Annotated in this window: 59 protein-coding genes, 1 other RNA gene, 1 pseudogene, 1 riboswitch and 1 other annotated feature (1 of these 63 running past the window's edge); of the genes and pseudogenes, 39 read left to right on the forward strand and 22 right to left on the reverse strand. The window is 45.2% G+C overall.

Annotated elements, in window-relative coordinates; all coding sequences use genetic code 11:
* From tnpA to BLR88_RS19500, 3 genes and pseudogenes are all read left to right on the forward strand, one after another.
* Positions 1-273: IS200/IS605 family transposase (gene tnpA, locus BLR88_RS07570; protein ID WP_139184943.1), on the forward strand; the 273-nt coding region annotated here is incomplete at its 5' end.
* Between the two features lie 11 nt (positions 274-284).
* Positions 285-1,303: pseudogene (locus BLR88_RS07575) on the forward strand (RNA-guided endonuclease TnpB family protein).
* 269 nt (positions 1,304-1,572) lie between these two features.
* On the forward strand, positions 1,573-1,725 hold the full coding sequence (locus tag BLR88_RS19500; protein ID WP_156424002.1) for a hypothetical protein: 153 nt from the start codon (positions 1,573-1,575) through the stop codon (positions 1,723-1,725).
* 158 nt (positions 1,726-1,883) lie between these two features.
* On the opposite strand, the gene BLR88_RS07580 is transcribed toward BLR88_RS19500, so the two are convergent.
* The 3 genes from BLR88_RS07580 to BLR88_RS07590 form a co-directional block, all read right to left on the reverse strand.
* The gene (locus BLR88_RS07580; protein WP_254778258.1) at positions 1,884-2,699 is read right to left on the reverse strand and encodes a M15 family metallopeptidase; all 816 of its coding nucleotides are present in this window, start codon (positions 2,697-2,699) and stop codon (positions 1,884-1,886) included.
* Positions 2,700-2,819: 120 nt separating this feature from the next.
* Positions 2,820-3,617: a nitrilase-related carbon-nitrogen hydrolase gene (locus BLR88_RS07585; RefSeq protein ID WP_057898146.1), complete on the reverse strand. Its 798-nt coding sequence runs from the start codon at positions 3,615-3,617 to the stop codon at positions 2,820-2,822.
* Between the two features lie 9 nt (positions 3,618-3,626).
* Positions 3,627-4,883 (reverse strand): sigma-54 interaction domain-containing protein, encoded by a 1,257-nt coding sequence (locus BLR88_RS07590; protein ID WP_057898147.1) that lies wholly within the window; start codon positions 4,881-4,883, stop codon positions 3,627-3,629.
* Positions 4,884-5,151: 268 nt separating this feature from the next.
* Between BLR88_RS07590 and BLR88_RS07595 the strand changes: the two genes are divergently transcribed.
* The 4 genes from BLR88_RS07595 (at position 5,152) to BLR88_RS07610 (ending at position 9,046) form a co-directional block, all read left to right on the forward strand.
* Entirely contained in the window at positions 5,152-6,537 is a 1,386-nt protein-coding gene (locus BLR88_RS07595; RefSeq protein ID WP_091260352.1) for an APC family permease, read from the forward strand.
* 27 nt (positions 6,538-6,564) lie between these two features.
* Positions 6,565-7,662, forward strand: coding sequence for a class II histone deacetylase (locus tag BLR88_RS07600; protein WP_057898149.1), 1,098 nt, complete (start codon positions 6,565-6,567; stop codon positions 7,660-7,662).
* Between the two features lie 57 nt (positions 7,663-7,719).
* Positions 7,720-8,610 carry a carbon-nitrogen hydrolase gene (locus BLR88_RS07605; protein WP_057898150.1) on the forward strand — a complete coding sequence of 297 codons (891 nt, stop codon included), beginning with the start codon at positions 7,720-7,722 and terminating at the stop codon, positions 8,608-8,610.
* Between the two features lie 193 nt (positions 8,611-8,803).
* Complete coding sequence (locus BLR88_RS07610; protein ID WP_057900259.1) at positions 8,804-9,046, forward strand: YkuS family protein; 243 nt, start codon at positions 8,804-8,806, stop codon at positions 9,044-9,046.
* A 701-nt stretch (positions 9,047-9,747) separates the two neighbouring features.
* Here the strand turns inward: BLR88_RS07610 and BLR88_RS07615 are convergent.
* Complete coding sequence (locus BLR88_RS07615) at positions 9,748-10,005, reverse strand: DUF1507 family protein (RefSeq protein WP_057898151.1); 258 nt, start codon at positions 10,003-10,005, stop codon at positions 9,748-9,750.
* Between the two features lie 170 nt (positions 10,006-10,175).
* Between BLR88_RS07615 and BLR88_RS07620 the strand changes: the two genes are divergently transcribed.
* From BLR88_RS07620 to BLR88_RS07630, 3 genes are all read left to right on the forward strand, one after another.
* On the forward strand, positions 10,176-10,679 hold the full coding sequence (locus tag BLR88_RS07620; protein WP_057898152.1) for a DUF6884 domain-containing protein: 504 nt from the start codon (positions 10,176-10,178) through the stop codon (positions 10,677-10,679).
* Positions 10,680-10,902: 223 nt separating this feature from the next.
* Positions 10,903-11,337: a Dps family protein gene (locus tag BLR88_RS07625; RefSeq protein ID WP_091260354.1), complete on the forward strand. Its 435-nt coding sequence runs from the start codon at positions 10,903-10,905 to the stop codon at positions 11,335-11,337.
* A 511-nt stretch (positions 11,338-11,848) separates the two neighbouring features.
* Complete coding sequence (locus tag BLR88_RS07630; protein WP_057898154.1) at positions 11,849-13,780, forward strand: heavy metal translocating P-type ATPase; 1,932 nt, start codon at positions 11,849-11,851, stop codon at positions 13,778-13,780.
* Positions 13,781-13,868: 88 nt separating this feature from the next.
* On the opposite strand, the gene BLR88_RS07635 is transcribed toward BLR88_RS07630, so the two are convergent.
* Both BLR88_RS07635 and BLR88_RS07640 read right to left on the reverse strand, forming a co-directional pair.
* Entirely contained in the window at positions 13,869-14,357 is a 489-nt protein-coding gene (locus BLR88_RS07635; RefSeq protein WP_057898155.1) for a dihydrofolate reductase, read from the reverse strand.
* Between the two features lie 39 nt (positions 14,358-14,396).
* Entirely contained in the window at positions 14,397-14,996 is a 600-nt protein-coding gene (locus tag BLR88_RS07640; protein ID WP_057898156.1) for a DedA family protein, read from the reverse strand.
* 221 nt (positions 14,997-15,217) lie between these two features.
* Between BLR88_RS07640 and ssrS the strand changes: the two genes are divergently transcribed.
* A non-coding RNA gene (ssrS, locus tag BLR88_RS07645) (6S RNA) lies at positions 15,218-15,398 on the forward strand.
* A gap of 131 nt (positions 15,399-15,529) precedes the next feature.
* Here the strand turns inward: ssrS and BLR88_RS07650 are convergent.
* From BLR88_RS07650 to BLR88_RS07660, 3 genes are all read right to left on the reverse strand, one after another.
* Positions 15,530-15,670: a YqzM family protein gene (locus tag BLR88_RS07650; RefSeq protein WP_082705921.1), complete on the reverse strand. Its 141-nt coding sequence runs from the start codon at positions 15,668-15,670 to the stop codon at positions 15,530-15,532.
* Positions 15,671-15,763: 93 nt separating this feature from the next.
* Positions 15,764-16,276, reverse strand: a complete 513-nt coding sequence (locus BLR88_RS07655; RefSeq protein ID WP_057898157.1) for a TlpA family protein disulfide reductase — start codon at positions 16,274-16,276, stop codon at positions 15,764-15,766.
* A gap of 151 nt (positions 16,277-16,427) precedes the next feature.
* Positions 16,428-17,189, reverse strand: coding sequence for a glycerophosphodiester phosphodiesterase (locus BLR88_RS07660; RefSeq protein WP_057898158.1), 762 nt, complete (start codon positions 17,187-17,189; stop codon positions 16,428-16,430).
* 130 nt (positions 17,190-17,319) lie between these two features.
* On the opposite strand from BLR88_RS07660, the gene BLR88_RS07665 reads away from it, so the two are divergent.
* On the forward strand, positions 17,320-18,057 hold the full coding sequence (locus BLR88_RS07665) for a class I SAM-dependent methyltransferase (protein WP_057898159.1): 738 nt from the start codon (positions 17,320-17,322) through the stop codon (positions 18,055-18,057).
* A 75-nt stretch (positions 18,058-18,132) separates the two neighbouring features.
* Positions 18,133-18,441, forward strand: a complete 309-nt coding sequence (locus BLR88_RS07670) for a winged helix-turn-helix transcriptional regulator (RefSeq protein WP_057898160.1) — start codon at positions 18,133-18,135, stop codon at positions 18,439-18,441.
* Positions 18,442-18,529: 88 nt separating this feature from the next.
* On the opposite strand, the gene BLR88_RS07675 is transcribed toward BLR88_RS07670, so the two are convergent.
* The gene (locus BLR88_RS07675) at positions 18,530-18,739 is read right to left on the reverse strand and encodes an alpha/beta-type small acid-soluble spore protein (RefSeq protein ID WP_057898161.1); all 210 of its coding nucleotides are present in this window, start codon (positions 18,737-18,739) and stop codon (positions 18,530-18,532) included.
* 153 nt (positions 18,740-18,892) lie between these two features.
* Here BLR88_RS07675 and BLR88_RS07680 point away from each other — a divergent pair, with 153 nt between their 5' ends.
* The 4 genes from BLR88_RS07680 (at position 18,893) to BLR88_RS07695 (ending at position 24,440) form a co-directional block, all read left to right on the forward strand.
* Entirely contained in the window at positions 18,893-19,336 is a 444-nt protein-coding gene (locus BLR88_RS07680; protein ID WP_057898162.1) for a hypothetical protein, read from the forward strand.
* Between the two features lie 206 nt (positions 19,337-19,542).
* Positions 19,543-23,346, forward strand: a complete 3,804-nt coding sequence (locus tag BLR88_RS07685; RefSeq protein WP_217639381.1) for a dynamin family protein — start codon at positions 19,543-19,545, stop codon at positions 23,344-23,346.
* A gap of 88 nt (positions 23,347-23,434) precedes the next feature.
* Complete coding sequence (locus BLR88_RS07690) at positions 23,435-23,860, forward strand: YugN family protein (protein WP_057898164.1); 426 nt, start codon at positions 23,435-23,437, stop codon at positions 23,858-23,860.
* A 109-nt stretch (positions 23,861-23,969) separates the two neighbouring features.
* Complete coding sequence (locus BLR88_RS07695) at positions 23,970-24,440, forward strand: FixH family protein (protein ID WP_057898165.1); 471 nt, start codon at positions 23,970-23,972, stop codon at positions 24,438-24,440.
* Positions 24,441-24,511: 71 nt separating this feature from the next.
* Here BLR88_RS07695 and brnQ read toward each other — a convergent pair whose 3' ends face one another.
* Complete coding sequence (gene brnQ, locus BLR88_RS07700) at positions 24,512-25,849, reverse strand: branched-chain amino acid transport system II carrier protein (protein ID WP_057898166.1); 1,338 nt, start codon at positions 25,847-25,849, stop codon at positions 24,512-24,514.
* A gap of 308 nt (positions 25,850-26,157) precedes the next feature.
* Between brnQ and BLR88_RS07705 the strand changes: the two genes are divergently transcribed.
* Positions 26,158-26,661: a DUF3907 family protein gene (locus BLR88_RS07705; protein ID WP_057898167.1), complete on the forward strand. Its 504-nt coding sequence runs from the start codon at positions 26,158-26,160 to the stop codon at positions 26,659-26,661.
* A gap of 158 nt (positions 26,662-26,819) precedes the next feature.
* Here the strand turns inward: BLR88_RS07705 and BLR88_RS07710 are convergent, their stop codons facing one another.
* On the reverse strand, positions 26,820-28,232 hold the full coding sequence (locus BLR88_RS07710) for a S8 family peptidase (protein WP_057898168.1): 1,413 nt from the start codon (positions 28,230-28,232) through the stop codon (positions 26,820-26,822).
* A gap of 295 nt (positions 28,233-28,527) precedes the next feature.
* Between BLR88_RS07710 and acsA the strand changes: the two genes are divergently transcribed.
* Complete coding sequence (gene acsA / locus BLR88_RS07715) at positions 28,528-30,249, forward strand: acetate--CoA ligase (protein ID WP_057898169.1); 1,722 nt, start codon at positions 28,528-28,530, stop codon at positions 30,247-30,249.
* An 88-nt stretch (positions 30,250-30,337) separates the two neighbouring features.
* Positions 30,338-30,438: riboswitch (TPP riboswitch) on the forward strand.
* 106 nt (positions 30,439-30,544) lie between these two features.
* Complete coding sequence (gene thiD, locus BLR88_RS07720; protein ID WP_057898170.1) at positions 30,545-31,357, forward strand: bifunctional hydroxymethylpyrimidine kinase/phosphomethylpyrimidine kinase; 813 nt, start codon at positions 30,545-30,547, stop codon at positions 31,355-31,357.
* Positions 31,358-31,507: 150 nt separating this feature from the next.
* Here the strand turns inward: thiD and BLR88_RS07725 are convergent, their stop codons facing one another.
* The gene (locus BLR88_RS07725) at positions 31,508-31,876 is read right to left on the reverse strand and encodes a restriction endonuclease subunit S domain-containing protein (protein WP_091260357.1); all 369 of its coding nucleotides are present in this window, start codon (positions 31,874-31,876) and stop codon (positions 31,508-31,510) included.
* 160 nt (positions 31,877-32,036) lie between these two features.
* Between BLR88_RS07725 and BLR88_RS07730 the strand changes: the two genes are divergently transcribed.
* Positions 32,037-32,435, forward strand: a complete 399-nt coding sequence (locus BLR88_RS07730; protein ID WP_057898172.1) for a helix-turn-helix transcriptional regulator — start codon at positions 32,037-32,039, stop codon at positions 32,433-32,435.
* Positions 32,436-32,661: 226 nt separating this feature from the next.
* Entirely contained in the window at positions 32,662-33,246 is a 585-nt protein-coding gene (locus tag BLR88_RS07735) for a class I SAM-dependent methyltransferase (protein ID WP_057898173.1), read from the forward strand.
* Positions 33,247-33,445: 199 nt separating this feature from the next.
* Here BLR88_RS07735 and BLR88_RS07745 read toward each other — a convergent pair whose 3' ends face one another.
* A complete protein-coding gene (locus tag BLR88_RS07745) occupies positions 33,446-33,901 on the reverse strand; it encodes an acyl-CoA thioesterase (RefSeq protein WP_057900260.1) in 456 nt (151 codons plus the stop codon).
* A 170-nt stretch (positions 33,902-34,071) separates the two neighbouring features.
* On the opposite strand from BLR88_RS07745, the gene BLR88_RS18985 reads away from it, so the two are divergent.
* Positions 34,072-34,374 carry a hypothetical protein gene (locus BLR88_RS18985; protein WP_139184944.1) on the forward strand — a complete coding sequence of 101 codons (303 nt, stop codon included), beginning with the start codon at positions 34,072-34,074 and terminating at the stop codon, positions 34,372-34,374.
* 83 nt (positions 34,375-34,457) lie between these two features.
* On the opposite strand, the gene BLR88_RS07750 is transcribed toward BLR88_RS18985, so the two are convergent.
* Positions 34,458-35,210 carry an ABC transporter permease gene (locus BLR88_RS07750; RefSeq protein ID WP_057898175.1) on the reverse strand — a complete coding sequence of 251 codons (753 nt, stop codon included), beginning with the start codon at positions 35,208-35,210 and terminating at the stop codon, positions 34,458-34,460.
* Positions 35,211-35,248: 38 nt separating this feature from the next.
* Positions 35,249-35,881 carry an ABC transporter ATP-binding protein gene (locus tag BLR88_RS07755; protein WP_091260359.1) on the reverse strand — a complete coding sequence of 211 codons (633 nt, stop codon included), beginning with the start codon at positions 35,879-35,881 and terminating at the stop codon, positions 35,249-35,251.
* 121 nt (positions 35,882-36,002) lie between these two features.
* On the opposite strand from BLR88_RS07755, the gene BLR88_RS07760 reads away from it, so the two are divergent.
* Together BLR88_RS07760 and BLR88_RS07765 are read left to right on the forward strand one after the other, a co-directional pair.
* Positions 36,003-37,184, forward strand: a complete 1,182-nt coding sequence (locus BLR88_RS07760; protein ID WP_057898177.1) for a rhomboid family intramembrane serine protease — start codon at positions 36,003-36,005, stop codon at positions 37,182-37,184.
* A gap of 123 nt (positions 37,185-37,307) precedes the next feature.
* Positions 37,308-38,843, forward strand: coding sequence for a fumarate hydratase (locus tag BLR88_RS07765; protein WP_057898178.1), 1,536 nt, complete (start codon positions 37,308-37,310; stop codon positions 38,841-38,843).
* A 91-nt stretch (positions 38,844-38,934) separates the two neighbouring features.
* Here the strand turns inward: BLR88_RS07765 and BLR88_RS07770 are convergent, their stop codons facing one another.
* Entirely contained in the window at positions 38,935-39,135 is a 201-nt protein-coding gene (locus BLR88_RS07770) for a hypothetical protein (RefSeq protein ID WP_057898179.1), read from the reverse strand.
* Between the two features lie 171 nt (positions 39,136-39,306).
* Between BLR88_RS07770 and BLR88_RS07775 the strand changes: the two genes are divergently transcribed.
* The 3 genes from BLR88_RS07775 (at position 39,307) to BLR88_RS07785 (ending at position 41,900) form a co-directional block, all read left to right on the forward strand.
* Entirely contained in the window at positions 39,307-40,227 is a 921-nt protein-coding gene (locus tag BLR88_RS07775; protein WP_322787657.1) for an EamA family transporter, read from the forward strand.
* 67 nt (positions 40,228-40,294) lie between these two features.
* Positions 40,295-41,365 (forward strand): M42 family metallopeptidase, encoded by a 1,071-nt coding sequence (locus tag BLR88_RS07780; RefSeq protein ID WP_057898181.1) that lies wholly within the window; start codon positions 40,295-40,297, stop codon positions 41,363-41,365.
* A gap of 19 nt (positions 41,366-41,384) precedes the next feature.
* Positions 41,385-41,900 carry a hypothetical protein gene (locus tag BLR88_RS07785; protein WP_057898182.1) on the forward strand — a complete coding sequence of 172 codons (516 nt, stop codon included), beginning with the start codon at positions 41,385-41,387 and terminating at the stop codon, positions 41,898-41,900.
* Positions 41,901-42,169: 269 nt separating this feature from the next.
* Here BLR88_RS07785 and BLR88_RS07790 read toward each other — a convergent pair whose 3' ends face one another.
* Positions 42,170-42,667 carry a hypothetical protein gene (locus BLR88_RS07790; protein ID WP_057898183.1) on the reverse strand — a complete coding sequence of 166 codons (498 nt, stop codon included), beginning with the start codon at positions 42,665-42,667 and terminating at the stop codon, positions 42,170-42,172.
* A 15-nt stretch (positions 42,668-42,682) separates the two neighbouring features.
* On the reverse strand, positions 42,683-43,735 hold the full coding sequence (gene cax, locus BLR88_RS07795; protein WP_254778259.1) for a calcium/proton exchanger: 1,053 nt from the start codon (positions 43,733-43,735) through the stop codon (positions 42,683-42,685).
* Positions 43,736-43,863: 128 nt separating this feature from the next.
* On the opposite strand from cax, the gene BLR88_RS07800 reads away from it, so the two are divergent.
* The 7 genes from BLR88_RS07800 (at position 43,864) to BLR88_RS07830 (ending at position 52,050) form a co-directional block, all read left to right on the forward strand.
* On the forward strand, positions 43,864-45,168 hold the full coding sequence (locus tag BLR88_RS07800) for a UDP-glucose dehydrogenase family protein (RefSeq protein WP_091260363.1): 1,305 nt from the start codon (positions 43,864-43,866) through the stop codon (positions 45,166-45,168).
* Positions 45,169-45,320: 152 nt separating this feature from the next.
* Entirely contained in the window at positions 45,321-46,523 is a 1,203-nt protein-coding gene (locus BLR88_RS07805) for a hypothetical protein (RefSeq protein WP_091260365.1), read from the forward strand.
* Between the two features lie 37 nt (positions 46,524-46,560).
* Positions 46,561-47,322, forward strand: a complete 762-nt coding sequence (locus BLR88_RS07810; protein ID WP_091260366.1) for a hypothetical protein — start codon at positions 46,561-46,563, stop codon at positions 47,320-47,322.
* Positions 47,323-47,325: 3 nt separating this feature from the next.
* Complete coding sequence (locus tag BLR88_RS07815; protein WP_057898188.1) at positions 47,326-48,825, forward strand: glycosyltransferase family 39 protein; 1,500 nt, start codon at positions 47,326-47,328, stop codon at positions 48,823-48,825.
* Positions 48,826-48,901: 76 nt separating this feature from the next.
* Positions 48,902-49,825, forward strand: coding sequence for an FTR1 family iron permease (locus tag BLR88_RS07820; RefSeq protein ID WP_057898189.1), 924 nt, complete (start codon positions 48,902-48,904; stop codon positions 49,823-49,825).
* A 46-nt stretch (positions 49,826-49,871) separates the two neighbouring features.
* The gene (locus BLR88_RS07825; protein WP_091260367.1) at positions 49,872-51,353 is read left to right on the forward strand and encodes an alkaline phosphatase family protein; all 1,482 of its coding nucleotides are present in this window, start codon (positions 49,872-49,874) and stop codon (positions 51,351-51,353) included.
* Positions 51,316-52,050 (forward strand): glycosyltransferase family 2 protein, encoded by a 735-nt coding sequence (locus tag BLR88_RS07830; protein WP_057898191.1) that lies wholly within the window; start codon positions 51,316-51,318, stop codon positions 52,048-52,050. Before BLR88_RS07825 ends, BLR88_RS07830 begins: the two co-directional genes overlap by 38 nt.
* Before the next feature lie 99 nt (positions 52,051-52,149).
* On the opposite strand, the gene sleB is transcribed toward BLR88_RS07830, so the two are convergent.
* Positions 52,150-52,905: a spore cortex-lytic enzyme gene (gene sleB / locus BLR88_RS07835; protein WP_091260368.1), complete on the reverse strand. Its 756-nt coding sequence runs from the start codon at positions 52,903-52,905 to the stop codon at positions 52,150-52,152.
* Between the two features lie 116 nt (positions 52,906-53,021).
* On the opposite strand from sleB, the gene BLR88_RS07840 reads away from it, so the two are divergent.
* From BLR88_RS07840 to BLR88_RS07850, 3 genes are all read left to right on the forward strand, one after another.
* Entirely contained in the window at positions 53,022-53,294 is a 273-nt protein-coding gene (locus tag BLR88_RS07840; RefSeq protein ID WP_162265004.1) for an ArsR/SmtB family transcription factor, read from the forward strand.
* 92 nt (positions 53,295-53,386) lie between these two features.
* Positions 53,387-53,782, forward strand: coding sequence for an Asp23/Gls24 family envelope stress response protein (locus tag BLR88_RS07845; protein WP_057898194.1), 396 nt, complete (start codon positions 53,387-53,389; stop codon positions 53,780-53,782).
* A 181-nt stretch (positions 53,783-53,963) separates the two neighbouring features.
* Positions 53,964-54,506 carry a hypothetical protein gene (locus BLR88_RS07850; protein WP_057898195.1) on the forward strand — a complete coding sequence of 181 codons (543 nt, stop codon included), beginning with the start codon at positions 53,964-53,966 and terminating at the stop codon, positions 54,504-54,506.
* A gap of 236 nt (positions 54,507-54,742) precedes the next feature.
* On the opposite strand, the gene BLR88_RS07855 is transcribed toward BLR88_RS07850, so the two are convergent.
* Together BLR88_RS07855 and ilvA are read right to left on the reverse strand one after the other, a co-directional pair.
* On the reverse strand, positions 54,743-55,237 hold the full coding sequence (locus BLR88_RS07855; protein WP_254778261.1) for a PaaI family thioesterase: 495 nt from the start codon (positions 55,235-55,237) through the stop codon (positions 54,743-54,745).
* Positions 55,238-55,394: 157 nt separating this feature from the next.
* Positions 55,395-56,411: a threonine ammonia-lyase gene (gene ilvA, locus BLR88_RS07860; RefSeq protein ID WP_057898197.1), complete on the reverse strand. Its 1,017-nt coding sequence runs from the start codon at positions 56,409-56,411 to the stop codon at positions 55,395-55,397.
* Positions 56,411-56,680, reverse strand: a binding site (T-box leader). It overlaps the preceding gene by 1 nt.
* A 77-nt stretch (positions 56,681-56,757) precedes the next feature.
* Between ilvA and BLR88_RS07865 the strand changes: the two genes are divergently transcribed.
* A protein-coding gene (locus tag BLR88_RS07865) for a helicase-associated domain-containing protein (RefSeq protein WP_091260370.1) crosses the window boundary here: on the forward strand, positions 56,758-56,882 show its 5' end (the start). The gene runs 1,822 nt beyond the window's last position; 125 of the gene's 1,947 nt are visible here — the first part of the coding sequence; its start codon is at positions 56,758-56,760; its stop codon lies off the right edge, out of view.

Here is a 56,882-nt window from a genome sequence, read left to right on the forward strand (position 1 = left end):
TTGGGTGAAAATTATAATATTTCCTTAGTTGAATGGAATCATGATATTGACCATGTGCATATTTTGTTCAAAGCACATCCAAATACTGAAATGTCAAAGTTCATCAACGCTTATAAAAGCGCAAGTTCTCGACTTATCAAAAAGCATTTTCCACAAGTAAAAAGAAAACTTTGGAAAGAGTATTTTTGGTCAAGAAGCTTTTGCTTGCTTACAACGGGTGGTGCGCCCATTGAAGTGATAAAGCAGTATATAGAAAATCAAGGGATGAAGTGAGGTGATTCGATATGGCAAACAAAGCATATAAATTTCGTCTGTACCCAACGCAAGAACAAGAGCAACTTCTTGCAAAAACCTTCGGTTGTGTCCGCTTCGTCTACAACAAAATGTTGGCTGAATGGAAGGAAACATATGAACAATTCAAGGATGACAAAGAAACGCTAAAAAAGAAAAAATTCCCTACTCCTGCAAAGTACAAAAAGGAGTTTGTATGGCTAAAGGAAGTAGACAGCCTTGCATTGGCAAATGCTCAACTCAACTTACAAAAGGCATACAAAAACTTCTTTTCTGGTCGTGCTGAATTTCCGAAGTTCAAAAACCGTAAGTCGAGACAGTCCTACACAACCAATGTGGTGAACGGAAACATTATGCTTTTTGATGGCTATATCAAATTACCGAAACTAAAACTTGTGAAAATGAAGCAACATCGGGAAATTCCGTCACATCATATCATGCTGTTGTTGGCTTAGATTTTTCTATGAATGGCTTATTTGTTGATAGCGAAGAGGGTAAGACAGCCAATTACCCTCGTTTCTATCGCCAAGCCTTGGAAAAATTAGCGAAGGAACAGCGTATTCTATCACGCAGAAAGAAAGGCTCTAATCGTTGGCACAAACAACGTCTGAAAGTAGCGAAGCTACATGAAAGGATTGCAAACCAACGTAAGGACTTTCTTCATAAGGAATCACATAAATTAGCGAAACGGTATGATTGTGTGGTTATCGAAGACCTCAACATGAAAGGAATGTCACAAGCCCTCAATTTCGGTAAAAGCGTTGCTGATAATGCATGGGGCATGTTCACGACACTTCTCCGATACAAGTTAGAGGAGCAAGGGAAAAAGTTTATCAAAATAGATAAGGGGTTTCCATCATCAAAAACTTGTTCATGTTGTGGTCAAGTAAAGGAGTCTCTATCTCTTTCTGAGCGCACCTTTCGCTGTGAATGTGGTTTTGTGGCAGACAGAGACTGGAACGCTTCTATCAACATCAAACATGAAGGATTGCGCTTATTAGCGTTAGCATAGCAAAAAGAACTCTTGGAACGAGAGGGATAGCTCGGTCAGTTTTCGTTGGCTACTAAAAGCAACGATAAGTCGAGAAGCCCCCACTTCAAAAACCGTAAGGTTTTAAGTGGTGGGTAGTTCACAACCTTTCTGATTCAGTTTGTTATATAAGTGTTTGGCAAATTTTCGCTTTTCCTTGTTATTTTTTAAATTTTTTTGTAAGATTTTTCGTGAAATTGCAGGTAAATCGTTACTTCATGACTAATTATCAAAGTATCGGGAGGTGCGATATGATGAGTGAAAAGATGTTTATCGGGGAGACAACAAAAGATGGCTATATTATTATTCCGCCGGAATTATATGGGGTTATCGGAAGTACATTTGATGTTTATACGGACGAAGAAGGGCGATTGATTCTGCGGATTTTTCAAAAAAGTCAGTAAGTAAGCGTTTTTATGAAGCGTTTAGGGTGGAAGCAGGATAATGACTGCGCTTGTGACAAGAAGGGGAAAGACGGGATTGTTTTGATGGATAAGTCAGGCTGTTGATTATTCAAGATTTTTGTGTTGACACCATGATTCATCAACAGCCTTGTATTCCATCATTTTGATACGAGTATCATATGTTGTACGTATTCTTCTAACGTTATATTTTTGCTTGCGATTTCCTTGGCAATGTTTATCCCTACATAACGGATGTGCCAGGGTTCGTATTTATATCCGGTGATTGCTTCTTTACCTTTTGGATAACGAATGATAAAGCCGTATTCTGGGGCATGTTTGGCCAACCATTTTGCTTCGGGAGTATTAGCGAAGCAATCTTCGGCCGCACATTTGCCGGTGCTGCCAGAGACGTCAATGGCAAGCCCTGTTTCATGTTCACTGTGACCCGGCGCCGCGCTGAATTTTCGCGCTGCTTCTTCTCCGTGGGTTTTGATATAGCGGTTGAACAGTGCTGTTTGCGTCTTATAGGAACGGTAGCCGGAGACGCCGCTCAGGTGGATTCCGTCTTTCTTCGCACCGGCGAATAGCTTTTCTAAAGCTTGCGCCGCCTCTTCACGCATGAGCCGCTTTTCTAGTTTTTCTTTAAAAATAAACGGAACATTTGGTTCTACCAAATCGGAAGGTTTATAGCCGTCTGGAAGCATCCATTGTTTGTTGACCAACACGGCGATATTGTCTGGATTGGCGACGACTTGCACAGCCTTGTTGTTTGCATTTACAGTTTCATTTTTTGCTGGATTTTTTGAAGCGGCAGGTTCTGAAGAATAGCCGCTGGACTTGGACGCTGAAGAGGTGGGTGGCGTTTTTGGTGTTTCAGAAGACGTAGCCGCTGTTTGTTCACTGCACCCGGCGAATAGGGTTATCGCTCCGGCAAGCAACAGAGCACCTGTAACATTACGACGAACTTTATGCAAAAAAATCTCTTCCTTTCTTTCTATGAAATTCTCCTCGTTTTTTACCCAGTGAGTTTTTAAAGATATAAAAATATCCCCCTGTGTAGTATAAAGAATTTCTGGATAAAAGCAACGTGCTTTTCATAATAGACCATGAGCTCGATATAATGCATTTTTTCGATTATCAAGATACTTCATAGGCTGCTCATCTCTTACTTTATACACATCGTTCAGATTAACGGATGTGATGAGAAGTTCTTCGTTGTTTCCGCCTCTAGTCAAGAAGTTGCCTTCAGGAGAGATTACGGCGCTTTCCCCGAAATACAGCGTCATTCCTTCAAGACCTACTTTGTTGGCTGCCGCGATAAATATTTGGTTTTCTAATGCCCGGGCCCGTAAAAAGACTTCTTGGTGCGGCTCATAAGGAACGCTGTGCGCGTTTAGCACCATAATCATCTCTACTCCATTCATTGCATAAATTCTTGCCATCTCAGGAAACTCCACATCAAAAGTCATCATGATGGCGATGTTTCCGGCTTCTGTGCGGAAAACAGGGAACTCTTCACCAGGGGTGAAAAATTCTTTTTCCTTATCGAAGAGATGAACTTTTCGATATACCCCTTTCAAGCTCCCATCTTTCCCGATAAAGGCGGCAGAATTGTAATATTGATTTTTATAAAATTCGGGGAAACCAATAATCACACCGATACCGGCTTCTTTTGCTTTTTCTTGAATGATTTGAATGCTTTCTCCCTCTGCTGTTTCCGCTAACTTTTGAATCTGATCTTGGATGAAGTACCCTGACAGAAACAATTCTGGAAATAGAACATAATCCACGCCTTTTTCTTTGCACATTTGTATTGTTGAAATGGTACGGGTAAGGTTGGATTTTTTATCGAATGGAATTCCTTTTAACTGTGCCAGTGCAATCGTTAGCATGATATTGTTTTACCTTCCTTCATTACGAAATTCTTTTAGCTTTTTGGCGATCGTTGATTGATCGACCCCTAATGCTTGTGCCGCTTTGTATGTGCTTTTGTAAAGTTCGTACGCTCTTGTAATTAAATCTTTTTCCAGCCTTTTTTTTGCTTCCTTTAAAGGTATAATTTCGCTTTTCTGATATGGCTCAGTATATTTTGTACTTAAAGAATGAAAGAATGGAGGTAAATGTGTAAGCTGGATTTCATTGTCCTCGGTTGTAATAAAGATTCTTTCGATTATGTTTTCTAATTCCCTTACATTCCCTGGCCATTCATATTGTGTAAAAACGTCTTCAACATCTGGATGAAACGTTTTAAAAATGCCGTATTTTTTCACCAGTTTGTTCAGAAAATGACGCGCTAAATATACAATGTCTTCCTTTCTTTCTTTCAATGAAGGAATTTCAATTGGAACGACATTAAGCCGATAATACAGGTCTTCCCGGAATTTTTTTTGTTGGACAAGTTCCAATAAATTTTGATTCGTAGCGGCGATAACACGGACATTGATGGGGACTAATTTAGCTGAGCCAATAGGGCGAATACAGTTTTCTTGTAGAACTTCAAGCAACTTCACTTGAAGATTCAAAGGAAGTTCACCAATTTCGTCAAGGAAAACAGTACCTTCATTTGCTGATTCAAAGATTCCTTTTTTTCCTCCCCGCTGTCCCCCCGTAAAGCTACCATGCGTATACCCGAACAATTCTGCTTCCATTAGTGGTTCAGGGATAGCACCACAGTTCACAGAAACAAAGTTTTTGTCTGAACGGCTGCTGTACTTGTGGATGAGTTTAGCGATCATACTTTTTCCTACCCCGGATTTACCAAGCAGCAGGATGGTGGAATCAACGTAGGAGACTTTTTTGATAATTTCCATTATTTGTTTCATTTTTGCTGAATGGGCAATAAAAGAAGTTTCTATCGTTGAAATTTCGTTTTCTGTGCTGGCATACTGCACTGTTTCTTTGTCCTTTGATATTGCCAGTAATATTTTATCTTTTTCTTTTATAATCAGAAATTCAAAGGAGGATATTTTCAATTGTACAATTTCATTTTCATGCAGTGTGTTTACTTGTTGCTGAATGATGTTTTTCAGAAGATGGAGCGTTTCTTCATTAAAAAATGTACGCAAAAGTTCCAGCTGATTTAAGCTGAAAAGAGGTTCATTTGATTTTGTTATAGTATGTAGTCTCCAATGATAATTAACTTTCATATTTTCTATCATTTTTGAAAATCCTCCTACTATACACAATAATGAAAAAATTCATCTGGTGATTTTTTTCATTATCCTGTGATTTTTAACTATTTTTTAACGAGATTCCCTCTTTAATTTTGAATATATAATGATTTTTTTCATTGATTTTCTTCATTGTACAGCCTGTTTTTATTATTTTCAATAAATTTTATATTGGCATAAAATTTGTATTTAAGAAATTATGTAAAAATTGAGAGGAGGGTTTATATGAAAAGGAATAAAAGATGGGGGGATGTGTATGTCTAACAAGCAGGCACCTCATTTTCGTAGAACATTAACGTTGTTTCCGCTTGTTATTCTCGGTCTCGCTTACATGGCTCCGATGACCGTGTTTTCCACGTATGGAGTTGCGGCGCAGACGACACATGGCATGGTTCCAGCTGCTTATATAGTAGCCCTTCTTGCTATGCTATTTACTGCATATAGCTACGGAAAGATGGTAAAAGCATATCCTGTTGCAGGTTCAGCTTATACGTATACACAGAAAACGATCAGCCCTCATCTTGGATTTCTGGTTGGCTGGTCTGTATTGATGGATTATCTTTTCTTGCCGATGATTAATTTTCTGCTATCTGGCATTTTCTTATCGGCTGCCTTTCCTTCAGTTCCATCGTGGATCTGGATTATTTTGTTTATCGCCATGATTACGGGGATCAACATTTTGGGGATTCGAATGACGGCAAAAGTCAACGGAGTGCTTGTTTTATTTCAATTTCTTGTGACCGTAATTTTTGTGGCCTTAGCCGTAAAAGGAATTACAAATGGAATGGGGCTGGGCACGCTGTTTTCTGTGTTACCTTTTTATAATCAGGATGTTTCGTTTTCTTTTGTGCTGGCCGGAGCTTCGATTCTATGCTTGTCGTTTCTCGGATTTGATGCGGTGACAACGCTTTCAGAAGAGACGATTGAACCTAAGAAAACAGTACCAAGAGCTATTTTCCTAGTGACATTCATTGGAGGAGCACTTTTTACTTTTGTATCTTACATTACACAAGTGGTGTATCCGGATTTTACTTCGTTTAAAGTTGTAGATTCTGCTGCTTTTGAAATTGCTCAATACATTGGGGGAGCGTTATTTGCTTCTTTGTTTCTGGCAGGAATGATTACTTCGACGATTGCATCTGGCATGTCATCGCACGCAAGTGCAGCGCGACTGCTATTTGCTATGGGGCGGGAAGGCGTACTGCCAGAGAAACTATTTGGCTATGTACACCCGAAATATAAAACGCCATCCCGCAATATTTTTCTAATTAGCTTATTTTCATTATCAGCGCTTGTTGTTGATTTAGCGACAGCCGCTTCTTTTATTAATTTCGGTGCGCTAGTAGCGTTCACATTTGTCAATCTGTCCGTTATTTTTCACTATTATATTCGCAATAAACAGCGCGGTATAAAAGGGGCTTTTCTGTATGTATTACTGCCGCTGATTGGTTCCGGGTTTACTATTTGGCTTTGGACGAACCTGGACAAACATTCGATTATGCTGGGAAGCGCCTGGATTATAGCAGGAATTGTGTATCTGCTGTATTTAACGAAGTTTTTTACCAAAAAGCCGCCGCAACTCCATTTTGAAGAGGTTGAATCTTCTGTTGATTCAACAGAAGATCAGTCCATTGTTTCCTGAGTTACTACGCTAGAGGAGAGAACAGGGATGAAATCAATCGGTTTTGTTTTTCACGAAGATTATGTAAAGCATGATACAGGTGAGCAAGTGTATGTTGTAGGAGGAAACGAAACGCTGAATGTTGGTCTGGAATTTGAAAACCATTTTCGCGTTCGCTACATCAAGGAGATGTTGGAGAAAAGTGGGCTGCTGGCAAAAATGAAAACGTTTGTGCCGGAACCGGCTACCGATAGGGATTTGCTGCGTGTGCATACACAGCGTCATATCGACAATATGAAGGAAACAGCTCGTAAAGGTCTCCGTGTGTTCGGCCCGGAAGCGTATGGTTGCCCTGTTTCAGAAGAGATTGCCCGTCTATCTGCTGGGGGTGCGATGAAAGCGGTTGATATTGCGATGGATAATGAAGTGAAACAGGCGTATGCACTCATTCGTCCACCGGGACACCATGCCACAAGCGATCAAGCAATGGGATTTTGTCTGTACAACAATGTCGCGATTGCAGCCCGGTATGCGCTGGACGTATACGGCCTGGAACGGGTGGCGATTGTGGATTGGGATGTACACCATGGAAACGGAACGCAGGATATTTTCTACCATGATAAAAACGTGCTATTTATCTCTGTACATGAAGATAGCTATTTTCCGGCGAATACAGGAAAAATTGAAGAAGTTGGCGAGGGAGAGGGAGAGGGTTATAACGTTAACATTCCCCTTCCTTCCGGGACAGGGAATGCGGGATATCAATACGCATTTGAGCAACTTGTGCTTCCGATTCTTGAGAAATACGAGCCGCAGTTGCTGCTCATTTCCGCTGGACAAGATCCAAACTGTATGGATCCGCTTTCCCGTATGGTGGTCACGCGTGAGGGATTCCGTTATATGGCGAAAGTGGTGCGGGAGTTAGCTGAAAGAATATGCGATGGGCGCTTGGTAATCCTTCAGGAGGGCGGATATAGCCTACCGTACTTACCCATTGCTACATTAGGTGTAATCGAAGGGCTAATGGATTGCGAAGCAGACTTCCGTGACCCGCATTCCGTTCCAGAGCGACCGGTTACACAGGAACTGTGGGAAGCGATCTTTGCATGCAAGAAGATATTTTCTCAATATTGGAATAATATTTGAAATAATCTTTTGTATAACATTTTTGTCATAGACAATATATTTCAGGAGGCAACAAAGATGAGTGAAAAAGTGACCCTTGGATTGATTCAAGTAAAATGCGGAGAAGATATTGAGCAAAACGTAGCCTATACGATTGAAAAAATAGAAGAAGCAGCTATGAAAGGTGCGCAAATTATTTGCTTACAGGAATTGTTCAATGTGCAATATTGCGGCCAAACGGTTTCTGTGAAAGGGTATGACCTTGCGGAGCCTGTAGATAGCCCAACATTGCGGAAGATGGGCGAATTGGCAGGGCGCTTAGGGGTTGTTCTTATTGTGCCATTCTATGAGAAGGCAGGGCGCGGTGTATACTTTAACAGTGCGGTCGTATTCGATGCGGATGGCTCTTACCTTGGTACCACACGAAAAAATCATATTCCGGATGGGCCGCAGTACCATGAGAAATATTATTTCATTCCTGGAAACACAGGTTATCCGGTGTATAAGACACGTTATGGAACAATCGGTATTGGGATTTGCTGGGATGAATGGTTCCCGGAAGTGGCCAGAATTCTGGCGCTACAAGGTGCGGAGATTTTGTTCTATCCTTCCGCGATCGGTTCCGAGCCGGATCATCCGGAGCTTTGCACCCGCCGGGCCTGGGAGAAGGCAATTTCTGCGCATGGCATTTCGAACGGTTTGTTTGTAGCGGCGGTAAATCGTGTGGGTCGCGAAAAGAATATGACGTTTTATGGTGGAAGCTTTGTCAGCAACCCGCTGGGTGAGATTATGCAGTCGCTGGATGATGAAGAGGGAATTTTAATTCAGGAAATTGACAAGAAGGAAATTGACTTTGCGCGTAATCTACTTCAATTTTTACGTGATCGTCGTCCGGAAACGTATGGTCTGCTGTTGAAGCAGGAGGCGCTTCCAACGAAAACTGTTTTCCCGGCTCCTGTTCGTTTATAGTTATTGCTTTCTTTTACTGCTGTCTTCTGCATTTTTACAGGACGTTCTACTCTTCTTGAGGGACTGCGGCTTTGGCGCGGCAAGTCTAGTTGGTATACTCTTTTGAAAGAGATGATGATTTTTCTGGAAAAGGGAATATTTTGCTAATGATCAATTCAAAATAAAGGAGGGAGCAATGAAAGGAGTGAATCGCATGGCAAAAATTGCAGTGGAAAATACGTTAACAGATGTGAAGCAATATCTAGAGAGCCAGGGACATCAGGTGGTGGCCATGAACGAGGCAAACATCGCGGGCTGTGATTGTTGCGTTGTTTCCGGACAGGATATAAATCTAATGGGTATGGCAGACATGCTAACGAAAGCCTCCGTTATCAACGCGCAGGGAATGACGGCGGAAGAAGTTCTTGAGGCGGTCAACCGCAACATACAGCGCTAGCGTTACACGAAGAAACAAGGATGCCAACAAAGGTGTCCTTGTTTCTTTTACCACCGGGTGAAAATATAAAACCTTGTTTTTACAGGGGGAAAATAGGTCTTCGATGTTTACTTAAGCTGGGTATGGTATAATATGGTTGATGTCGTCTTTCAGCTTTTATCGAATCCGAATGCGCAGGTTAGGTTGAGAAGGGAAAAAGTATGTTTTATAATTGAAATTGATTATCATTATCTTTTTGAAGGACAAGCATGAAAGTGCAGGTAGTTTCGGATATATATGAAATAGTGGCTTCTTATCTTTGTGAAACGAGGTGTCTTTCGTTTATATTGCAACATGCTGGAGAGATATTTCGTTCTCTTCAGACAGAATCATAGCTTCGCTTCTGACCAAACGGTTTGCACTGTTCTTTACCGGTATGTTATGCAGCATGACAGGTTTACGTGAAGCGTATATTCTTTCGCTTTCGTCTGTTTCGCGATAATAAATAAAGGCTCGTACTCGTTTGGTGTGAAAGAAGCAGTATTCAAGTTAGGGCTCTTCATAGAAAAAGGCGCACAGGAAGAAGGGCGTATTATCTATCCGTGCTTCATCGCATCTGTGATAGATGAAAATTTCTCCTTCTTCCTGGGCTTTTGTTTTTTTTTCGTTCCAGTAAAGCCCGAAGCCGTGTGGAAAGCGGAAAAAAGCATGCAACGGTTTAATTACTGGCTCTGTCCTATTTTTTCTGAAATCCGCTTCTCCAATCCGTCTAGAATTTCTCTTCCTTCTTCTTTGCTTAGCAGGTCAAGCCGTGTCAGAAAATCGATGACGCGCGACAGGCCAAACAACTGGGTATCGAGCACTTCTTCATAAAGCGGACATTTTGGCATTGTTAGATTATTGCGCTGGACCTCGATCAAACGTTCGATTTTATTGGCTTCTGCTTTGAGCAGTTCTAATGCTTGTGTTTTAATATTCATATAGTTGCCACCTTCTCCTTGTTTAACTTTACTCTGACGGAAGAATGATTATTTTTCTCACTTTACTTTGAGTATAGCAAAAAAGAAAAACATGTGTAGGTTATAATACACTTCCTTTGCAATTTCGATATTCATACCAAAGATAGATCATTCCAGAAAGGGACAGGAGAATGAAAAGATTATGTATTGTTCCCTGCGGGGCAAGAAAAATATGGGATAAATATCCAGACGCTGGCCCGACCCGGGCCGATGAAGCATATATTAGTCCATTCGGCAAGGCATGCCGACGATATGCGGCACGCTTTTTTGATCGGTGGGTGATTTTATCGGCTAAATATGGTTTTTTGTTGCCGGATGACATTGTTCCAGAAAATTATGATCTTGCGTTTGATTCGAAACGTCCGGGCATTATTAGTACAAGACAGTTACAGGCACAGATGAAAGCAAAAGAATTGGATACGGTTTCGGAAATTGTCGTGCTCGGTGGCAAAAAACACCGCAGAGTGGTCACTGCGGTGTTCGGTGATGGGTATACATACCGTTTTCCGCTTAGCGATTGCAAAGGGATTGGCTATATGTTGCAACGTTTAAATCAGGCCGTCATGGAAGGAAAAGAGTTAGATGGAGAAAGCGCACGGGGAGGATTTTGTGAACCGCCGTTAGGCTCTAGGTGAAGTTTGGGATCTGGCTTCCGTTTTGCTCAACAAAGGGCTATCCTGCATCGGGGAAGCCGCCTGCTCCGAATATGAAGCTTCAAATAAATAACGAAATTGAAAGTTGAACATAATAGCTATAAGGTGTTGACATTTTTACACAAAAGAGTATAATGATTATATATTTAATTGTAATAGTTTCAAATAAATAATTATTGTTATTAAATTAAAGGAGGAAAGAACAATGAAAAATGTGACAGAGGTATTGAATCGACAAATTGCTAACTGGACTGTATTGTACGTAAAATTGCACAATTATCATTGGTACGTGAAAGGAAGCCAATTCTTCACCTTGCATGCAAAATTTGAAGAGTTTTATACAGAAGCAGCAGGTTATATTGACGAGCTCGCGGAGCGTTTGCTTGCCTTGAAAGGCGCCCCGGTTGCAACAATGCGTGAATGTCTTGAACTTGCTTCCGTGAAAGAAGCAACAAACCAGGAAGACGCACGTGAAATGGTGCAGACGCTTGTAAACGATTTTGAGCAAATAAACAAGGAATTGAAAGAAGGTATGGAACTGGCAGAAAAAGAAAATGATGAAGTAACAGGCGATATGTTACTTGCCATCCATTCTTCGCTTGAAAAGCATATCTGGATGCTAACTTCTTTCCTTGGGTAGTGGACGACAGGCTAAGAATACGTTGGCGATTCAAAGATGAAGATAGCTAGGTAGAAAACGAAGAACGCTCTGGAAACCTTTTGGTTCCAGAGCGTTTTTTAAAGATATGTATATATGTTATTATCTTTCCTTCCCGCTTGTCACGTTTGCAAATGAATACAGAAGGAACGGAGATGAGATAAGCAGCACGATAAATAATGCAGCTTCAATTGTATAAATGTCCATAAATTCTCCACTCCTTAATTGAAAATAATTATTATCTTCAATTATAAAGCTGTGCTGGAACTTAGTCAATAAAAAATAGCCTATTTTTGTTTTTTTTTGCTTTTCAGCAGGAGAAAATTAGATTATAATAATTATAAATTAATTGCCTATAAGCAAAAAAATTAGCCTGAGACAAAAATGAAAATCATTCTTAACTAAACGCAGAATTATGCTGCTGTCGTTCCTGACAGCAGCATTCGTGCTTTCTGCAGAAAAATTGAGATTTATTATCAGGGGGGAAACGAAGATGAATGAAGCAAAACCGACATGTACATCATCTATGTTCGTACAATCTGATATGAAACAAAAAGACTGGATACGGTCGCTTAAGCGGCATGGTGAAGGAATCGCTGCAGTTGTGTGTGGCGTATTTACATTTGCAGCTTGGATAATACAGCACAATGCTTACACATGGTCTTTTATTTTGTATATTTTGGCATACTGTGTCGGCGGATATATGAAAACGAAAGAGGGAATTTTGACGCTAATCAATGAACGGGAACTTGACGTAAATTTGCTTATGTTGCTTGCGGCGGTAGGCGCGGCCAGCATCGGATACTGGTTCGAGGGCGCCATTCTCATCTTTATCTTTGCACTGAGTGGCGCGCTGGAAAGCTATACGATGATGCGCAGTTACCGGGATATCGCTTCGCTTATGGATTTAAAGCCAGAAACGGCACGTTTGTATAAAGATGGAACGGAAAAACAGGTAAAAATTGAAGAACTACGGGTAGGCGATAAGATTATCGTGAAACCAGGTGAACGCATTCCAGCGGACGGCGTTATTAGAGAAGGAACGTCTTCTATAAACCAGTCTTCGATTACGGGAGAGTCGCTTCCGGTAGAAAAAAATGTGGAGGATACGGTATACGCCGGAACACTGAACGGGGAAGGCTCACTTGTGATTGAGGTAACGAGCGAGAGCGAATCAAGTCTGTTTTCGAAAATTATCCGGCTTGTGCAGGAAGCGCAGAGTGAAATGCCGCCGTCCCAGCGATTCATTGAGCGCTTTGAAGGCATATACGCAAAAGTGGTGGTCGGAATTACGCTGCTGCTTATGCTCATTCCGTACTATGTGCTGGGCTGGAGTTGGTCTGAAGCATTATATCGTGCGATGGTCTTTCTTGTTGTTGCTTCCCCATGTGCGCTTGTAGCTTCTATTATGCCCGCGATGTTGTCCGCTATTTCCAATAGCGCCCGCAAAGGTGTACTTTTCAAAGGCGGGGCTCATTTGGAAAATCTGGCTGGTGTCCGTGCGGTAGCGTTTGACAAGACGGGGACATTAACGATAGGACGTCCTCAGGTAACCGATGTTATCCCATTGCAAGAATATAGTAAGGAAGAACTTCTTTGGATCGTTGGTTCTATAGAAAGCTTGTCGGAACATCCGATCGGTCGCGCAGTGACTGAGAAGGCGGAAGAAGCCGGACGACCATTGCATCGCCCGCAGCGAATGCAGGCGGTGACCGGATTCGGAGTTGTGGCTGAATTTGAAGGACAAAGGTGGAAAATCGGCAAGGAAGCGTTTGTCGAAGACGATGAAGATATTACACATCTAACAGGAATCGTAAACCGCCTTGAGGGTGAAGGAAAAACAGTCATCTTTGCACAAAATGAGAGCGGACTCGCTGGGCTGCTTGCGGTGCAGGATACGCTTCGTCCAGAGGCGAAAGAAACGGTGGCATGGCTGAAGAACCTTGGGATTACTGTTGTCATGCTAACCGGTGATAAACGGGCGGCCGCTGAAGCCATCGCCGCTGAAGCGGGCGTGGACGAGGTATATGCGGAGTTGTTGCCGCAACAAAAAGTAGAAAGAATTAAAGCGCTGCGTGAGCGGTATGGTAAAGTGGCGATGATTGGCGATGGAGTGAATGATGCACCAGCGCTGGCTACCGCTTCGGTCGGCATCGCAATGGGAAACGCGGGCAGTGACGTGGCGCTTGACACGGCTGACTTAGTGCTGATGAACGATGATTTGAAAAAAATTCCTATGGCAATTCGTCTTGGTAAAAAAGCGGGTCGCGTGATCAAGCAAAACATTGCGTTTTCGCTGAGCATCATTATTCTTTTGATTCTTTCCAACTTTGCGCAGTCCCTTACATTGCCGCTCGGCGTTATCGGACATGAAGGCAGCACGATTCTTGTGATTTTAAACGGTCTGCGGCTTCTTAGGGGGTAGTTTCTATTTTCAGCATGTTGATAAACGCTTGCTTATATTGATTCACCTCGCATTCTACAGGAGATAAATCAAAGAAAGAAGAAAGAGGCTACTGACGCAACCTCTTTTTATAAGTAAGGAAGTAGTAATCATACGGATTTTTTGCATCTTTGACACCTTTTCGCTTAGAGATAAGTTCCCATTCTGACATATCGATTGTTGGAAGATAGGTGTCGCCCGGAAAGCTAGCTTTAATAAGCGTGAGGTAAAGCGTATCAGCCAGTGGAAGGAATAATGTGATGATTTGCGTTCCTCCGATAACATCGATCGGATCTCCGGAAAAGCGGGACAGCACTTCCTCTACGGAATGTAGAACCACGCAACCTTCCGCCTGGTAGTCCGGATTTTTTGTCAAAATCACATTTGTACGTCCTGGCAACGGCCGGCCGATCGATTCGTATGTTTTTCTGCCCATTACAATGACATGCCCCATTGTAAGGCTTTTAAAATGAGCGAGATCTGCCGGCAAGTGCCAGGGCAGCTTGTTTTCCTTTCCAATAACTCTGTTTTGATCCATAGCGACAACGATCGAAATCATGTCAAAATCTCCTTAGGACTTTCTAAAATATGCTCATTCTTAGGATGCGGGTTTACTGCGCATCCGGATAGCCACCCAGAGCAGCACGATGCCCGCCAGCAACACGCCTAAAGCCAAAAGACCGTAATTATGGACAATCATTCCAATTTTGTCGATGTATTTGCCAAACAACCGGCCGATAATAAAAAAGGCAAGCGTCCAGATAAACCCGATTGTATAGGAAAAAAATGCGTAACGGATGAATGGCATGCGCCCGATCCCCACTAGGTAAGGGACAAGATGGCGGACAATCGGGAGTGCATAGCTGATGCATAGCGAGTAAGAACCGTAACGTTGGACTAAGCCGTACGATTTTGAGAGATATTTATCTATATTTTTCTTTTTCTTGAGTTTATTCAGCATCGGTGGGCCCATTATTCGGCCAAGACCATAGCCGATAGAAAGGCCGGAGATGACTCCGAGATACGTAATACAAAAAGCGGTAACCGGGTGAAGCAGACCAAGAGAGGCTGCGAATCCTCCGGCCATGACCACCGCTTCATCGGGAATCGGCATGCCGATAATTCCAAGCCATAAGCAAAAAAATAAGGCAGCGTAACCGTATTGCCCGATAAGTGTTACAAGTGTGTCAGCGTTCATAATATCCCCCAATATGTCTATTTCTTTTCATTATAATAAAGTTTTAGACGGAATTGAAATGTGGTAAAAAATTACGATCATTATCGTGGATGAAATGTTTTATGATACTTATTTTTATTTATGCAAGTGATGCGCTTTAGGAGAGCGGTAAAAAAGCAAACGAAAACTTCTTCTTGCAAAGCTTTTCCCAATCGGCTATTATATTATTAGTAAAGTGAATGATATGCCTGCGATGTTCGATTCATTTTCTTTGTTTCGAACCGTAACAATAAAAAGGGAGTCTTATATTAAGCCATGGACACTATGCTCACATTGATGAGACAGTGGAAATGACTTTGCGGACACCCACCTGCGAGAGCGGGTTTTGAAACATGAGGATGAAACGGCATAGGCGGGGTTTTAATTAAGAAAAGCTAAGAACACTTATAGTGAACATGCAAGTGTTCTTTTTATTTGCGAACAGAAAAGGAAGCGCGGAGAAATACCCGCGCTTCCTTTTCTGCATGTATGACGGAGTTCTGAATAAACAATCATTATTTCATCATATACTCTGCGATCATCATGCCGATAAAAATGAGCATGAAAATACCGAATGAAGCACCGAATCCAATAGAAGAATCCACGATATCATTTTGGTTTGGGTCTAGGTTCAGGTCAGGGTTAGGCTTCGTCATTTTACTCACCTCCGCTCTTCCATCATACCATATTATGTATATTTGCGCCTATGAGAAGGAAAGACAAGCTGATGACAATGTAGGCGGATAGGTTTATTCACCAACCATTTTTTGGATGATGTTTTCAAGTGTTTCCGGAGGAAGTATGCCGTCCGCAATGTGGATAATTTCCCCGTCTTCATTTATAAATACGTTGGTTGGAAAGTGCGCGACCTGATATTTTTCGGTGATGTCGCCATTTTTGTCGAACAGTACTGGGAAAGGAATTTGGAAGAAAGCAGCGAATTTTTTCGCGTTTTCTTGTTTATCGTTTGCTGTGACATTGACCGCCAGGATTTCAAACTTTCCGTTATACTTTTTGTAAAGGCGGATAAGAACTGGTGTTTCTGCCCGGCATGGTCCACACCATGAAGCCCAGAAGTTGATGAGCACCGGTTTGTTTATTTCAGAAAGGTGGTATGTTTTTCCATCAAGTCCGATCAGGCTGAAATTGGGAGCGTGGAAGCCAACTTTCGCTTTTTCTTCTTTTTTGGAGCCAGAGATGCTATAGAGCGAATAGCCGATAAGTGCAAGAACGATGGCGAAGGCGAGCCAAGCTTTTTTCATCGTTTTCACCTGCTTTATTGTACGAATATGATTTATGGTTTGAGAGTTGAACAATCATTGGCGGCCCGAATGGAAGAGGCGGCAAAGCCGCTCATATAATCGTGTCTATTCTCGCATAAGCGGGAAGCGAAATGCAATAACCATTCGGTACCTAGCGCTTTCGCCTTTTTCTTTTCGTTTGTGTCCCGTATAGCAGGCGATGGGCGAGAGCAGGACGGGGCGTGATAATTCCGTCGGTACCAAGTTCAATCATTTGCTTAATCTCGGCGAGTGTATCTACCTGGTAGGGGACAATCTTTAGTCCATGGCTACGGCAGATTTCCAACAGTTGTGCGTTAACTCCGCGAACGGGTGGGTGAATATACGCACACTTGTATTCCAAGGCATAGCGCCATGGCTCGCGGAGCTGGCCAAAATAAAGGAACGCGATGTCGGTTTTGCAGTCGTGTTTACGCAACAGTTCGAGGCTGAACGGGTTAAAAGTAGAGATGATCACTTGCCTGGCCATTTTATGACTGTGAACAAGCTGGATGACCTTTTGTTCGAGTCCGTTTTTCATCGCGAAAAAGTTTTTTAATTCAATGTTTAGTATAATGTTTTTTCCAGCAATGCGTGTAAGCACTTGTTCCAGTGTCGGAATAGGGGTGCCAGCGAACCGGGGGTGTTTCCAAGCGCCAAAGTCCATTTTTCGCAGCTGGGTTAGCGTATAGTCGCTGATTTTTCCCTTTTGACCAGTAATGCGCTGCAATATCCAGTCATGAAACACGACAACGTGTCCGTCTTTTGTAAGCTGAACATCCAATTCAATGCCGTTTGCCCCCTCTTTTATCGCATGCGCAAAAGCGGGAAGTGTATTTTCCGGATAGTTGATAGAAGAGCCGCGATGTGCGTAAATAAGAAATACATCTTTCATACGGAAGCAGCCTCGCTTCATTTTTTATCGGTCTTTATACATTATGCGCTTAGAAAAAAGCACATTCACAAATGTACAGAATAACTGGGGTATGATTATACTTAGGATAATGGAACGGAGGGACGAAGTGATGGATACTGCATGGTTTGTAAGATCATTTCAGGAAGATTATGCCACTTTGTATCGGCACCGCGATGAAGCATCGGCGCAGCGTGAAATTAACAGCTTGCTTGAAAACCTACCGCTGCCGAAAACGGGGAAAGTGCTGGATTTTTGCTGTGGCGATGGGCGGCACTCCCGGGCGCTTGCCAAGCGCGGGTATGAAGTTGTCGGATTCGATTTATCCGATTATTTGCTTGCAGAAGCCCGTCGAAAAACGAAAGATGGAAACATTATATATTATCGTTATGATATGCGCGAAATTCCGTTTACAAGTGAGTTTGATGTGCTATTTAATTTGTTTACAAGCTTCGGCTATTTTGCAGAAGATAGTGAAAACGAAAAAGTGCTGCAAAAAATGGCGCAAGCGCTTAAGCCAAGGGGACATTTCGTTATCGACTATTTAAATCCGTTGTATATTCAAGAACATCTTGTGCCTGAATCTGAGCGAAACGTAGGTGGCAAGCATATTATAGAGAGACGCAAAATCGAAGATGGATTTGTCATAAAGGAAATCATTATTACAGAGAATGGAGACGAGCGCCGGTTCTGGGAGCGGGTGCGCATGTATAGGCGAGAAGAAATGGAGGAAATGCTTTCCCGTGCTGGACTCGAAGTACGGGGCGTGTATGGCGATTATGATTTTAGGCCGTACTCCAAAGAAGGAACTCGCATGATCCTTTATGGTCGTTGTCATAAGGAGAAATAATGGATCATCGTTTGATGTCAATTTATTTGTATCGTTACTTATTCATGATAAAATGATAAAGGAGGTGTGTGTGTCGTGGATTACAGCAAAATGTGTCCGAAGTATGAATCGGCCATTGAGCTTCTCGGCAAGAAATGGTCAGGATTAATTATTCGCGTGTTGCTTGGCGGTCCAAGACGCTTTAAAGATATTAAAGCCCAAATTCCTGAGATGAGTGATCGGATGTTGACCGAACGGATGAAGGAGTTTGAGGAAGCAGGGATTCTGGAGCGCAAAGTTTATCCGGAAACACCGGTACGAATTGAATATGAATTAACAGAAAAGGGACGGGACTTAAAGCAAGTAATTGAGGCAATCCAGCATTGGGGAGAAAGATGGATGTAGGACAAGCTCCAGACGAAAGCCAGACCATTGCATGATCTGGCTTGTTTTTCATCCATGAAGGTATTGGAATGCTATGTGAGAGGGAAGATTAAAAACGACCGCCAAGTTGTTGCTCAGCCATTTGCACCAAACGCTTTGTAATTTCGCCGCCAACAGAGCCATTTTGACGAGATGTTGTATCCGGTCCAAGTTGTACACCGAACTCGGATGCGATTTCGTACTTCATTTGGTCAAGCGCACGCGCTGCACTGGGTACAACAAGAGTGTTGGTGTTGGAAGTGCGTTGGTTTTGAGCCATGGTTTGTTCATCTCCTTACGAGAAGTTTTGTCAAGGATATTTATCCTTGTAAGTATATTGTCACGAAACATCTGCTCGCTCATACGTGGCAAATTATAGTATAGGGAGAATCTAATGGTTATATAGTGTCAGGTACGAAGAAAGGAGAACTCGATGAAACAAATCGCATGCCCGTATTGCGGAAAACAAGTTACAGGAAATCATCGATATGAAGTGAAGTGCTATCACTGCGGTAAGTACAGCTATCTGACGGACGGCTTGTCGGCAGTGGAGGAAAAACAGGAGTTGTATGATGCCGCGCGTCAATATGCATATACGTATGTGCCTGAAGATGTCCGCGAATATGTGGATAAATATGGTCTTGCACAATCCGGGCCGACGACGCTTCGCTGGTTTCGTGATCACGAAGAAGATGCATATCGAAAAATGAAGAAATTTCTTGATGAACAGCTGGATGAACAGACATTGAAGCGCTTGCATGATAAACACGATGGCAAGTTGCCATTCGTGTTGTTTGTGCTTGACTTTCTGAATTTTCCGTTGCGCCGCGCGTCGCTAGAATGGCAATTGGATCAGTCGAGTAGCTGCGATTTTTAACATATTCTGCGTAAGAGAAGTTTCATAACCATGTACCAATCCTTATCCGGGTATACGGATAGGGATTTTTTTTATGATGTAGGAAAAAGGGGGAAAACTTATCCCAAACGGCAAAAATAAGCGGGGCAAAGGTTGCGTTGTGCGTGAGGGGATGATAGATTAGTGACATAAAATGTACACAAATAAGAAGAACAACGGTGAGTGGAATGATTGAGACAATTGAACGCCTGACACAGGTTCAGGAGGAACAGATTTCGGTTCCTGCTGAAGTATTGTATTACCGTATTGAGAAAGTAAAGGAAGATTTTTCTGCCGCGGGAGACGAAAAAAATGCTAAAAAGGCAGGGCAGTTGCTTGAAAAGTTGCTAAAGAAAGAATTTACCGTCGCTTTTTGCGGGCATTTTTCCGCTGGTAAATCAAGTATGATTAATGCGATTATGGGAAGTCAGGTACTGCCTTCCAGTCCGATTCCGACCAGCGCCAACGTCGTCAGCATCAAAACCGGAAAAAAAGCGGCTCGCATTTTTTTTAAGCACGGTAAAACGATCGATTTTGGCCCGGAATATGACATCAATGAGCTAAAAACGTACGCGGTGAACGGGGATGAAGTCGAGACGATCGAACTGTACCATCCGTCCAATTTGCTCGGCGAGGTCATTAGTATTATGGATACTCCGGGCATCGATTCGACAGATGATGCCCACAAAGTTTCGACCGAATCGTCGCTTCATTTATCTGACGCGGTGTTTTATGTGATGGACTACAACCACGTCCAATCAGAAGTTAATTTCCAATTTACGAAGGAACTAAAAGATCGGGGCGTGCCGGTTTATCTTGTTATTAACCAGATTGATAAGCATGTCGACTTTGAGCTTAGCTTTACCCAGTACCGCGAGAGCGTAATGGACGCTTTTCGCCACTGGGACATTGAGCCAGATGGTGTTTTCTTTACTTCTTTAAAAGATCCGTTTCATTCCGAAAACCAATGGCAGGAGCTGCTCGCGCAACTAGGTCGGATGTTCAAAGGGAAGGAAAGGTTACTCATTCCGAGTATTTTTCGCGCCACGTTATATCTTATTGCTGAACATCGTAAGTTTTTGCATGAAAAGCACGCGCTTAAGCGCGAGCCTTTTGAGCGCTTGCTTGAAGAAAAAGCGGATGGGGAGAATATACAGGCGCGATACGCCGCATTATCTACTCGTCTTGCTTCACTTTTTGAAACAACAGAGAAGTTTGAAAAAGAGGGAAAGCGGGAATTGCAGAGCATCTTGGACAACGCGCCGCTCATTCCGTTTTCAACCCGGGAACTGGCCCGCTTGTTCTTGGAGAGTCGCCAGCCGGGGTTTAAAGTTGGTTTTCTATTTTCGGCAAGCAAAACAAAAGAAGAAAAGGCCAAACGGCTGAACGATTTGTACGTGGAATTGTCGCAGAACACTTCCGCGCACTTGGAGTGGCATATTAAGGAATTGCTTCGTACGCTGCCGGAAAAGTATGGATATGATGATAGCGAATATCAGAAACATGCTATGGAGTTCAGTGTCAAGTTTGACGAAGACTTGCTGGTACATGCCGTAAAACCGGGTGCGCTTACAGGCGGTGAAGCCGTTTTGAACTATTCAAAAGATATTGCAGACGCGGTCAAAAGTCTGTACCGCCGTGCGGCGCTGACCATGATCGAAGGCGCGGCGCAGGCGCTACGTCGTCAAGCGGAGGAGCAGGCGCAGGATATCAAGCGCGAATTGGAGGAAATCCGCGGGTTGAAGGAAGCACAAGACGCGTTGGTTGCGCTCAATCGAAGAGAAAGCGAGGCAGAAGCGCGCCTGACCGATGTGCTTATCAATGGAATTCCGGGCGAAGAGCAGGCTCCGCCGCTTCAAGCGTATGAACAACAGAAGGCGGAACGGGTTGAAGTGCCGCAAGCTCCAGACGATAGGGCCACGGTAAAAAGGCCAGTTCATTTAGCGGTGAAAAAAGAAGAAGCAGAATCATCCGCTTCTTATTCTTCCCCAATTAAAAAAGATTATAAGTCTTTCATGTTAAAAACGGCTGATATGCTGCGCCGGAGCGCGCAAGTTATTCAGGATATTCCAGGGCTTGCGGGAAGTGCGTGCGCGATGGAACAGCGGGCTGAACGCCTCGAGAAAAACCGTTTCACCGTCGCGCTGTTCGGTGCGTTCAGCGCGGGCAAATCGTCGTTTGCGAACGCATTGATGGGTGATTTGATTCTGCCGGTATCGCCGAACCCAACGACGGCAGCAATTAATAAAATTTTGCCGCCGGATGAAAACAATCCACACGGCAGTGTCCGGGTACGTTTGAAAACACGTGAAGACATTACAAATGATGTGTTGCATTCGCTTGAGGTATTCGGTATAAGCGCTGAAACGATCGAACAAGCAGTTGAATGCTCGTCAGCGCTGGATGCGAAAGATGTGCATCCAACCGCGAAGCCGCACTATAGTTTCTTGCGCGCAGTGCAAAAAGGATACAGCGAAATCGAGTCGCAGCTTGGCCAAGATTTAATAATCGGACTAGAAGAGTTTCGGGAGTTCGTGGCGCAGGAGCATAAGGCGTGCTTTGTAGAATGGATTGAATTATATTACGATTGCCCGCTTACCCGACAGGGCATTATTCTCGTGGATACGCCAGGCGCCGATTCGATCAACGCTCGCCATACCGGGGTAGCGTTTGAATACATTAAGAATGCAGATGCTGTTTTGTTCGTGACATATTATAACCACGCGTTTTCCCATGCGGACAGGGAGTTTTTAATCCAGCTTGGGCGTGTAAAAGATACGTTTGCGATGGATAAAATGTTCTTTATCGTTAATGCAGCCGATCTGGCCCGTTCGCAGGAAGAACTTGAAGGTGTGGTGGAGCACGTCGTGCAAAATCTTGCCACTTGTGGTATTGTGCGCCCGCGCATTTATCCCGTATCCAGCCAGACAGCGTTGCTTGCACGAATGGGGGCGCATGGGAAGTTGAACGAGTCGGCTGCCGGAATTCTTCGCAAGCGACTTGGCGTCGCAGCGGAAGCGCCGTTGCCGTCCGTGGCGGAAGCGCTCCACTTCTCTGGCCTTTCTCATTTTGAAAATGAGTTTATCGCGTTTACGTTGGAAGAGCTAACGAGGATTGCTCTGAACGAAGCATTTGCTGAGGTGCGCCGCGTGCTTCAGACGATGGACGATTTAATCGCCACAGCCCGTCAGGACGCTTCTTTGCGTGATCAGCAATTAAAAGCGGCGGAAGCGCGCAGGGAACAAGCGCTGCAAACAATACACGAGCTGGACACGGCGGCTGATATTCAGGCGCTGGAAAAGGAAATTCAGGAGCTTGTTTATTATGTCAAACAGCGTGTTATGCTTCGGTTCAATGAAGCGTTCCGCTATTCGTTTAACCCGGCTTCACTTAAGGATGATGGGCGCGGGATACAAAAGACATTGCAGCTGAGCTTGGAAGAGTTGTCACGTTTTCTGGCGTTTGATCTGGCACAGGAGATGCGTGCGACTGCGCTGCGCGTCGAAAGGTTTATGGCACAAACAGGCGAAAAAATCCGTGAAAAGCTAATGAATCGGATGCAACTTGAACATTTTACATTGCGTGCCTGGGAACATCCAACTTACAATACACCAGATTTCAGCGCCGATTTCCCGGAAGGTACCACTGATGAATTGAGAAGCTCATTGAATTTCTTTAAAAATCCGAAGCAGTTTTTTGAGCAGGGGGGGCAGGAAAAGATGAAGGCCGATCTTGAGCGAAAATACCAGATCCCTGTGCAGGCATACACTGCACAAGGCGAAGAGGTGCTTCGCAGTCACTATGTTCCTGCCTTTAAAGAAGAGATTGCCGCGGCGCAAGCGAGAGCGGTGACCGAGGTGGAAGAGTATTTCGCCGGGCTTTTCGCTGTGCTTGGTATGAAGATCAATATCGAAGGTCTTATGGATCGCCGGAATCAGGTAAATAGCATGTTGATGCTTGTTGAAAAAGAAATAAATGTAAAAGAAAAGTAAATCATCCCTCGTCACCCTATGTTTTTTTTACTATAATAAATAAAAAGCGTAAGAAGACAGAAAAAAGAGTATGGTGGGTGAATGCCGGATGAAAATTGTCGAAACGAACTTAATCGGCCAGGAATTTTCGTTTGATTTAGTTGACACGGTATTGCATGACATTGGGTTTAATCGCGGCGGCATGTTTGACTATGATTGGGCAGCATATGATTATCCACTTATGACATCCAAAATCGGCGATTATGTGTATTTGCGTATTTTTACGCGCGCTACATCCGGGGAAATTGAACGCAGCAACTGCATGGTGAAGGTGACTGATGTTATGATCTCTGGAGCCAAGTATCATGAAGGACTTGATTTTAACAAAGAGATCGAAAAGCGTTATGTGGATCGTTCACGGGAGATTTTGAATGAAGTGGCCCAGCACTTGAAAATGGATAAGATAGAAATTAACATCCGTGATGCCAGCGCTGAGGAGTGCCAAGCGCGTAGCGGCGTCCGTCCTGTGTTTTAAGGAAAGCGAACGAAAGTTTCCGACCGTATATAATGGTCGGAAACTTTTATTATTATTTGGAAACGGCTATGATAAAAAGGAAATAAAAGGGCGAAAGAGGATGGGAAATATGTTGGGTGTGAAAAAAATAGGCTGGTCTGTTCTGCTTTCTTTGTTTGTTCTCGTCGCTTGTAGCGCGAACGAGAAAGAACAATCAGTTTCGCAAAATGATGGCGGATTGCAAGTTACTTTTACAACGCCGAAAAAAGTGGAAGCAGGAAAAAAGACGGAATATACGGTACATGTTTCGCGAAATGGAAATCCCGTTGCTGATGCAGAAGTCATCGTGCATCTTGAAATGGCGGATATGGACCATGGTTTAAACGGGTTTCGGGGCAAAATGACCGAATCGGGCGTGTATAAGGGACAAGCTGTGCTGCCGATGGGAGGAGACTGGATTGCGTACGTAAAAGTAAAGAGAGGATCGGAGAAGGTGACGAAACGGTTTGAATTCAAAGCAGAGGGAGGAATGATGTCTCCGGAAGAACTGGAAAAATCAGGTTTACATGAAAATGGATCGCTTAAGAATCCTGATTTCTAGATGGATACAAAAACGAGCATATGCTTCTGGCAAATGCTCGTTTTTGCACATGTCCATCAGCTTCACACTATTTATTGTGTGACTGTTTTGCGGAAAGAAGAAAGCGAAACAATTCCCCCGATGATTATCCCAAGGAGAGCGGGAATGATCCAGCCCATACCTTGACTCATTAGGTCGCTCATTAACGGTAACTTACTTAGCGCTTCGGTTATACGCTCCGTTTTCACGCCGGTGACAGTCAGCCCATCAAGCACCGAGATGAGAGCCGCTCCGATAACGCCGCCCGTATAAACAGAACGGTGTTCTTGGAATGCTCGGCCGCAAAGTGTTAGCACAATCAGCACAATGGCAATTGGATAGAGCGTAACAAGCAGCGGCACAGAAATCTTTAGAATAGTAGATAGACCAAAATTGGAGATCGTCAGGCTAGATAATATAAGCATTGTCATGATCGCACGATAGGACAAACGATTGCCTGTTATTTTTGAGAAAAATGCCGCGCAGCTTATAATTAAACCGACCGCTGTCGTTAAGCAGGCAAATGTAACCGCAAACCCGAGCAAGGTTAACCCGGTTTGTCCAAGTAGGTGCTTGGAAAGAAGCGTAATCAATTGTCCCCCGTTTTCATACGCTCCAACTGCGGGGCCGCTGGTAGCTCCGAGATAGGTCAGGCCGATATAGAGCAGACTGAGGCCGATAGCCGCAATGAAACCGGATTGCATGATTACCTTTGCCTGTGCCTTTTGCTCACTTATACCACGTTCACGTACCGCGTTAGCAATTACGATGCCGAATACGAGTGCTGCCAGTGTATCCATCGTATTATATCCTTCCAGGAAACCTTTTGAAAACGGTTTTTCCAGTGTAGTCGGCGTGTAATCGCCAAGCGGCGCCAGCGCACCACGGATAAGCAAAATAGCCAGCAGCGCAATCATAAACGGTGTGATGACTTTTCCAAAACGGTTTACCAATTTACTTGGGTTCAAGCACAGCCAGTACGTAATTCCGAAAAATACAACAGAGTATACGAAAAGACTCCAGGCAGACGTTTTGGCTGCTTCTGGCAAAAACGGCGCCACTCCGATTTCAAACGCGACTGCACTTGTCCGTGGAATTGCTAAAAGTGGCCCGATCGATAGGTAGGTTAGTACAGAAAAAATAGTAGCGAACATCGGATGGATACGATGTCCTATGTGCTGGATATTACCGCCAGCGCGCGCGACGGCAGCCACTCCGAGCAGAGGCAGGCCTACGCCTGTTATCAAAAACCCTAAAACAGCCTCCCACATCTTAGAGCCTGCATCATGTCCGAGTGTTGGGGGGAAAATAATGTTACCCGCTCCCAAGAAAAGCGAGAATGTCATTAATCCGATCGCAAATAATTCTTTAAATGATAAAGCTTGTTTCATAGTGCCTCCTTGGAAAAGATAACAGAAATAACAGAATTTTTTGTCGTTCTTTATCGAACGACTTATTTATCATAACATATTTAATTTATAAATAAAGTATAGAAGATGAATTCGTAATTGATTGTTTATTCTGCAAATTATTAGAAGCGGACGGAAAGAAGATCGGCAGCTATTCTAGTGATCGGGATAAACAATTAAGAATTTTTAAACATTATTTTTTAGCGAAATAATGCTAGGTTAGTTGTAACAAATTTGTTACAATTCAATGTAAGAGGGAAGAGAAATCTTATAAGATTGGAGGGTGTCTTATGCCAGAGACTCAGTTGAAAGAAATCTGTGAGGAGTCCTACAACAGGCTGAAAAAGGTTTGTATGGAATTGGAGAAATTTTTGAACACCACAACATTAAATCAGCTTGTGCAAGCGTCTTCAGACCCTGAACAGTATGAGTCATATTACCGGGATTACCTGTCAGATCTCCGCCATTTACTCGTCAATTGTGAGAATGCGTATGAAAAATTAGGTATTTGTTTGCGACGTGCCCGTTTCAACAAAGAATTTGCGGAAGAGGCCCTCTACTTGGTGTACCATACGTGTGTGAACTTATTTTTCTATCCTAAAGGGGAAGTGTATGAGGAAGATGGACGCAATTCGTACACAGGTCGCGATGCGATTATCTTCCACAAAGAAGTGACGCCGGAATTGAAAGCGCTGACGTTAGGAATGTCCAAGGTATTCGAATATTTGCGTGACGAGCTTCAATATTATGAGACAGATTACGTAACTATGAAGCGTATGAGTGCAACACATTAAACAGTTAAATGAAAACCTCCGTTATCCGCTTTCGGGATTACGGAGGTTTTTATTACTTAAAAAAGTATATTTTGCTTTAAAGTGTAAAAAGTAATATACTTTCTTTTTTTATAGTTTAGAGAGGAAAAAGTTACGAAACGTTTGCCCGCGCGCTTTTCTCATGGAAACAATTTCTGAAGCTGTTCCCAGAATGTATTTTTTTGTGTAGGTTTAGTGGCTGAAGGCGTGGTATTTTGCGTGTGGGTGCCGGCCAACTGCAGGGCGTGGGGTACGTTTACAATGCCGTATCCGTAATAATGATCCCAGCCAGGCTGACCCGCGTCCCAGGTAGCTGCACGTATAATTTTCATAACTTCGCTATTGTTTAGTTCCGGGTTTAGCGAACGAATAAGCCCGGCTAACCCGGCGACATGTGGGCACGCCATGGAAGTACCGGAAAGGGAGGCGTAGTCACCCTGCACATATGTGCTTGGAATATCCACGCCTGGCGCCGCTACGTCGATGTAGGAACCGTAATTCGAAAAATTCGCCTGATTTCCTTGCCAATCAATCGCAGCGACGCTGATAACTTCCGGATATGCGGCGGGAAAACTCGGTTGGGAGGTGTGATCGTTTCCGCTGGCCGCCACCATGACAACGTTTTTACTAAATGCGTATTTGATCGCATCATGTAGTACGTTAGACGGGTGATAATTGCCCACACTCATATTAATTACGCTGGCTCCGTGATCGGCTGCCCAAATGATACCGCGGGCAATATCGAACGATGAGCCGCTTCCGTCGCTTCCAATACCTTTAATAGGCATAATTTTATTGTTCCAAGCAATGCCTGCAATTCCTTCACGGTTGTTTGTTTTGGCAGCGATAATTCCGGCGACATGCGTGCCGTGGCCGTTATCGTCCTGAGGGCGATCGGAGTCGTTGAGCACATTATGGCCTTTGACAAGCTTGCCCTGGAATTCGGGGTGCGTCAGATCGACCCCTGTATCGATGACCGCGATGATGACGTTTTCTCGCCCTTTGCTAATGTCCCAAGCTTGTTCCATGTTAATGGCAGGCATATTCCATTGGTAGCGTGGATAAAGCATATCGTTTGGCGTTGCGTTGGGAAGCAAAAGATAGTTTGGCTCCGCAAACTGCACGTTTGGCCGCTTGTTGAAATATGCGATCAGTTCGTCGGCAGACATGGTTCGCGATTTGAAAATATACATGCTGCCGAATCGCGCTTTTTCCCAGCCGTTAATTGCCTGTATCATTTGTTTGAGCTCGGTGGGAGAAGGCGGACGCTTGAATTTTACGGTCACTTCGCGTTTCATGTAGTGGCTTGTTTCATTGCTGTTGTGATGAATTGTGATGACGTGTTCACTATTGTTCAGCCTGGTGCGTGTTTCATTCAGTCCGCTGATGTAGTTAATGCGGTAAAATTTATGTGGTTTTGTCTGTTGTGAAACAGATGAAGTGTCCGGTTTCTTTGGAGGGGCTTCGCTTTGTTCTGGCTGGGCCAGAAGAAAGCAAGCACCCGCAAAAATGACAGCCAGCCCGCCTACCGCGTATCGAGTAAAGTTTCTCATAGCTATCCTCCTTTCCGCAAGCGTGCGGTTAGGTATAGCGTTTGGCTGGCACCTCGATCGTATGAACGGTGAATTTTAACAGCTGCTTTTAACAGCATATTAAGCGTAAAGGAAACATCAATGAAAACTAAAATAAATATAAAAAATCATAATTTTAAAAAGGTAAACGCTTTATTTTGTCGAATACATGTAGTACATTGTTATATAACAAGATGTATACAAACACCAAGACATATAGATAGAACGATAAGGGCTTGGGGAAAATTGCATTCGTTTGGGGATGGGGGTAGAAATCATGGCTACAAAAGAAGGACTACAGGATATTATGATGCTTGACGAAACGGCAAATTTAAAAAATTACGAGGAAGCCGTTCGTACCATGGATTGGAAAGAAGTGGAGAAGAATTTTTCCTGGCATGAAACAGGAAACGTAAACATTGTATACGAGGCGATTGATAGGCATGTAGATACAGGAAATGGCGATAAGATCGCGTTGCTTTATATGGATGGAGAGCGGGAAGAACGATACACGTACGCGGAGTTGCGTCAGTTGTCCTGCCGATTCGCTAATGGATTGAAGGCGAAAGGTGTAAAAAAAGGTGACAGGGTCTTTATTTTTATGCCGCGCAGTCCCGAGCTGTATATTGCTTTGCTTGGAATTGTACGCATCGGTGCCATCGCGGGTCCGCTGTTTGAAGCGTTTATGGAGGATGCGGTGCGCGATCGTTTGCTGGACAGCGGTTCCGTGGCTGTCGTAACGACACAGTCCTTGCTGTATCGCATTCCTGTGGAGGAATTGCCGGAATTAAAACACGTGATTCTTGTCGGAGCCGAAGGAAAAACAGCAGAAAATCAAACGTTGTATCAGGAACTAATGTCCATATCCGATGAATATATAATCGAGTGGGTAGAGCGTGAATCAGGCATGCTGTTGCATTACACATCGGGCTCCACCGGTAAGCCGAAAGGCGTTTATCAGGTGCATGATGCCATGGTGCATCAATACCTGTCCGGAAAATGGGTATACGACCTGCGCGAAGGTGATGTTTACTGGTGTACGGCGGATCCGGGATGGGTAACCGGAACATCAGCGGGTATGTGGGCGCCGTGGTTGAACGGTGTGACGGTTGTGCTGCGCGGTGGACGCTTTAAGCCAGCCGATTGGTACGCTACGCTGGAGAAATATAAAGTGAACGTGTGGTTCAGTGCGCCGACCGCATTTCGTATGCTGATGGGTGAAGGGGATGAATTGCCGAAACGGTATAACCTTTCCCATTTGAGGCATATTCTTTCAGCGGGAGAGCCGCTTAACCCGGAAGTTATCCGCTGGGGATTGGATGTGCTGAACCTACGTATTCATGATAACTGGTGGATGACAGAAACGGGTTCGACCATCTGCGCAAACTACCGTTCCATGCCGATTCGTCCGGGTTCGATGGGGAAGCCGTTGCCCGGCATTAAGATGGCGGTTGTTGATGACGAAGGCAATGAATTGCCGCCGAATACAATGGGGAACCTCGCGATTATGCCACCATGGCCGGCTATGATGCGCCAAATCTGGAACAATCCGGCTAAGTATGAAGAATACTTTAGAACTGGTTGGTATATTTCTGGTGATTCTGCGTATATGGATGAAGACGGCTATTTCTGGTTTGAAGGGCGCGTGGATGATGTCATTAATACGTCCGGCGAACGTGTTGGTCCATTTGAGGTTGAAAGCAAACTGGTAGAGCATCCGGCGGTGGCAGAAGCCGGCGTAATCGGGGTACCGGATCCGGTGCGTGGAGAGATTATTAAGGCGTTTATTACGCTTCGTGCAGGATATGAGGCGAGTGACGCTCTAAAAGAAGAAATTCGTCTTTTCGTTAAAGAGCGTCTTGCTGCACATGCGGCACCGCGCCAGATCGAATTTCGCGACAAGCTTCCAAAGACGCGTTCTGGCAAAATTATGCGTCGTGTGCTAAAAGCGTGGGAGCTTGGTCTGCCGACTGGTGATCTGTCGACTATGGAAGAGTAAAAGAGTCAAAAAGAGAGGATGATTCTTTTCTGGTTCTTCTTGACGCTTTGGCGTAGAAGGAGTACCATTGGAATGAACTCAATACGAAAACCGCCACTAGGGGAGCTCTTGGGCTGAGAGAAGCGCTTGCTTCGACCCTTAGAACCTGATCCGGATAATGCCGGCGGAGGGAAGTGGACGGGTGATGCCGCGTAGCTGCGCTTATATATGCATCTCACACGCCACTCCACCGGGGGGCGTTTTTTGTATATGAAGGGAAAATGCAGGAAGCAGACAGCGAAGAGAGGTGTGTATAATGACAGTGCATAAAGCACTAACAGTAGCAGGGTCTGATAGCGGCGGCGGCGCCGGTATTCAGGCGGACTTAAAGACATTTCAGGAGCTTGGTGTATACGGCATGTCCGTACTTACCGCACTTACGGCACAGAATACGCAGGGGGTACACGGCGTGTTTCCAGTTCCTCCTGAGTTTATCGCGCAGCAAATGGATGCGGTGCTTTCGGATATCGGGACGGACGCAGTAAAAACGGGGATGCTATTTAATAGCATCATTATTGAAACGGTCGCAAAAAAACTCAAGGAATATAATGTGCGTAATTATGTGCTCGATCCGGTCATGGTTGCCAAAGGAGGTGCCCCTTTGTTAGTTACGGAAGCGGTGGCTGCCGTCAAGGAACATCTGCTGCCGCTTGCGACGGTCGTTACTCCTAATCTTCCGGAGGCGAAAGTGTTGACAGGCATGGAAAAGATTGAAACGAAAGAAGAGATGAAAGAAGCGGCTAAATTGCTTCACGATTGGGGAGCGCAACATGTAGTAATTAAAGGTGGACACGGCACAGACGACATTGTGACCGACCTGTTGTATGACGGGCGCGAGTTTGTAGAATTGTCCGCTGAACGATTCCATACGCAGCATACGCACGGTACCGGCTGCACGTTTGCGGCCGCCATCGCGGCGGGGCTCGCCTCTGGAAAAAACGTTCGGGAGGCAGTAAAGCAGGCAAAGGTCTTCATTACGGCCGCTATTAGTCATCCGCTCGGTATCGGACACGGCCACGGTCCAACCAACCATTGGGCGTACCGAAGAGAAGGAAGCAACGATGTTTAAGGCATGAAATAAATGGGCGTGTTTTGCAGTAAGTATAGAAAGAAGAAATGAGGGGTCAGGCTCGTAACAGAAAAGGCTCGTGTCTTTTTTGTTGCCTATTCCTGACCTCTCGCCTTATTTATAGAATCTTACTGAAATTTTACTGAATATTTATATTGTTGCTTTTTGGTTTGCGTTTTTACTCTTTTTCAGTGTTTCTTTGATTTCGTTCAGTGTTGACAATATTTCATCATCCAATCTTTCGTCCAGTTTTTCCACCTTTTCTTCCAACTGGATGACCAGTTGGGCGACGCGGGCAATTTCTTCTTTGCTGGGCAGGTTATTTTCATTGAGAATTTGGTCTACCATCTTCTTGTATTGCTCCTGGGAATAAAAAAACCATTTTTGATATTCTCCGATCATAGACCCGTATTCTGTTGTCTTAATGAAATCGTCTATCGTTTTCCCGAAAGTTTTTTCCACAAGGTCGTACCAACTCTTCCACATTTGCACTGGATCGAACGTTTGATTGGATGCCACGCGAATCCCTCCTGTTTTTAATCTCTCACTTTTATATTACGTATGGTAGGTAAAATATACAAACAAAAATCTTTAAAAAATTAAAAAATATATGTTATTTTTCTGTTTGGTTGTTCGTATAGTGAAATGAATAGGACACGATAAGGGGGAGAAGTACGTTATGGGGAATAGCAAAAACGAACATAGTAAAGATAAAGTTTACGTCTGTAGCGCGAGCGCGCCGAAAAATTTACTGATACCCTGTGTCTTGCTTTTGCTCCGCCGGATGAGTAACTATGGATATCAAATTGTTCATGATTTGGTAGAATTCGGATTTTCTTCTATTGATCCTGGTTATGTATACCGGATCTTGCGGCAGTTAGAGAGTGAAAAATTTGTGCAATCACGTTGGGAAGTTTCCAGCGGGGGACCTCCCAAAAGGATGTACTCTATCACTGATGTAGGAAATGAATACCTTGATACGTGGTCTCAAGCCTTAGAAAAGTATCAATACACATTGAAGCGTTTTTTTAGCATGTATGAACGGCTTTTATTTTCTTCAACCGAAAACAAAAAGTAGATTATTTTTAAGAAAGCAGAAGTGCTTCAGGTGTATATCAGCCGTTTCAAATTTCATGTTTTGCGTAAAGGATGCTCGTGACTTCAGTCATGAGAGGAATTTACGCTAGACTCAGGCGTGCCTTATGGCACGTGAATGAGCTTACATCCCTCGTTTCTATTCACAGCATGTAGCATTCTATTCCTTAATTAGCTAGAATTGAGGAAAAGGGGCGGGAGGTGAAAGCATGGATTACGTAGAGCGGAATCGGGCTTCTTTTGATAAACTGGCCAATCAGACAGGGGTGAAATGGCGTCATCATGAACTGACGATACAATTTATTTCAGCGTTTCAAATGCTTCTGGGCGGTAATTGCGTGTTGGATCTCGGTTGCGGCGCGGGGCATGATGCGCTTCGGCTCAAGCGGTATGACCTGCAGGTGCAAGGGCTTGATATTAGCGAAGTTATGCTTGAGCAGGCCAAACAAAAAGTCCAGGGTGTGGAATTTATTCAAGGGGATTTCCGCCATATTCCGACGGGAAGCGAACGGTATGACGGTGTGTGGGCGAACGCTTCACTCATTTATCTTACAAAAGAGGATTTACATAAGGCTTTAGATGAAGTATATCGAGTATTAAAGCCGGGTGGTGTATTTTTTTCTTCTTACCGTCTGGGTGAAGGAGATGTGGTTATTGACAATATCTTTCACCAATTGTATGGAGAAGAGGAGATTCAGAATGTTTTGCGTTCGCATGGCTTCCGCATTTTTGATAGGACGAATACAGGAGGCGGAGACGAACCGTACCTGAGCCTTTATGCCATTAAGCAATAATCCATTTGATTACATAAAATAGCCAAAGGAAGTCCTTCCTTTGGCTATTTTTGGTGATGCGCCTGGCATGGGCGTCATCTCCAGGGTTCAAGTCCCGAATGGCGAAAGCAGTAGTAGCCATTAGCTTAAGACAAGGGTGTCGACCAAACAAGAACTTGCATTTTTTCATAGGTGAGAGGACGGGGATGACTCTTCTTTCCTACTCGGTTGTGTACTGTTGTTTTGCCAGGGTGCGACGTCGGTTGCGGATTTCGAAACGCTCAGGGGCGGTGCGGTAGTTCCAGCGTTCTTCTTCTGTTTCGGGAAGCACAGGCGGAACGGGCGTTGGTTTGCCGTTCTCGTCTAAGGCGACGAACGTCAAATAAGCCTGTGAAGTTAAACGGCGTTCTCCTGTAAGCAGATTTTCCGCTTCTACTTTTACATAAACCTCCATGGATGTGTTGTGTGTCCATGATACATAGGCTTCTAAGCAGATGGCTTCACTCGTGCAGATCGGCGCCAAAAAATCGAGGCTGTCACTTGATGCGGTCACTACTTGCCTGCGGCAGTGTCGCATAGCCGTGATGCTAGCGACTTTATCAATATATGCCATAACTTTGCCCCCGAAAATTGTGCCATGGTAGTTCGTGTCTGGGGGTAGCACAATATCGGTCATAATCGTGCGGGATTCGCTTGTCTTTTTCGCTTGCAAATGGTGTTCACCTCCACAAAGTTAAAGTAGGCAGGCACCTAATTTGCCGCCTCTGGGCAAGTGTCGTGTCTTACCGTCTCATGGGTGAATACAGTGTAGCAGATTAAAAAATACATGAATGGAGGAAGTTACACGTGTATTCTCATTATCCCATGGGCATGGTTCAGACGACGGATGTGGAAATCGTTAAGTGTTACTATCACATGGAGAAGATGAAGTATTACGAGTACAAGTGTCATAAGCATATGCATCATAAAAAGCACTACAAGAAGTATTATAAACGTTATTGTTACCACAGAAAAATGTATGAACATTATTACAAAAAAGGCTATTATGCAATGCCATACCCGACTGCCTCGGCACAGCAACCAATGTCGCCTTCGTGCTATCCGACCGCTCACTACGATAAGCGTGACGATAGCTCTTCCAGCTACTGAGATAATATAGCATACAAAAAAACGGGGCGTGTTTGTCTGTTTGTCCCTCTTTTGTAGGGACAAACACGTCCCCTTTGTTTTTCTTATTTCCAACCTATGTATTGATGGTTGCGGTTGAAAAGGGTGGGGTAGACGAGAAAACCGAGAATAATGCTTGTCAGGGCGGAAGCGGCCGTAAACGAAAACATAATCAATAGTTGATAGCGAACCGCTTCAATGGGACTTGTACCCGCGATAATTAATCCGGTCATCATGCCGGGAAGCTGGACGAGCCCGATCGTTTTCATAGAATCAATAACCGGGATCATACCGGCGCGAATTGCCTGGCGGGTCATACGTTCGCTTGCCTGGCGGCTTGTAGCTCCTAGCGAAAGCGCCACGAGAATTTCTTCCCGCATTGATTCTGCTCGTTCTCGCATTTGGTTAAGCAGGAGGGAAGAGACGATCATGCAGTTGCCGATCACCATACCGCTGATTGGAATGATGGATTTCGGCTCCCAGTGAATCAGATCAAGCGCCAGCATCATACCAATTGTGAATCCAGTTACAACCGAGATGGTGAAAAAAATACGAGCAAATACATGCGGAACGCCTTTGCCTCGTTTGGCCGAATTATGGGCTGCAACAAGAACCATCATGAACAGCATGCAAGCAATAAACGCCCAGTGCCGGCTTGAAAACACGAATTCCAGTACATATCCCACAGCGACTAATTGAATGATCGCGCGGATCGTGCCGATAAACATGTCACGTTCAAGCTTTAGTCTAAGCTGGAGCGATAAAAGTATGGCAATAAATACGAAACTAACAGTCATAATGGTAGCCAGTATACTCATTTGATCGTACGCTCCTTCAATCGCCCACCTTCAAGATGCTATTGGATGTTTCCGAGGCGTGTTGCCTGTTCCGGAGAATGGGTAATCCATAGTATAGTGTGTCCTTTCGCGTGGTAATTGCGGATTTCCTGTTCGATATGTTCCGTTGTTTTTTTATCGAGTGCAGAGGTTGGTTCATCCAGTAGCAGCACATCCGGTGCAAGCGACAGTGACCGGGCGATATTGACTCGTTGTTTTTCACCGCCGGATAGCTCTCCAACGTTGCGTGATAAGTAATCACGGGGGAGGCTGACACGATCTAGCAATTTTTGCATCTCTTGTTTTTCTAATTTGCCGCCCCTGATTTTTGCGGGATAATCGAGATTGTCCGCTACGGTGCCAGGGAACAAAATGGGTACTTGGAAGACATAATGCAGGTTTCGGCGCAGTTCGGGAGGATTCCAGTCAGAAAGCGGTTTTCCCTGATAGACGATACGTCCTTTGTCAGGCTCTTCAAGGCGAGTTAACAGGCGGAACAGCGTGCTTTTTCCGGTTCCGGAAGGGCCTGTAATTGTAATGAAGGCGCCTTGCGGGACAGAAGCCGTGATACCGCATAGTGGCATGGCAATATGCCCGGATGTTGCATATGATTTTGAAACATCAGAGAGCTCAATGATGGCTCTTTTTTCCATGAAGGCCACCACCTCCTTTATATGTAGGAATTACATTTAGTATGCATGTATAGTATATATAAGTATGGGGAGATGTTGGAAGAGATGGATCAATGATATTTACATGGAAAGGAAGAATTTTTTGAACAACACCATTGCATATCAGTACATATGGAAAATTTCATATCGGCTTGTGGTAGAAGAAGATTATACGGTGCTTCACTCAGAAGAAGGGATCGTTCATTTGTTGCGGCAGAAAGGAAAAGAGTGCCACTACATCCAGCTTCGGCTCGCCGACTTTTTATGGGAAGGCACGCTGATATATGATGTGCGGGAGAGTGCCGCGCGCCTAGAAGATTTGCGCAGGCGGTTCGGCGTGCGGGCTATGAAAGGCAGGATCGTATATGTATGTTATGAATCGGTAGCGGATAGTATGCGGGAAGCGCTACGCGCCGAGCAAGGGATAGACGAATTCCAAGTTTCGCTCGATGTTGCCGCTTATGCGCTTTTAGAGAGACGCTGGATAAGCAAGGGGGAAAGCTCGGGAAATCATATGCTGTATTCTTCGGCTTTGTTTGCGGAAACAGAGATTTCGGAAAATGATCCTCCGGCTTCGTATTGGATGCAGCGCATCGAACAGACAGAAGTGGAACGGGAGCGGGAACTGCGAGAAACGTTTTTTTACGGCAGGCCGCGCTTTACGTATTTTTTCCTCGTCATTATTATCGCGCTGTTTATTTTGATGGAACTGAGCGGAGGAAGCCAAAATCCTCGCGTTCTTCTCTTTTTCGGGGCAAAATATACACCGCTGATTCTTGAAGGAGAATGGTGGCGCTTTATTACTCCGATGTTTTTGCATATTGGTTTGATGCATATTCTATTTAACGGGTTTGCATTATATTCTCTGGGAACGTTGACTGAGCAGTTATATGGTTCGGTCAGGTACTTTATCATTTACATGCTTGCTGGCATCAGTGGGGTCGTAGGGAGCTTTGCGTTTTCTCCCAATCTTTCCGCAGGGGCGTCTGGCGCAATATTTGGCTTGTTTGGCGCGCTGTTATATTTTGGCACACAGAATAAATCCTTGTTTTTTCAAACGCTTGGGACAAATATTCTTGTTGTGCTTGGAATTAACCTGGCTATCGGTTTTTTATCACCGCAGATTATCGATAATTATGCCCACTTGGGGGGGCTTATCGGCGGTTTTCTTGCTTCAGCGATTGTTGGGTTGCCTCGAAAAAAAGGGAATCCATTTATAAAAGCGGGAGCCTTTATCTTGCTTGCCGTATTGATATGGTGGGGAATGAAACGAGGCGGACTGTGATTTTCATATTTTCTTTCCCAAAAGCCTAAAAGATTCAGCATAGATAAATTCCTTTCCCCTTCGGGAAATGTCCGATATAATAAACAATTGAAAGTGATTTTTCACAAAAAGGGGTAGGAGTGTATGAAACAGTTTAAGGATAGCATATACAAGCTGATCGTCGAAACATCCACCAATCTGCCTCCGGATGTGCGCAGAGCGATTGCAAAAGCAAGACAAAAAGAAAACGCGGGCACTCGTGCGGCTCTTTCTCTAGCTACGATTGCACAAAATATTGAAATGGCGGAAACAAATGTATCGCCTATCTGTCAGGACACTGGTATGCCAACGTTCGAAGTGCATACACCAGTAGGATCGAATCAGATTGAAATGAAGAAAGCCATTCAGGAAGCAATTGAACTCGCAACAAAGAACGGCAAGTTGCGTCCGAACTCCGTCGATTCATTGACCGGTGAGAACAGCGGCACAAACCTTGGACCGGGAACGCCGGTGATTCACTTCGAACAATGGGAGAAAGACGAAATTGAAGTGAAGCTGATTTTGAAAGGCGGCGGCTGTGAGAACAAAAACATCCAGTATAGCCTTCCGACTGAGCTTGAAGGGCTTGGCAAAGCAGGCCGTGACCTGGATGGTATCCGTAAATGCATTTTGCATAGCGTATACCAGGCGCAGGGACAGGGCTGTAGCGCCGGCTTTATTGGTGTGGGCATTGGCGGTGACCGGACGACCGGTTATGCGCTTGCAAAAGAGCAGCTCTTCCGCAAAGTGGATGATGTGAATCCGAACCCGGAACTTGCGAAACTGGAAGACTACATTATGGAAAAGGCGAACGCACTTGGCATCGGTACGATGGGCTTCGGCGGTGAAACAACGTTATTGGGCTGTAAAATCGGCGCCATAAATCGTCTGCCTGCAAGTTTTTTCGTATCCGTGGCTTACAACTGTTGGGCGTTCCGCCGTCAGGGGGTAACGATTGACCCGGCAACTGGTGCAATTAAGGACTGGTTATATAAAGAAGAAGGAAAAATTGACCTGAATGAGGGTGTGCAAGAGCAGCCAGTGCAGGCGGAAGAGCGCCGTCAGGTTGTCCTGCAATATCCAATTACAGAAGAACAAGTGCGCAGCCTGAAAGTGGGCGATGTGGTGATTATTAACGGTCTGATTCACACAGGGCGTGACGCTTTCCATAAGTACATGATGGATCACGACTGTCCGGTTGATTTGAATGGCGGCGTTATTTATCACTGTGGTCCGGTTATGTTGAAAGATGAGAACGGTGAATGGCACGTCAAAGCGGCTGGTCCGACGACAAGCATCCGTGAGGAGCCGTATCAAGCGGATATTATGAAGAAATTCGGCATTCGTGTTGTTATCGGCAAAGGCGGTATGGGTTCGAAAACACTTCAGGGACTTAAGGAACACGGCGGCGTATACCTCAATGCTATCGGAGGCGCAGCCCAGTACTATGCAGATTGCGTGAAGAAAGTAGAAGGTGTTGATTTCCTTGAATTTGGTATTCCGGAGGCAATGTGGCACCTTCAGGTAGAAGGGTTTGCTGCCATTGTTACGATGGATTCGCATGGCAATAGTTTGCATGCGGATGTGGACAAAAGCTCTTTTGAAAAATTGGCGAAATTTGCTGAACCGGTATTTAGTTAACACTATTTTTGTCGAAATTGGCGAAGCCAGCAAGTCATTTGCTGGCTTTTTTGCTTGAACAGGTATAATGATTGAGAAAGGATGTTACCAATTAGAAAAAGTCTTTCCCTTCATCTTGGTTATCACGCGCCGCGTCGATAGCGCCGAGCACGATGTGAGCAAGCCCAAAGCCGGCCAGTCCCCAAGCATAAGAATTGTTAGGCTGAATATCCGTATGGCGACGGTTCATCATGCTAAGCCCGGTCAACGTAACGGCCGTTCCGAGCGCGATCGGGATAATCCCTTTTCTCATCAGTCCAGCACCTCCTGATAACATGGTTCCCTGATCGGGGACGGGATATGTTTGTCATTGTTTGTATAGAAATGTAGTACAATAAAAGGGCAGTTTTTTTATCTAAAATCGCACAGACTCCCCCTACCTATAAGCGTTAGCCATAGGTGGAGAGTTGACAAGAAGCCTACATTGCAGAAAGGAGATGGCGTAGAGATGGTGTACTGGCGTTCCGTGCTGCTTGTATTTCTCGGTGCGTGCAGTTACGGAATATTATCAACATTCGTTAAGCTCGCATATCAAGCGGGGTTTGTGCCAGCGGAAGTCAGCGGTAGCCAGATGTTTTTGGCTATGACATTCATGTGGACGGTTGCGCTTTTATTTTCTAAGCCAAGATTGAAAAAAAAGCATTGGCCTGTGCTAATGGGAATCGGTGTGATGAGCGGACTGACCGGTGTGTTTTATTATCAATCTTTGCAATATGTCCCGGCTTCGATTGCGATTGTCCTGCTATTCCAGTTCACCTGGATCGGTGTGCTGGCAGAAGCTGTAATGGAACGGAGGCGGCCCGGCTGGGAAAAAATAGGGGCACTCGTTTTGCTTGCCATCGGTACGGTACTGGCTGGTGGCATATTTTCCTCGACATTCGGAGAGCTTAAGCTGATCGGGGTGGTATACGGACTTCTTTCCGCATTTACGTATGCGATGTTTGTTATTTTTAGCGGAAAAGCTTCAGAAGATCTTCATCCTTACACACGTTCCGCTGTCATTCTTACCGGTTCGGTACTTGTGACGTTTCTGGTTTACCCACCTGTCTTTCTTATTAATGGAGCGTTTGCGGAAGGACTGCTTGTGTATTCACTGCTTTTGGCCCTGTTCGGCGGTGTGATTCCGACGCTTTTTTTTACGCTCGGCGTGCCTCATATCGGTGGAGGGCTTGCTACGATTTTAGGTGCTGCAGAGCTTCCCATGGCCGTATTTATGTCGAATACGGTGTTGAAAGAAAGCGTAAGCGCTTGGCAATGGTTTGGCGTAGCTGTGATTTTGCTTGGAATTGCCGTACCGGAAATTGCCCGCAAATGCCGGGCGGCTGTTTTACAGAAGGCTGATTAATTGGTCTTTTTGTTTTTTTCTGGTATGCTCAAGAAAGATACGAAAAAGGGTAAAGGGGTAAGATTGTATGGATAAACAAATGACGCTGTTTAAACGGTTAACAGAAGCGTGCGGTGCTCCTGGATTTGAAGGAGAAGTTCGTGCCATTATAAAGGAGTACATAAGTGAAACGACAAATGAGATCGTTTTTGATAATTTGGGAAGCATTTTTGGTGTGCTGCGCGGCGACGAGAACGGCCCGAAAATTATGGTAGCTGGTCATATGGATGAGGTTGGTTTTATGGTAACACGCATTACGGATCAAGGGTTTATCCAGTTTCAGCCGCTGGGCGGATGGTGGAGCCAGGTTCTGCTGGCGCAACGCGTACAGATTATCACGAACAACGGCCCGATCATGGGCGTTATCAGTTCCATTCCACCGCATGTGTTGCCGGAAAGCAGAAAGAATAAACCGATGGATATAAAAGATATGTTCATCGATATCGGAGCGGATAATAAAGAAGACGCAGAGGAAATTGGCGTCCGTCCCGGACAGCCTATTTTGCCCGTTTGTCCGTTCACGGTAATGGGAAATCCGAAGAAGATGATGGCTAAAGCATGGGATAATCGGTATGGTTGCGCGCTTGCCGTGGAAATGATGCAGGAAATGAAAGATGCGAAGCACCCGAACATAATTTATGGCGGAGCGACGGTGCAGGAGGAAGTTGGCTTGCGTGGCGCCGGGACGGCGGCAAACATGATCGAACCGGATGTGTTCTTTGCGTTGGATGCAAGTCCGGCCGGGGATATTCCGGGTCTCAAGGAAGGGATGGGCAAGCTCGGGAAAGGGCTATTGATGCGTATTATGGACCGGACGATGGTAACGTTGCCAGGGTTGCGTGATTTTATGATTGATACGGCTGAAGAGTTAGGCATTCGTTATCAATTTTTCGTTTCTCCGGGCGGAACGGATGCGGGACGAGTACACTTGACGGGAAAAGGGGTTCCATCGGCTGTTATCGGCATTCCGGCCCGCTATATCCACAGCCACGCAGCCATTATTCATCGCGATGATTATGAGGCGGCTAAACAGCTTTTGCTGGCGCTGTTAAAGCGCCTGGATCACGCGGCATTAAAGCGCATTAAAGAACGGCAGTAAAACGCGGAGGGGAAGCGTCGTGCAGTATTTATACTTGCACAGAATTACGAATAACAAACAGCAGGAAGCACAATACGTATACCGCTTTGATGATCACAGGCTTTCTCCCGGCAATCTGGTGATTCGCAAGCTGTTTTACTGTATGTTGCAAGCATTACAGGATGAATTGACAGACGTAGAGATCGAATATAATGACGCGGAAATCGTTAAGTTTGCCGGAATGGAGAGGGCGGTGGCATTCTTGACGCTGATGGGCGCGCAGAAAGCAGAACAGCGCGAATACCGGAAGGACGGCGTGTTGTTGAGCCGGACCTTTACGACAAAGCTTACGCCTGAACGGCTTACTTACTTCTTCGGCCTTCAGGATTTGGATGAAGTGTATCGTCTTCGTTTTTTGGCTGGAGAAGAGGAAAGGATTCATCTTTATTTTGCTAGCACGTTGAGTTGTCGATTATCTTTCCAGAAAGAAGAAACGTTTCTTGCACTTTTGGAACGTCATCGGGTGCCGCATAAAATTTTAGAGGCAAAGCGCTAATTTTTTGTCGATTTTTGCGTAAAAACAGGTGGATTTCCTAAATTTTCTATTGTTTCTTGCTGAATTTTATATTATTCTTTTTATGACAACTTATTCAAATGGTTGAGAGTTGTTGTTTTTTGGCTCCGCTTTTGCGGAGTCTTTTTTTGTCGACAAGAAGTTTGTTTGCCTCAGAAAATAAATATTAACAGGTGTGATATATACAGATGTTTTCCATATACACAAAAACCCGGAGAAAGGAATGCTTCTTCCAGGTTTTTGTGTATAGATTATATAATTTCGAATCCGGTAATCCCTTTAATGGGATTGTCCATGTTGCGGCCATCCCCATAATACAGGTAAACGGGACCATCTTTGCGGATCGGTTTGCCGTCGATCGCGAAACAGACAACCGCTTCATATGCCTCGCTTAAAGGAATACGTATTTCTTCACCGCTTTCCCGTTTACAAACCAGGGTAGAAGCGGTTTCGTTCGGTTCCGCGTTTTTCAGGAATGGGCCAAGGTTCATACCGTAATCGCCCACGATTTTTTTCTTTTCTGCGAACAGTTTCTCGCTTTGTTGCGTTGGGGCGACACCTTGCGTTAATTCGCGATCCCACCGTTGCCCGATTTTCATAAGAGAATCATCAGCACCTTCAGTTTTTTCTTGGCCGATGTTCGCAAAGAAATCCTCTAATTTGAATTTCCGATCATCGAAAATCCAGACGCTTGGATCAAGGGTAATGCTGTATTTTACATTGCCGCTGATGGTAATAACGTCTGCCATATTTTCTCACTCCTTTTATAGAAAGTAAAACGCGGCGCCAAGGATAACATACACGACAATGAGCAGCACGCCTTCGTACCAGTTGGTGTTTCCGTCGCGGGAGATGGACGACGCGATAAACGCGCTTACGCCGATGGCGGCTAATTCGTACGCCGTGAATATAAGATCCATCTGTTTGCCGAAGATAAGGCTAACAAAAACGAGCGTTGGTGCCACGAATAGCGCGATTTGCAGGCTGCTGCCGACCGCGATTTCCACGGACGCGCCGATTTTATTTTTCAATGCGAGGAAGATAGCTGCGCTGTGTTCGGCAGCGTTACCGACAATCGCAATCACGAAGGCACCGACGAAGATTTCGGACCAGCCGAGGGCGTGTGCCACCTCTTCAATACTATGCACCAGCCACTCGCTTGTAATCGCGACGAAGACGGTAGCCACTACCAGCATAATAATAGAGAATCCTTTCCCCCAGCGCTGTCCTTCCTCGATTTCTTCTTCAACCGCATGATCGGCCAGTTCTTCTTTATGCGTAATCATAGAGAAGATGAGCCACAGTATGTAAGCGATAATAAGAAGGCCAGCGATAATCAAACTCAGTGTGTCGATACGCTCCGGCTTCAACTGTTTAAGAAATACGGCCGGAATAAACAGCGCGATTACGGAGAGCAGCATGAGCGACGCGTTATGGCCGGCCAGAATCGGGTTAAAGCGCTGTTCTTTGAATTTTAGGCCACCAGCGATAACGCTGAGTCCAAGGACGAGCAGCAAGTTCCCGATGATGGAGCCAGTGATGCTCGCTTTCACCATGTCGAACAAACCTTCTTTAATAAGGAAAATGGCGATAATAAGTTCAGCCGCGTTGCCAAACGTAGCGTTCAGAAAGCCGCCGATGCGTTCGCCAGCGTAGTGGGCGACATTCTCCGTTGCGCGGCCGAGAAGCGCAGCCAGCATAATGATGGCCGCCGAGGTTGTGACAAATTGCAGGCCGGATGATTGGGTGAAGTAATGTGCCCAGCCGCTTAGCGCTGTCAGCGCGATGACGAGCGCAAAAAACATTTTCTGATTCAAAAAATTCCCTCGCTTTCTTCACCGATTCCTTGATTTTTGGTTTGCGGATGAATAACCTAAACAATAGTGTAAAACAAAGAAGAAGAAAAAAGCAAAAATTTTTCACATATCGATAGGAGAAACGGAAAATGAAAAAAATAGCTGTAATCGGAGCGGGATATGCGGGGCTAGCCGTAGCTACTGGTCTGGCTCATTTCGGCAACAAAATTCGCTGTTTCGATATAGATGAAAAGAAAATCGCATTGCTTTCCGAAGGAGACCTTCCGTTTTACGAACCGGAGATGGAAGAAGAGCTGCACCAGCAGGTGGCGGAGGGAAGGCTTTCATTTGAAACAAACGTTGTGGAAGGTGTCACATGGGCGGATATCGTTTTTATTGCGGTAGGAACACCAGGGATGGAAAAAGGAGCCGCTGACGTATCAGCGGTGTTGGAAGTGGCTGAAACCATCGGGCGGCATAGCGGGACGGATACGGTTGTCGTTATTAAAAGTACAGTTCCGCTTGGTACATGTGAAAAGGTGCAGGATGTGCTGCGTAAAACGGCACAAGGTCGATGGTCCTGCGATGTGGTGGCTAACCCAGAGTTCTTAAGAGAAGGGCAAGCGCTGCGAGACTTTTTCCATCCGGCTCGGATTGTTATCGGCGCGGAAAGCGAACGAGCGGTAGAAACGATGCGAGCGCTGTACGCTCCACTAGTAAAGGCCGGGGTACCGTTTTTAATCACGGATTTCAGAACGGCGGAAATGATTAAATACAGCGCCAACAGCTTTTTGGCGATGAAAGTCGCTTTTATAAATGAAATCGCGCGGCTGTGCGATGCGATGGGGGCGGATGTCACAGCTGTGGTGAAGGCGTTGGGAGCCGATCCGCGCATTGGGAACCAGTATCTGTCGCCAGGACCTGGCTACGGAGGTTCGTGCCTGCCGAAAGATACGGAAGCATTCGCCTTGTCCGCGCGGGAAGCAGAAGCGCCGCTTACGATTGTAGAAGCGGTAATCGAAAGCAATAAACGGCATAAACTTTATGTGGCGGAAAAAGTAAAACAAGAATTTTCTGATTTAAGAGGCATTAGGCTTGCTGTTTTTGGGCTCGCGTTCAAAGCGGGAACGGACGATATGCGCGAATCACCGGCTGTTGCCATTATCGAACAGTTACTTAAGGAAGGCGCACAAGTCTCGGTGTATGATCCGGAGGCGCTCATCAATGCGAAAAAGAGGTGGAGGAAACAGCTGGCATACGGGAAGAATCCGTATGAAACAGCAAAGGGGGCCTGCGCGGTGCTGGTATTGACTGAATGGCCCGAATTTCTTGCGCTTGATGCAGAAAAGCTGGGTAGAGTAATGGAGAAAAAAGTGTTGTTTGATTTTCGTAATTTGTATAACAGAAGCGTCTGGGAACGCGCTGGTTTTCAGTACAGAGGGATGGGGCGATAAAAAATGTTATAACAGAGAATAAGTTTCTTTCTTTTTATTGACAATAGTTATCATTCGCACTAAACTATATAGCGAACATGAAATGATAATAAATTTTACTGTATTATCTGTATTATCTTTATAAGCACCTAGAGGGAGAAGGGATTTCGATAATGAAAGCATGGAAAGTATTGACCACTATAGCAGTCGCGACGATGTTTGTACTATCTGGATGCGGTACTGGACAGGGAGCAGCTAAGCCGCAGACGGAGAGTAAACAGGCGCAGGCAACGGAAACGAAAACAGAATCGAACAAGCCGCAAGAAGGGCAATTTAATGCTACCGCTTATACTTCCGCGTTAAAAGAACTTGTTAGCTTGGTGAAGAAAGGTGAAGACAAAACGCCGGTAGATTGGGATAAGGCGCAGAAAGCATACGACGAAAAGCTGAAGCAGCACGTTCAGATGCTGGATGGAGAATATAAAGAAAAGGTTGATGAGCAGCTGACTGCAGCGCTTACCGCCGGTAAAGCGGGACAGATGCCTGCGTCAGTAGTGGGCCAAATCGTCGATAAACTGCTTCAGAAAACGGCATTTTTGACGGCACGTTACGAGTTTAAGCAGGCGGACGACAGATTTGACAATAAAGAAGAAGCGAAAAAAGCGGTAGCAACCGCAAAAGAAGTTTATGAAGCTTCTTTGAAAGGCACGATGGAGAAGCGCGATAACGCGTATCAGACTCAGCTGTTGAGCGCCATTGATACCGGATTTTCCGAAATGAACAGCGCTATTGATAAAGGTGATAAACTGGCGTACAATCTCGGCAAACAAATGGTTGATAAATCGCTCATGAAAGGTTTCTATCTCGCTTCTGGCGGTGAAAAAGGCTACGCTTACAAAATTGAAAAAGGCGTCCAAGAAGGTGAGAAGCAGGAGAAGTTGAAAGAGATGCAGGCTGAGGGGTGGGCGTTCTTCCAATCGCTTCAGGGATACCTGTCAAAGCATGATAAGGAATCTGCGGATTATATTAACCAACAGTTTGATCTGTCCAACGATCCGAAAACGATCAAAGGTGGCAAAATAAATGCAGCGTATATTCGTGCAATTACAGCTACAGCCAAGAGTGAATATGACGAATCATTCAAAAATTGGGGACAAGACAAAGCGGTGATTACTTCTTTAGAAGGTGCGCTTTTTCTCGATATGATAAAATTGGATTTACCGAAAGTGCTGGGAGACAAGGCGAAGGCGGATAAGCTGCTTGAACAGGCGCAACAACATTTGAATGCCGTGAAAGCAGGCGATAAGCAAAAAGCGGAAGCAATTTATAAAGAAATGACACCAGCGCTTGACAAGCTTACATCCTACGGTAAATAATTGAAAAATTATATCATAAAGAGCAGGGGGCATGGTTATGAAACAATCAGCGTTCATTTCCGCCCTCTTTGTTTGCTTGCTTATGTTTACGCTTGCGCCGGTGCCGGCGTGGGCGTATTCATACGGCAATCCAAACGAAGAGGCCGTAGCGGAAAACTACAAACAAGTGGCGGCAAAATTGAATCAGGATCCTCCGGATTACAGCGGAGCGATTCAAGTATTCCAGTCTATTAAGGGAGAACTGGACATGCACATGGGGCCTGAGCCGGCGAAAGTGATGATTCAGGCGCTTGAGGATAAAGATAAAGAAGCGGCCCTGAAAGCGTATCATCAAGTGCTCGTGCTGAACATCGCACGTCGCATGGAGAGTGTAGAAAAAGACTTTAAAAATTATGAACAAAATAAACTTTTGCTTGCAAAAGCAAGGGCTACATACGAAGCACTTTCCCCGATCGTGAAAGAAAAAGACCAAGCGCTTGACCAAAAAGTGCGCGCTGCGTTCGATGAAGCGCTTGCTTCGCTTGGCAACCCGGGCTTGTTCGGCGTTGGGATAAAAGAGCCGGATCAGGCCAAATACAAGGAAAAGAAAGAAGAGATTTATAAAACGCTACAGGACAAGTTTCAATTGAAAGACATAGAAGTTGGCCACTTTAAACCGGGCGAAGGACCGGGCAATACGGCAAACGCGAAAAAAACATCCACTGGTATCAGTGACTTGAAAAACTGGGTTCCGCTCGCGGTGATCGTGATCGTACTTGGATTCATTATTTTTCGGACGATGCGCAAACGGCGCGGATAAACGATGAAGCGCGCAGCATTGATAACCTTCTTGGCGTTGCTTGTCCGTCTGCCGTTTTTGGCGCAAGGACCGGGTGGATGGGATGATGTGGATTTTGCGTTAGGGCTGCAAGAGTATGATTTGGCAGCGATGCAGCCTCATTTTCCCGGTTACCCGATATATATGCTGGTTGCGTTTTTATTCGGCAGTTTGACTGACAATCCCTTTCTTGCGCTGTCCGCGCTATCCGCCGTGGCGGCATCGCTTACCGTTTTCCCGTTATATAGCATCTCTTTACGTTGCGGCGGAAAGCGGGTGGCTGATGCCGCTTGCTTGTTGTGGGCTGTAGCGCCGCTTTCGGTTGTGCTCGGGACGCAGCCGTTATCAGACAGCTTTGGTACATTGCTGGCCACATTGCTTGTCGCAAGCAGTCTTCGTGCGCTGGATGGAACGCTTGGCGAACGGCGACGAGCACTGGCTCTTTTGGTGAGCGGGATTTTGCTTGGACTTTTGTACGGTGTACGGGTGTCATATATCATGCTGGGAGCTGTACCGCTTTGGGCCGGATATGTATATGGGCGGGATACAAAGCGGTGGATGGACGTGGCGAATGCTGCGTTTGGAGCCGCTCTTGTGTCGTTGTTATGGGTGTATGCAATGGCGGTGAACGTAGGAAGCATGCAAGGGCTGTGGGAGCTTGCGCGCGCTTTTACTGGCGGTCATTTCTCCGATTGGGGTGGCGCGTACACCGGGGGAAATATCATGGAGCGTTTTGGCTATTGGATGTTACGCCAGTGGCTGGCGGCGGGGCTGGGCGCGCCATGGCCGGGACAGCACTGGATAAGTCTGGGCGTGCTTGTTCTTTTGCCGGTAGCTCTGGTCGGATGGTGGATGGTGCAAAAGAAAGTGCGTCGGACAGCGCGTACACGTTGGCGTGAAGCCGGACTTTTTTTTATGTGGATTGTTCCGTATTTTTGGTGGGCGTTTTTTGCTCAGAATGTAGAGAAACCGCGCCATATTTTGCCGTTGCTTGTTCCTTTGCTTCAGGGACTTGCGTTTGGTTTCCTAAGCTGGCGGAGAGCAGGGAGAGTCTTTTTGCTGGCATTTGCCGCATGTATGGCGGCGGTGAGCTGGACACAGATTCATGATCAGCGGACGCAGGCGTCACCGATGGTGCAGCTTGCGGATTATGCCGCGCTACATTTGCCGGCTTCAGGTGTAGTGTACACATACGAAGAAGAACGAGTGATGCGTTATCGTCATCCGTCGCTACAGGTGGTTCGTTTGCGCGGCTGGCCTGTGTTTCAAACATCGGTTCTTAGCCTGAGAGCGCAGCCTGAATCCGTGTTTATGACCGATGCGGTCTTGGAAGGCTTTCATAAACCGATCTTGCGGCAATATGTCAGGGAACGCGCACGTTTTACGGGAAACCCTTGGCTGTACCCGACGTATCATCGCATTATTTTGTATGAGATTCGTCCAGATCGGAAAGTGGAATGGCGCAATTGTATCCGAAATGGATAATTGATTTCACCCGTTCTTCCACTTATAATGAGAATGAAAATAATTATTGATTAGTGATTTTGAGGGAGTGGCGAGCATGGAGTTGCAGGCTTTTTTAATTACGTTCCGCGAAGCTCTGGAAGCGTTGCTCATTGTCGGAATTATTACCTCCTATTTAAAGAGGGTCAACCGTCCTGAATTCACCAAATACGTATGGTTAGGTGCAGCGCTTGCGATCATTGCTTCGCTTGGTCTCGCCTTGGTCTTCCAGGTAGTGTTGGATGGCTTCGCTACGATGGGCGCACAGACCTACATGAAAGTGGGGATTATGATCATTTCCGGTCTTTTGCTCACGCAAATGGTGTTTTGGATGGCGGCGCAAGCGAAGGATATTTCAAGCGAAATGAAGGGCAAATATGATAGGTTTATTACGACGGGCAACGTGATTGGCATGGTAGTTCACGCATTTCTCGTCGTCTTACGCGAAGGGGTTGAGACGGTATTTTTTTTCGCGGCGATTACGGGTGGCGATATTGGAAAAGCGATGCAAACGTGGGGCTCGTTTGGCGGCATCGTGCTTGCAGCGGTTGTCTCCTTTCTGTTCTTCCGCGGAACAATGCGCATTCCGCTTAAAACTTTCTTCAAAGTAACCGGAGCATTTATTGTGTTGATTGCCGCTGGATTAATCGTGCAGGCGATTTCAATTTTGCAGGATATGAACATTCTCGGATCGCTCGTGCCTCATGTATATGACTTAACGTGGTTTATGCCAGAGCATCCGATTGATGAGCAGCACTATATTCGCGATACGGGACATACGCCTGTTATTTCCGGAGATGTAGGTGTTTTCCTTAAAGCGTTGTTTGGATATGCATCCTCCCCTTCGCTGGAAGAATGCCTGGTTTACTGGGGATACTTCCTAGGGCTGTATCTGCTTTTACGCGGCAGAAATGAACGGAAAGACGCGGCGGAAGGGATGGAGTATGCGAAGGAGAGTCAGGCAAAGATTAAAGAAGCATGAGAGCCGGCGCAGCCGGCTTTTATCTTTGCGGGAGAGGAGAACGACAATGAAAAAAGCGTCAGCGTTTGAAATTATTGCGGCCCGCTGCTGGAATGTGTTGAACGAAGGGAAGACATTTACTCCTGTATATGTAACGGGCATTGCATTTCTTTACTATGTGGCAACCGACTGGCAGACAGATAAATTTTTTGTGGCTCTACTCTGCTTATTGCCGTTGTTTGTAATTTATTATGCGTATGATTTTCCATTGTATTTACGATGGTTTTTATGGCTGCCTCTGCTTGCCGCGACCTGGCTGTTTGGTGTGCTCGATATAGGGCTGTTGCTGTTTAGTCTTGGTATGTATATTTTTTTCACCGTGTTTTTCTGGGGAACATTGTATTATCATTTGCGGATCGGTACAACCTGGTGGAATTTCTTGCGTATCTGGAAACTATTCTTGAAAAATACGGACTCCACCAGTGGTAATGTCTTTGAGCAAGTGCCGAAGTTTTTTCTTCAGCTTCTTGTTTTTTCAGCGATTTATAATGTGCCAGAGCCAGCGGCACTTCTGGGAAAGCTAGTGGTGTTTTCAGCGGCGCTGCTTGTAGCTTCATACATGATTCACAAATATTTATTTAATTGGAAGCCGGTAGAATACCCAACATATACCGATCCGGCTGATTTGCCGAAAAAGCCGCTGGCAAAAAAGGTGGTTGTGGTTGTTATTGATGGTTGCCGCAAAGAGCGTCTTTATGAAGCGGATGCGCCGTTTTTGCATCGTTTGATGCAGGAAGGAACCGTGTATGAAACGATGGAAACGATTTATCCAGCTCGCACCGTTACCTGCTTTTCTTCTATGTTTACGGGAACGTATCCGAGCGAACATGGCATTAAATCCAATATGGTATGGAGTTTATTAGTGAAAGTGGAAAGCATATTCGACGTACTGAAAAAGCAGGGAAAAAAGGGAGTGCTGTTCGGGTGCGCGCATCTGATCGATGCATTCGGTGATTATGTTGAAAGTTTCACTGCGGTTTCGCACAACGATATTGTTGATAGAAAGATTATGGAGCAGGCCAAAGTCATTTACGAGCGGGAAAATCCTGATTTGTTTGTTGTACAGATGATTGCTGTAGACCAGACCGGACATAGCCGGGGTGTGCTATACCCGGAATATCTAGAGAAAATAAAAGAAGCGGATGAACTTATCGCTGATTTTCACGCCTGGCTGATGAAGCGCGGCGAAATGGATGAAACGGCGTTTATTGTTATGGCGGATCATGGCCAAGGAAACGGGATTGGCGGACACGGTCATCTGGATGTTGGCGAGCGGTTCGTACCGTTTCTCATGCATGGTCCAATGATTCAGCGTGGGAAGCGGGTGGAAGAATTTCGCAGCATTGTATCGCTTGCCCCGACCATTAGCGCTTTGCTAGGCGTACCGCTGCCCGATCACGCGCGCGGACCGATCCTAAAAGAAGCATTCAAAGCGGAGGAGTCGATAGAAGATGAAGAAGCTTATCATCGTTATTCCCGCATTCAATGAAGAAGCATCCGTAGGTACGGTTATTGCCAAAGTGCCGCATGCATTTGATCCGGATGTAAAAGTGGAAATACTGGTTGTCAATGACGGTTCGACTGACCGTACGGTGGAAGCAGCGGAGCGCGCTGGCGCGGAACATATTATGACATTTTCCAAAAACAGAGGATTAGGCGCTGCAGTGCGCGAAGGGTTGAAAGAAGCATATCGGCTGGGTGCCGATCTTGCGGTGATGATCGACGCGGACGACGAATACCCGGCTGATCATATCCCGCGTGTGGTAGCGCCGATTTTGAAAGGCGAGGCAGATTATGTGCTCGCTTCCCGTTTTCGTCGACGCGTGCGCGGCATGAAATTGTATCGCCGGCTTGGTAATTACTTTTTTACCGCGCTGCAGATGTTGCTTCTGCGCAAATGGATTACGGACGGACAAACCGGCTTTCGCGCTTTTTCGCGTCCGGTGTTGCGAGATATGGACATTATTCATGATTATAACTACGCCCAGGTAATGACAATGAATATTGTGCGCCAGGGTTATCGTCTCGCTGAAGTAGACATCCCATACAAAGTGAGAGAAACGGGCGAATCGTTTATTACATTTTGGGGTTACTTGATCAATGTCTTCCCGGCCATCTGGCGGGAATGGCGGCGGACGGACATGAAAAAGCATTCCGGCCGCTTTGATTCAAGAATGCAGGAATAAAAATAAAGCAGGCGGGTGAGGAACTAAGTTCCCACCCGCTACGTTTTTTCTTATCATGTAAGTAGCAAAAAACTCGCGAGGTACGTCTGTCTTTGCTTTTTATTTGCAGAAAATGTGTTTTCCAATCTTTTTAATCTGCGGGCGTGTCCAAATCCATGGTGATGTGGCTGTATCCGGGTTGAAGTAATAAAGAGCGCCACCGGTAGGATCCCAGCCGTTAAGAGCATCCTGAACCGCTTTTTCCGCCGTTTTGTTTGGCGTCAGCCAGATTTGGCCGTCCGCCACTGCCGTAAAAGCTCCAGGTTCAAAAATGACGGCGCTTGGGGAATCAGGGAATGATGGGCTCTTTGTACGGTTCAAAATAACCGCAGCTACAGCGACTTGTCCTATGTACGGTTCCCCGCGCGCTTCGCCGTATACGGCATTCGCCATAATTTTTAATTCGTTTTTTGATAGGGCCATATTGGTTTTTGGCAGCTTTTCGCTTGGTTTCGGCGACGGAGATGAAGCAGCGGTTTCACCCGGGCCAGGACGCCAATTTTTCGTCGCTTGCCACAGCTTCAATTTCGTTTTTGGTCCGAGAATACCGTCAATTTTTAAACCGAATTCGTATTGGAAGTTACGCAGCGCGTTATATGTGCGCCATGAAAATACGCCGTCTACTTTTCCTGTATAGAAACCAAGAAACTTTAGCCGACCTTGCATTTCCTTTACGTCTGGCCCAGACGAGCCGACATACACCGTTTGTTTGCTAAAAGCGTGTGTAATCTGGTGTGGAATCCAGGGAAAACTTGCGTATAACAAAACGAACGCCACGCAAAGGCAGACAAGCCATGCACCCTTTTTTCTGTTCATAGGAACCTCCATTTACAAAGTTTGAGCGTAGTTATCCATATTTTGAACGATAAGAAAGAAAAACATGTGTATAATGAAAAGAGAACAAAAAGGCAATGATTGGAGTTAAGGGAACTATGGATAATCAGTTTGAGGAAATGGCAAAAGTGTGCAAGGCGCTCGGTCATCCGATACGCCTGAACATTTTGGATTTGCTGGCAAAGCAGGAGGAATATTATTGCGGTGATATCGTTTCTCTTGTTGGCATGGCCCAGTCCACCGTTTCACACCATTTGAAAATCTTGAAAGATAGCGGACTTGTGGAAACAGAGGAGCGCGGAACGTTTGTGTGTTACCGCGTACGGCGGGAGAAGATGGAGGAACTTTCAAAATTCTTGCTCGCATTTTAGAAAATTTTACGACGCTTTCGGCAAACAAGTTGTCATTGCCCATTTGAAAGAATAAAATGAAAACTAACTAGGTACACAAAGGAGGAATTCCCATGACCGATGATGTAAAAGGAAACGGAGTTGTACGCATTGCGGACGATGTAGTGGCCGTAATCGCTGGAATCGCAGCAAGCGAAACCGAGGGTATCGCAGGGATGTCAGGCGGAATTACCGAGGGACTGGCGCGTAGGGTCAGCGGTAAGAATGTGCAAAAGGGAGTATCTGTGGAAGTCGGGGAATTTGAAGCGGCCATTGACCTGCGCGTTATTGTTTCATACGGTTCGAAAATAGATGAAGTATGCCGGAATCTACAGCAAAATGTAAAAGATGCGGTTGAATCAATGACAGGTTTGCGCGTAGTCGAGGTCAATGTGAAAGTAGAAGGCGTGGAATTTCCAAAGCAGGAAAAAGAGATGCTGCCCGAGTCGGCGGCACAGCGCGTAAAATAAAGCAAAAAGGCTGTTCGGTCTTCCGAAAGCCTTTTTGCTTATACAACTGATTCCATGACCTTTCCTTTACTTGTATAGTGAGGGGAAGGTCATTTTTAGTTATTTACAAACATATAATTGTACATTATAATATTTTGTATAAAAATTGAAAAAAATACAATTTTTGAAAAGGGGAGGTTTTATGAGAAAAACGATAATGTTTTCTTCATTATTTACAGTTTTTTTGATGTTTGGCGGTCAATCAGTTAGTGCTAATGAAATCGCTACACCTTCATCATCCCCAGATGCAAATGCTGTAAATCAAAAGGCACCTATTCCTTTGTCGTTAAGTGATGCATACAAAGTGACCATAGAAAAATCAGATGTCAAAGTAGAGGATTCTGCCCAAGTTGTGTCTTCTCAAAAGGATGTAATTCCTTTATCATTAAGCGATGCATACGAAGTAAGAGTTGAATCATCAGTGCCGACTTTAGTAAACGGCGTAACAGTAAACAAGCCAGTATTTAATTTCTATTTCAAAAACATAGTAGTAAACCAATCGTATACGATTTCTCAAGACAAATCATTTGTTGTTAAAGGTCATAGTTCCGGGGTGAAAATTACAAAAAATCAAGTAGTTGGTAATACCAGAGAGATTGCTTTTTATGTTACAAGTAAAGGACAGCACACGATAACATTAGAAAACGATCACGAGATTAGAAACTTGATTTATCAAACTCAATAAATTGTAGTATTTCATTCCTTTACGCTGGATTTGGACAGGGACTATCTGTACTTTCCGGTTTGACAGACACTCCACACGGCTGAAGCGGTCAGATACCTGGGGTATTAGCGTCCGCGAGCCGTTTCCGTTTTGGACAACACCCAAGTTTAGGGGCGTGTCATCACCTCATCTGTTCTACGGTGCTACACCGCATGTACCTACATGGACGGCTCAGCAATGGATGAGTGCAAAGAATGCTATCTTGGCTCGATGAGATAAAACGTCCCGGTACCTGCCAGAACGAGTTGGCTTTGGTCATTATGTATTTTGCATTCACACACGCACAATGTTTTGCCCCTTCTGAGAACGGACGCGGTAGCGATCAGTTTATCCCCTGTTCCTGGCGATAAATAGTGAACGTTCATCTCGGTTGTTACTACTTTATATCCGGTCGATCGGCTTGCAACTGAGCCCATGACTGCATCAGCCAATGTAGCCGTAATACCGCCGTGCACAATGTTTAAACCGTTGAGCATAAACGGGGTGATCGGCACTTCAAAACGATATGTTCCATCTTCCAGATATTCTCCCTGCAATCCGAGAAAACCGGACAAATAAGCAGTTTTGCGTTTGCGATCACGCATATATTCGATAGCTTGGCGCGCGAGGTAGAGAATTTGCTGTTCGTCTTCCGTACCGTTTTTCAATGTATCTCTGATAAATTCTAGCAATGATTCCTGATCTTTCTGCATTTTGCATCATCTCCTTAATAGTGGAATGTTTTTTTTATTATAACTAAAAAATAAGAAGGGTGTCCCAAAAATGATGGGGCACCCTTTTGCGTTACCATATATACGCATAGAAAATATTGCATTCCGTTTGCGATCAAATGACCTTTTGAGATAGTCTCTATCCTACGAGCGCCTGGGAGGCGAGCATAGATAGACGGGTGAGATCCACGTTGCCGCCGCTTACTACGAAAGCGACTTTTTGCTTTGGCAGGGAAAGCTTGCCTGAAATAAGTGCAGATAGGGCAGCAGCGCCCGCGCCCTCGGCTAACACTTTGCTTCGCTCAAGCAGCAAGCGCATGGTTTGCTTGATGTCTTCTTCGGTCACAAGAATAATATCATCTACGAATTTGCACATCATGGCGAGCGGGAGTTTTCCCGGCATTTTTACAGACAGTCCGTCTGCGATGGAAACGGGATGTGAAATCAGCACCTGTTTTCCTGCCTTCCAGGATAAGTAGCCGGAATTTGCCTCTGCAGGTTGAACGCCGATGATCTTGACGGAAGGTTTGAGCGCCTTGGCCGCTGCGGCGATACCGCTGATAAGACCGCCGCCTCCGATCGGGACGACAATGACATCCAAATCAGGATTCGCTTCAAATATTTCGAGCGCAATGGTTCCCTGCCCGGCGATGACATCCGGGTCATCAAACGCGTGCACGAACGTACTCCCTTCTTCCGCTGCAATTTGCCTAGCTTTGGCGCAGGCATCGTCATATGTGGCGCCATGCAGCACGACGCGCGCACCGTATCCTTCTGTTGCCTGTATTTTTGTCTTTGGAGCATGCGCTGGCATAACGACGGTTGCAGGGATACCGTATTTTTGGGCGGCAAGCGCCACACCTTGTGCATGGTTACCCGCAGAAGCGGTAATCAGACCACGTTTCCTTTCTTCTAAAGATAGACTGACGAGCTTATTATAGGCGCCGCGGATTTTAAAGGCCCCTGTTTTCTGCAAGTTTTCTAGTTTTAAGTATACTTCGCAGCCGCACATCCGGCTGAATGTTTGCGAAAGGTGAAGCGGTGTCTTATGGATCACTCCTTTCAGACGTTCGCCAGCTTTCTGTACTTGTGCAAGTTGAACTTCGTAATTCCCAAGGAAACCACCTCCAATAATAATAAAAAAATCCCGTCCCATACAGGGACGAGATTGCTCGCGTTACCACCCTGATTCCGCTGTGTTTTAACTCCATACCAGAAATGTGTATACTTACATACAGCGGCACCTTATTCAGCGTACCATCATACGCCGTTCCTGATAACGGAGGAAAGCCGGTCGCTCCTACTGCAATGTTCGGATGACACCTCAGAGGGGATATGATGTTCCTGCCGTTCACTGACTCGCAGCTACCGTCAGCTCTCTGGGGAACGGGAAAGGAAATCACGTGTCCTCATCACAGGTTATTCTGAATATTAGAGTATAAATAATTTGGAAAAGTTGTTGAAATTATAACAAATCAATTTGTTTCCCGCAAGAGGGAAAAATGATAAATAGCGAAGGTGGAACGATGAAGATAAGGGATGTTTTTGAGCAGCTTAATACGCGGCTGTTGTGGAGACTCGCGGAAGAGAATGCATGGCCGTTCACATTCGGGGAGGCGGAGGCGCC

It is taken from the genome of Aneurinibacillus thermoaerophilus (genome assembly GCF_900099925.1).
GTDB classification, from domain to species: domain Bacteria; phylum Bacillota; class Bacilli; order Aneurinibacillales; family Aneurinibacillaceae; genus Aneurinibacillus; species Aneurinibacillus thermoaerophilus.

Coding starts and splice junctions, on each gene's coding strand:
- BLR88_RS07745 (WP_057900260.1), bottom strand. CDS start 33,901: ATGACCGATATTGTGCTACCCCCAGACACGAACTACCATGGCACAATT.
- BLR88_RS07800 (WP_091260363.1), top strand. CDS start 43,864: ATGAAAAAAATAGCTGTAATCGGAGCGGGATATGCGGGGCTAGCCGTA.
- BLR88_RS07635 (WP_057898155.1), bottom strand. CDS start 14,357: ATGATTTCGATCGTTGTCGCTATGGATCAAAACAGAGTTATTGGAAAG.
- BLR88_RS07600 (WP_057898149.1), top strand. CDS start 6,565: ATGAAATCAATCGGTTTTGTTTTTCACGAAGATTATGTAAAGCATGAT.
- BLR88_RS07695 (WP_057898165.1), top strand. CDS start 23,970: ATGTTGGGTGTGAAAAAAATAGGCTGGTCTGTTCTGCTTTCTTTGTTT.
- BLR88_RS07655 (WP_057898157.1), bottom strand. CDS start 16,276: ATGAAAAAAGCTTGGCTCGCCTTCGCCATCGTTCTTGCACTTATCGGC.
- BLR88_RS07640 (WP_057898156.1), bottom strand. CDS start 14,996: ATGAACGCTGACACACTTGTAACACTTATCGGGCAATACGGTTACGCT.
- BLR88_RS07710 (WP_057898168.1), bottom strand. CDS start 28,232: ATGAGAAACTTTACTCGATACGCGGTAGGCGGGCTGGCTGTCATTTTT.
- BLR88_RS07855 (WP_254778261.1), bottom strand. CDS start 55,237: ATGCAGAAAGATCAGGAATCATTGCTAGAATTTATCAGAGATACATTG.
- BLR88_RS07850 (WP_057898195.1), top strand. CDS start 53,964: ATGAGAAAAACGATAATGTTTTCTTCATTATTTACAGTTTTTTTGATG.
- BLR88_RS07705 (WP_057898167.1), top strand. CDS start 26,158: ATGCCAGAGACTCAGTTGAAAGAAATCTGTGAGGAGTCCTACAACAGG.
- BLR88_RS07830 (WP_057898191.1), top strand. CDS start 51,316: ATGAAGAAGCTTATCATCGTTATTCCCGCATTCAATGAAGAAGCATCC.
- BLR88_RS07770 (WP_057898179.1), bottom strand. CDS start 39,135: ATGAGAAAAGGGATTATCCCGATCGCGCTCGGAACGGCCGTTACGTTG.
- BLR88_RS19500 (WP_156424002.1), top strand. CDS start 1,573: ATGATGAGTGAAAAGATGTTTATCGGGGAGACAACAAAAGATGGCTAT.
- acsA (WP_057898169.1), top strand. CDS start 28,528: ATGGCTACAAAAGAAGGACTACAGGATATTATGATGCTTGACGAAACG.
- BLR88_RS07585 (WP_057898146.1), bottom strand. CDS start 3,617: ATGCTAACGATTGCACTGGCACAGTTAAAAGGAATTCCATTCGATAAA.
- BLR88_RS07690 (WP_057898164.1), top strand. CDS start 23,435: ATGAAAATTGTCGAAACGAACTTAATCGGCCAGGAATTTTCGTTTGAT.
- BLR88_RS07810 (WP_091260366.1), top strand. CDS start 46,561: ATGAAACAATCAGCGTTCATTTCCGCCCTCTTTGTTTGCTTGCTTATG.
- BLR88_RS07680 (WP_057898162.1), top strand. CDS start 18,893: ATGAAACAAATCGCATGCCCGTATTGCGGAAAACAAGTTACAGGAAAT.
- BLR88_RS07765 (WP_057898178.1), top strand. CDS start 37,308: ATGAAACAGTTTAAGGATAGCATATACAAGCTGATCGTCGAAACATCC.
- BLR88_RS07620 (WP_057898152.1), top strand. CDS start 10,176: ATGAAAAGATTATGTATTGTTCCCTGCGGGGCAAGAAAAATATGGGAT.
- brnQ (WP_057898166.1), bottom strand. CDS start 25,849: ATGAAACAAGCTTTATCATTTAAAGAATTATTTGCGATCGGATTAATG.
- thiD (WP_057898170.1), top strand. CDS start 30,545: ATGACAGTGCATAAAGCACTAACAGTAGCAGGGTCTGATAGCGGCGGC.
- BLR88_RS07685 (WP_217639381.1), top strand. CDS start 19,543: ATGATTGAGACAATTGAACGCCTGACACAGGTTCAGGAGGAACAGATT.
- BLR88_RS07735 (WP_057898173.1), top strand. CDS start 32,662: ATGGATTACGTAGAGCGGAATCGGGCTTCTTTTGATAAACTGGCCAAT.
- BLR88_RS07615 (WP_057898151.1), bottom strand. CDS start 10,005: ATGAATATTAAAACACAAGCATTAGAACTGCTCAAAGCAGAAGCCAAT.
- BLR88_RS07815 (WP_057898188.1), top strand. CDS start 47,326: ATGAAGCGCGCAGCATTGATAACCTTCTTGGCGTTGCTTGTCCGTCTG.
- BLR88_RS07675 (WP_057898161.1), bottom strand. CDS start 18,739: ATGGCTCAAAACCAACGCACTTCCAACACCAACACTCTTGTTGTACCC.
- BLR88_RS07660 (WP_057898158.1), bottom strand. CDS start 17,189: ATGAAAGATGTATTTCTTATTTACGCACATCGCGGCTCTTCTATCAAC.
- BLR88_RS07825 (WP_091260367.1), top strand. CDS start 49,872: ATGAAAAAAGCGTCAGCGTTTGAAATTATTGCGGCCCGCTGCTGGAAT.
- BLR88_RS07625 (WP_091260354.1), top strand. CDS start 10,903: ATGAAAAATGTGACAGAGGTATTGAATCGACAAATTGCTAACTGGACT.
- ilvA (WP_057898197.1), bottom strand. CDS start 56,411: ATGGGACGGGATTTTTTTATTATTATTGGAGGTGGTTTCCTTGGGAAT.
- BLR88_RS07730 (WP_057898172.1), top strand. CDS start 32,037: ATGGGGAATAGCAAAAACGAACATAGTAAAGATAAAGTTTACGTCTGT.
- BLR88_RS07750 (WP_057898175.1), bottom strand. CDS start 35,210: ATGAGTATACTGGCTACCATTATGACTGTTAGTTTCGTATTTATTGCC.
- BLR88_RS07610 (WP_057900259.1), top strand. CDS start 8,804: ATGGCAAAAATTGCAGTGGAAAATACGTTAACAGATGTGAAGCAATAT.
- BLR88_RS07840 (WP_162265004.1), top strand. CDS start 53,022: ATGGATAATCAGTTTGAGGAAATGGCAAAAGTGTGCAAGGCGCTCGGT.
- BLR88_RS07665 (WP_057898159.1), top strand. CDS start 17,320: ATGGATACTGCATGGTTTGTAAGATCATTTCAGGAAGATTATGCCACT.
- BLR88_RS07650 (WP_082705921.1), bottom strand. CDS start 15,670: ATGACGAAGCCTAACCCTGACCTGAACCTAGACCCAAACCAAAATGAT.
- BLR88_RS07790 (WP_057898183.1), bottom strand. CDS start 42,667: ATGGCAGACGTTATTACCATCAGCGGCAATGTAAAATACAGCATTACC.
- BLR88_RS07605 (WP_057898150.1), top strand. CDS start 7,720: ATGAGTGAAAAAGTGACCCTTGGATTGATTCAAGTAAAATGCGGAGAA.
- BLR88_RS07755 (WP_091260359.1), bottom strand. CDS start 35,881: ATGGAAAAAAGAGCCATCATTGAGCTCTCTGATGTTTCAAAATCATAT.
- BLR88_RS07845 (WP_057898194.1), top strand. CDS start 53,387: ATGACCGATGATGTAAAAGGAAACGGAGTTGTACGCATTGCGGACGAT.
- BLR88_RS07780 (WP_057898181.1), top strand. CDS start 40,295: ATGGATAAACAAATGACGCTGTTTAAACGGTTAACAGAAGCGTGCGGT.
- BLR88_RS07805 (WP_091260365.1), top strand. CDS start 45,321: ATGAAAGCATGGAAAGTATTGACCACTATAGCAGTCGCGACGATGTTT.
- BLR88_RS07590 (WP_057898147.1), bottom strand. CDS start 4,883: ATGATAGAAAATATGAAAGTTAATTATCATTGGAGACTACATACTATA.
- BLR88_RS07595 (WP_091260352.1), top strand. CDS start 5,152: ATGTCTAACAAGCAGGCACCTCATTTTCGTAGAACATTAACGTTGTTT.
- sleB (WP_091260368.1), bottom strand. CDS start 52,905: ATGAACAGAAAAAAGGGTGCATGGCTTGTCTGCCTTTGCGTGGCGTTC.
- BLR88_RS07820 (WP_057898189.1), top strand. CDS start 48,902: ATGGAGTTGCAGGCTTTTTTAATTACGTTCCGCGAAGCTCTGGAAGCG.
- BLR88_RS07630 (WP_057898154.1), top strand. CDS start 11,849: ATGAATGAAGCAAAACCGACATGTACATCATCTATGTTCGTACAATCT.